30 protein-coding genes and 3 pseudogenes are annotated in these 41,231 nt (G+C 44.6%); 16 read left to right on the forward strand and 17 right to left on the reverse strand.

Features of this window, described 5'->3' with window-relative positions; all coding sequences use genetic code 11:
• Window positions 1-7: 7 nt before the first annotated feature.
• Together QUA58_RS31630 and QUA58_RS31635 are read left to right on the forward strand one after the other, a co-directional pair.
• Window positions 8-1,375, forward strand: a pseudogene (locus tag QUA58_RS31630) (Ig-like domain-containing protein); the annotation flags it as partial.
• 7 nt (window positions 1,376-1,382) lie between these two features.
• A pseudogene (locus tag QUA58_RS31635) lies at window positions 1,383-1,766 on the forward strand (pentapeptide repeat-containing protein); the annotation flags it as partial.
• On the opposite strand, the gene QUA58_RS31640 reads toward QUA58_RS31635, so the two are convergent.
• Window positions 1,659-2,084 carry a pentapeptide repeat-containing protein gene (locus tag QUA58_RS31640; RefSeq protein WP_445301898.1) on the reverse strand — a complete coding sequence of 142 codons (426 nt, stop codon included), beginning with the start codon at window positions 2,082-2,084 and terminating at the stop codon, window positions 1,659-1,661. The pseudogene QUA58_RS31635 and the gene QUA58_RS31640 sit on opposite strands and share 108 nt — an antisense overlap.
• A gap of 182 nt (window positions 2,085-2,266) precedes the next feature.
• Between QUA58_RS31640 and QUA58_RS31645 the strand changes: the two genes are divergently transcribed.
• Entirely contained in the window at window positions 2,267-3,211 is a 945-nt protein-coding gene (locus QUA58_RS31645; RefSeq protein ID WP_445301899.1) for a calcium-binding protein, read from the forward strand.
• Between the two features lie 313 nt (window positions 3,212-3,524).
• Here the strand turns inward: QUA58_RS31645 and QUA58_RS23715 are convergent, their stop codons facing one another.
• Window positions 3,525-3,683: a hypothetical protein gene (locus tag QUA58_RS23715; protein ID WP_333248372.1), complete on the reverse strand. Its 159-nt coding sequence runs from the start codon at window positions 3,681-3,683 to the stop codon at window positions 3,525-3,527.
• A 427-nt stretch (window positions 3,684-4,110) separates the two neighbouring features.
• On the opposite strand from QUA58_RS23715, the gene QUA58_RS23720 reads away from it, so the two are divergent.
• Complete coding sequence (locus tag QUA58_RS23720; RefSeq protein WP_333396317.1) at window positions 4,111-8,241, forward strand: choice-of-anchor Y domain-containing protein; 4,131 nt, start codon at window positions 4,111-4,113, stop codon at window positions 8,239-8,241.
• A gap of 302 nt (window positions 8,242-8,543) precedes the next feature.
• On the opposite strand, the gene QUA58_RS23725 is transcribed toward QUA58_RS23720, so the two are convergent.
• A complete protein-coding gene (locus tag QUA58_RS23725) occupies window positions 8,544-10,160 on the reverse strand; it encodes a Ppx/GppA phosphatase family protein (protein WP_333248367.1) in 1,617 nt (538 codons plus the stop codon).
• A gap of 218 nt (window positions 10,161-10,378) precedes the next feature.
• Here QUA58_RS23725 and QUA58_RS23730 point away from each other — a divergent pair, with 218 nt between their 5' ends.
• The 7 genes from QUA58_RS23730 (at window position 10,379) to QUA58_RS23760 (ending at window position 16,983) form a co-directional block, all read left to right on the forward strand.
• A complete protein-coding gene (locus QUA58_RS23730) occupies window positions 10,379-11,263 on the forward strand; it encodes a 4-hydroxybenzoate solanesyltransferase (protein WP_333396319.1) in 885 nt (294 codons plus the stop codon).
• A gap of 276 nt (window positions 11,264-11,539) precedes the next feature.
• Complete coding sequence (locus tag QUA58_RS23735; protein ID WP_333396321.1) at window positions 11,540-12,250, forward strand: hypothetical protein; 711 nt, start codon at window positions 11,540-11,542, stop codon at window positions 12,248-12,250.
• Entirely contained in the window at window positions 12,243-12,440 is a 198-nt protein-coding gene (locus tag QUA58_RS23740) for a hypothetical protein (protein ID WP_333396323.1), read from the forward strand. Before QUA58_RS23735 ends, QUA58_RS23740 begins: the two co-directional genes overlap by 8 nt.
• A 198-nt stretch (window positions 12,441-12,638) precedes the next feature.
• Window positions 12,639-13,136, forward strand: a complete 498-nt coding sequence (locus QUA58_RS23745) for a TIGR00725 family protein (RefSeq protein WP_333396325.1) — start codon at window positions 12,639-12,641, stop codon at window positions 13,134-13,136.
• Between the two features lie 8 nt (window positions 13,137-13,144).
• Window positions 13,145-13,663 (forward strand): hypothetical protein, encoded by a 519-nt coding sequence (locus tag QUA58_RS23750; RefSeq protein ID WP_333088158.1) that lies wholly within the window; start codon window positions 13,145-13,147, stop codon window positions 13,661-13,663.
• Window positions 13,664-14,134: 471 nt separating this feature from the next.
• Entirely contained in the window at window positions 14,135-15,019 is an 885-nt protein-coding gene (locus QUA58_RS23755) for a substrate-binding domain-containing protein (RefSeq protein ID WP_333248354.1), read from the forward strand.
• 140 nt (window positions 15,020-15,159) lie between these two features.
• The gene (locus QUA58_RS23760; RefSeq protein ID WP_333309503.1) at window positions 15,160-16,983 is read left to right on the forward strand and encodes an ATP-binding protein; all 1,824 of its coding nucleotides are present in this window, start codon (window positions 15,160-15,162) and stop codon (window positions 16,981-16,983) included.
• A gap of 58 nt (window positions 16,984-17,041) precedes the next feature.
• On the opposite strand, the gene wecB is transcribed toward QUA58_RS23760, so the two are convergent.
• A complete protein-coding gene (gene wecB, locus QUA58_RS23765) occupies window positions 17,042-18,172 on the reverse strand; it encodes a non-hydrolyzing UDP-N-acetylglucosamine 2-epimerase (protein ID WP_333248350.1) in 1,131 nt (376 codons plus the stop codon).
• Between the two features lie 212 nt (window positions 18,173-18,384).
• On the opposite strand from wecB, the gene QUA58_RS23770 reads away from it, so the two are divergent.
• Entirely contained in the window at window positions 18,385-18,960 is a 576-nt protein-coding gene (locus QUA58_RS23770) for a pseudouridine synthase (protein ID WP_333396327.1), read from the forward strand.
• A 116-nt stretch (window positions 18,961-19,076) separates the two neighbouring features.
• Here QUA58_RS23770 and QUA58_RS23775 read toward each other — a convergent pair whose 3' ends face one another.
• On the reverse strand, window positions 19,077-19,916 hold the full coding sequence (locus QUA58_RS23775; RefSeq protein WP_333248349.1) for a hypothetical protein: 840 nt from the start codon (window positions 19,914-19,916) through the stop codon (window positions 19,077-19,079).
• A gap of 196 nt (window positions 19,917-20,112) precedes the next feature.
• On the opposite strand from QUA58_RS23775, the gene ctpB reads away from it, so the two are divergent.
• Window positions 20,113-21,432: a carboxyl-terminal processing protease CtpB gene (gene ctpB, locus QUA58_RS23780; RefSeq protein WP_333248347.1), complete on the forward strand. Its 1,320-nt coding sequence runs from the start codon at window positions 20,113-20,115 to the stop codon at window positions 21,430-21,432.
• Window positions 21,433-21,575: 143 nt separating this feature from the next.
• Here ctpB and QUA58_RS23785 read toward each other — a convergent pair whose 3' ends face one another.
• From QUA58_RS23785 to QUA58_RS23825, 9 genes and pseudogenes are all read right to left on the reverse strand, one after another.
• Complete coding sequence (locus QUA58_RS23785) at window positions 21,576-22,481, reverse strand: vitamin K epoxide reductase family protein (protein ID WP_333248345.1); 906 nt, start codon at window positions 22,479-22,481, stop codon at window positions 21,576-21,578.
• 55 nt (window positions 22,482-22,536) lie between these two features.
• Window positions 22,537-23,190, reverse strand: coding sequence for a hypothetical protein (locus QUA58_RS23790; RefSeq protein WP_333248343.1), 654 nt, complete (start codon window positions 23,188-23,190; stop codon window positions 22,537-22,539).
• Between the two features lie 66 nt (window positions 23,191-23,256).
• Window positions 23,257-25,254: a heavy metal translocating P-type ATPase gene (locus QUA58_RS23795; protein WP_333396328.1), complete on the reverse strand. Its 1,998-nt coding sequence runs from the start codon at window positions 25,252-25,254 to the stop codon at window positions 23,257-23,259.
• Between the two features lie 410 nt (window positions 25,255-25,664).
• Window positions 25,665-26,030, reverse strand: a pseudogene (locus QUA58_RS23800) (transposase); the annotation flags it as partial.
• Window positions 25,925-27,322, reverse strand: coding sequence for a sulfotransferase family protein (locus tag QUA58_RS23805; RefSeq protein ID WP_333396330.1), 1,398 nt, complete (start codon window positions 27,320-27,322; stop codon window positions 25,925-25,927). The pseudogene QUA58_RS23800 and the gene QUA58_RS23805, both read right to left, overlap by 106 nt.
• 428 nt (window positions 27,323-27,750) lie before the next feature.
• Window positions 27,751-28,602, reverse strand: a complete 852-nt coding sequence (locus QUA58_RS23810; protein ID WP_333396332.1) for a sulfotransferase — start codon at window positions 28,600-28,602, stop codon at window positions 27,751-27,753.
• 387 nt (window positions 28,603-28,989) lie between these two features.
• Window positions 28,990-29,337, reverse strand: a complete 348-nt coding sequence (locus QUA58_RS23815) for a helix-turn-helix domain-containing protein (RefSeq protein ID WP_333396334.1) — start codon at window positions 29,335-29,337, stop codon at window positions 28,990-28,992.
• Between the two features lie 482 nt (window positions 29,338-29,819).
• Entirely contained in the window at window positions 29,820-30,257 is a 438-nt protein-coding gene (locus QUA58_RS23820; RefSeq protein ID WP_333248333.1) for a VOC family protein, read from the reverse strand.
• Window positions 30,258-30,403: 146 nt separating this feature from the next.
• On the reverse strand, window positions 30,404-30,913 hold the full coding sequence (locus tag QUA58_RS23825) for a TIGR02652 family protein (protein WP_333248331.1): 510 nt from the start codon (window positions 30,911-30,913) through the stop codon (window positions 30,404-30,406).
• 105 nt (window positions 30,914-31,018) lie between these two features.
• Here QUA58_RS23825 and QUA58_RS23830 point away from each other — a divergent pair, with 105 nt between their 5' ends.
• Window positions 31,019-31,564, forward strand: a complete 546-nt coding sequence (locus QUA58_RS23830) for a gamma carbonic anhydrase family protein (RefSeq protein ID WP_333248329.1) — start codon at window positions 31,019-31,021, stop codon at window positions 31,562-31,564.
• A gap of 30 nt (window positions 31,565-31,594) precedes the next feature.
• Here the strand turns inward: QUA58_RS23830 and QUA58_RS23835 are convergent, their stop codons facing one another.
• Window positions 31,595-32,578: a hypothetical protein gene (locus tag QUA58_RS23835; RefSeq protein ID WP_333396336.1), complete on the reverse strand. Its 984-nt coding sequence runs from the start codon at window positions 32,576-32,578 to the stop codon at window positions 31,595-31,597.
• Window positions 32,579-32,601: 23 nt separating this feature from the next.
• Window positions 32,602-33,657 (reverse strand): DUF262 domain-containing protein, encoded by a 1,056-nt coding sequence (locus QUA58_RS23840; protein WP_333396338.1) that lies wholly within the window; start codon window positions 33,655-33,657, stop codon window positions 32,602-32,604.
• 141 nt (window positions 33,658-33,798) lie between these two features.
• Between QUA58_RS23840 and QUA58_RS23845 the strand changes: the two genes are divergently transcribed.
• Window positions 33,799-36,276 carry a GH116 family glycosyl hydrolase gene (locus tag QUA58_RS23845; protein ID WP_333396340.1) on the forward strand — a complete coding sequence of 826 codons (2,478 nt, stop codon included), beginning with the start codon at window positions 33,799-33,801 and terminating at the stop codon, window positions 36,274-36,276.
• 420 nt (window positions 36,277-36,696) lie between these two features.
• Window positions 36,697-38,124, forward strand: a complete 1,428-nt coding sequence (locus QUA58_RS23850) for a protein adenylyltransferase SelO family protein (RefSeq protein WP_333396342.1) — start codon at window positions 36,697-36,699, stop codon at window positions 38,122-38,124.
• Between the two features lie 113 nt (window positions 38,125-38,237).
• Here QUA58_RS23850 and QUA58_RS23855 read toward each other — a convergent pair whose 3' ends face one another.
• On the reverse strand, window positions 38,238-40,427 hold the full coding sequence (locus tag QUA58_RS23855) for a tetratricopeptide repeat protein (protein WP_445301900.1): 2,190 nt from the start codon (window positions 40,425-40,427) through the stop codon (window positions 38,238-38,240).
• Window positions 40,428-41,231: the final 804 nt, after the last annotated feature.

Raw genomic sequence — 41,231 nt, forward strand, 5'->3', positions numbered from 1 at the left:
GATAGGTATTAATGTCACAAATCAGCCGCCGCAGGCAAATAGTGACCGTTACAACACTCCCCACGACAAGACACTCAATGTCGTAATTCCCGGAGTCCTGGCCAATGACATCGACCCCGACGGCGACACATTGACGGCCAAACTGGTATCCTTGCCAAACAACGGCAAGATCAATTTTAACCCTGACGGTTCCTTTAGCTATACTCCCAATCCCGGTTTTGTTGGGTTGGAGGAATTCAGCTACAGTGTCAGCGATGGAACTTTCACATCAGCGTCTGCTGTGATAGGTATCAATGTCACAAATCAGCCGCCGCAGGCAAATAGTGACCGTTACAACACTCCCCACGACAAGACACTCAATGTCGTAATTCCCGGAGTCCTGGCCAATGACATCGACCCCGACGGCGACACATTGACGGCCAAACTGGTATCCTTGCCAAACAACGGCAAGATCAATTTTAACCCTGACGGTTCCTTTAGCTATACTCCCAATCCCGGTTTTGTTGGGTTGGAGGAATTCAGCTACAGTGTCAGCGATGGAACTTTCGTGCCTGCGACCACTCAGATAGGTATCAATGTCACAAATCAGCCGCCGCAGGCAAATAGTGACAGTTACAAAACCCTGCACGGTCGAGTGATAAACGTTCCTGTGGCTGAGGGAGTTTTAGCCAACGATAGCGACTTGGACGGTGATTTGCTGACGGCAACGAAAGTCACAAATCCCAACAATGGCACTCTCGGATTTAATAAGGATGGTTCGTTTACTTATACTCCGAATCCTGGATTTGTTGGACTCGATAGCTTCACCTACAGTGTCAGTGACGGGGCTGCTACTTCACCAGAAATTTCGGCAAATATCAATGTCATAAACAATCCGCCCACAGCAAATCCCGACACCTACAGCATCAGTGCGGGAAAAGCCCTCAACGTCACAGTGCCGGGAGTTTTAGCCAACGACTCCGACGCAGATTTAGACGCGCTGACTGCTGCGGTGGCCGCAAATCCGACGAAAGGGTCGATCGCCCTCAACAAAGACGGTTCTTTCGCTTATACTCCTAACGCTGGCTTTTCAGGGACAGACACCTTTACCTACACAGTCAGCGACGGAATAGTTAACTCTACACCCGCTACAGTGACTGTTAATGTCAGCAATAACCCACCTGTCGCGATTCCTGACAACTATACAACTTCTTTTAATACCCCTCTCAACGTGGCAGGGTTGGGAGTCTTAATCAACGATACAGACCCGGAAAACGATCCGCTGAGTGCAATTTTGGTGACTGGGCCGACTAAAGGGGCGATCGCCCTCAACGCTAACGGTTCCTTCGATTACACTCCGAATACTGGTTTTGCAGGGACAGACTCTTTTACCTACAAAGCTAATGACGGGAAAGCTGATTCTGCGATCGTCACCGCCAGCATTGTTGTCGATAACCCTCCGACAAGTCCGACTCCGACAAGTCCGACTCCGACAAGTCCGACTCCGACAAGTCCAACTCCGACAAGTCCAACTCCGACAAGTCCTACACCGACAAGTCCAACTCCAACAAGTCCTACACCGACAAGTCCAACTCCAACAAGTCCTACACCGACAAGTCCAACTCCAACAAGTCCGACTCCGACAAGTCCGACTCCAACAAGCCCGACTCCAACAAGTCCTACACCGACAAGTCCAACTCCGACAAGTCCGACTCCGACAAGTCCAACTCCGACAAGTCCAACTCCAACAAGTCCAACTCCGACAAGTCCGACTCCGACAAGTCCGACTCCAACAAGCCCGACTCCAACAAGTCCGACTCCGACAAGTCCGACTCCGACAGAAAGTCCGACTCCGACAAGTCCAACTCCGACTCCGACAGAAACTCCGACACCGACAAGTCCGACACCGACAAGTCCAACAAGTCCGACACCAACAAGTCCGACACCAACAAGTCCGACACCAACAAGTCCGACACCAACAAGTCCGACTCCTGCGGGAACTCCGACTCCAACAAGTCCGACTCCGACAAGTCCAACTCCGACAAGTCCAACTCCGACAAGTCCGACTCCGACAAGTCCGACTCCGACTCCTGCGGGAACTCCAAGTCCGACTCCGACTCCGACTCCTGTTGACTCTGACAGTGTTGTCGGCGGCGATGCCGATCGCACTTGCGACGACATTACCCTACCCGCGATCGCTTCGATTCCCGGCGCTAATTCAGTCGATCGCACTTTTAACGGCACTGACGGCAACGACTTCCTCACCGGCAGCAATCTCAGCGATGCGATTAATGGTCTCAACGGCAACGACATTCTGCAGGGAACACTCGGCAACGACAATATTTACGGGGGAGTGCCCAGCAATGTCCCCCTCGGCGCGAATGCAGACAGAGACGTGCTGCTTGGTGGCAGGGGCAATGATTACCTCAACGGCAACGCAGGCGAAGATTTCATTTTCGCGGGTAAGGGCGATGATGTGGCGAGTGGTGGCAAAGATGATGACTTGATTTGGGGCGACAAGGGCAACGATACTATGGTGGGGTCTGAGGGTAACGACTGCTTGTTTGGAGGCAGTGTTAACCCGTCTAGCCCTGACTCTACCGGACGCGATCTGCTGTTTGGCGGTACTGGAAACGACTTTTTACATGGGGGAGATGCTGCCGATACTCTCAGCGGCGATGAGGGCAACGATACGGTTTATGGCGGCAAGGGCAATGATGTGGTGGTGGGGGGTACGGGCAACGATCTGCTGTTGGGCGATCGGGGCAGCGATACTCTTTGTGGTGGTGATGGGGACGATACTATTCTCGGAGGCAGCGCGATCGCTTTTAACGGCGAACCTGATTCCCTGTGCGGCGGTGCCGGTAATGACTTGATGTTTGGCAATGGCGGTGATGACAAACTGTGCGGCGGGGAGGGGAACGATACTCTCTACGGCGGTAAAGGTGACGATACTCTGACGGGGGGATTAGGTAATAATACTTTGATTGGTGGTGTTGGGGGCGATCGCTTCTTGTTAAGTGCAGGTGAAAACAGCGATGTAATTGCTGATTTCACAAAAGGTGAAGATTTGTTGGAATTAACTGGCGGTTTAAGTTTTGCTGAACTGAGTATTACCCAAAATGCCAATACAACTTTCATCTGGCTCCGTCAAAACGGTCAACTTTTAGCTGCTTTGAATGGAGTGTCAGCTAGTGCGATCGATCGCAGTGATTTTATCGTGTTTGGGTAAGCAGAACTTCATTGTGTTTGGTGCGTCAGGCAAGATAATTCTCAAATAGATACAAACCAATAATTCTTGTGGAACAGGCTCTTCGAGCCTGTTTTTTACAGGTTTTGAGAGGATTCGTCTCTTGGGTACAGAAAATCTCACTACTGACATCAAGTTCGATGGATTGACCGCGATTATTGTAGGGGATCGCTTCACTAATAGACTTGAGTTGCATAAATATTCGATCGAGCCGATTAACCGCAGATTTCAAGCGGATTAACACTGATGGACGCAGATAATTCAATAATTGAAAGCGATTGAGTCCAACTCAATTCTAATATTGACACTGAAAACAATAGAGCCCATCAACGCGCCCCGGCCCCTCGATTACGTGCGATCGACCAGGCTTGATATGACCCAATACGCTGCCATCGGCTTTCACCATGTGAAAAATAAATACTGCGATCGCCACGATCGGGATGTTCGCAATCACAAAAAAAATTAACTCAACCGTATTTCTCGATCGAGGGGATGGCTAACCCGGATTTGGTATGATATCTTGTCCGATCGATTGACAAGGATAAAATTGGTTCGTAGTGCGGACTTTAGTCCGTAACCGAGCTGGACTAAAGTCCGCACTGCGAACCGTTTTTGTTATGGTAATTGATCGGACATGGCATGAAGTGCTCGCAAAGCGAAAAAAATACGGCGTTGCAAAGCCGGAGATCCTCCCCATCCCAACTTTATACTTGACACCGATCGGCAGTCAAGATATTATTTGTGTACCCAAAATCACATACAACGGCGATTGTACGTAGAAACTACTGAGAGTTTGATTACGTAAACTAAATTATAGTAATTGTTAAAAAATCACAGTAGTTGATAGCTAAAACCATCATCTCAAATTTAGGTGCATCTAAATGGGACAGATAATTATTAACGAATTCCGGCGCGCTACTGGAGACTTGACTGGCAACGAGTATGTAGAGTTACTGCTGACAGAAGATGTAAGTGCAACTCAGCTTCAGAGCTATTTCGTGGGCGACTCAACTCTTCCAACAACAGCCAAATATTCTGCTTACCAATTTACGAATATGGCGAGTATTGCTCCTGTGTTTAAAGCAGGAACAATAATTGCGATCGGCGGTTCGCCCGCCAATCAAGAGATTGCCTACAACCCCATACCGTCGGGAACAAATAATGATTGGAACATTAGATTGAGCCTTGAAGGTGGATTTTTGACAAAGCTGCTCCCCGTGGGAAATTTTGATGGGGATTTCGCGGCTTCAGATGTTGTTTATGTTGATAATACTAGCACTACAAATTTCGATACAGTAGATGCGATCGCCTGGAGGACATCAGGAAACCACGGAGCCTTTGGCAGTGCAGCTAAAATGCAAATTTCCGCACCAAACAACGGGGGAATTGTCGAGTTTTTTAGCGCTCTTGGTGGTGTCAGCGTCACTGCTAATTATGCCGTCAACAGTCCCGGTTCCTTGGGTTTGCCCAACGGCGGAATTAACACTATTTATATTAACAGCCTCCGCAACCCGCAAGTCAACAGCGCTCCAACTTTGGGAAATTCAAATTTTAATACACTCCTCCCAATTAATGAAGATACAACCAACGCAGCTAACACAGGTTTTACTCCTTTAGCCATCACCAGCGAGTTAGGAAGTAACAATGCTAATAGCTATGTTTTGGGTGTTGCAGTCACCACCGCAGACAATACTAACGGCAATTGGCAATTTTCAACTAACGGCAATACTTGGACAAATTTCGACACCGTGTCGGAAACTTCAGCGACAGTGCTCGGCCCTAGTCTTCTTTATGATGGATCGCTTGGCAATACACCCAGTTCACAAAATTGGCTGTCTTTGACAAATTTAAATTCTATTTCTCCTACCGATACTGCTTCCGAAATATTGAGCGGAAATGGAGTTAATTTAAATAGCACTGCTGCCGGTAGCATCTATGCTGGCTATACAAATAATCCTTTAAATCCGTCATTTCCACCGCTCGATCGCAATTCTGGCTTTAGCTTAGGTTTTAATCTACAAATTATCTCAGAAGCGCGCACTAATCCAAATCAAGCGGGTTTGAGCATTATTGCCGTTACGAGCGATCGCAAAGCAATTGAAATCGGTTTCCAGCAGCTATCTGCAACTTCCGGCAACATTTTTGCCCAAGCAGACGGCATTACTCCCAATCCGGGCGGACAAACTAACAGCTTATTTGTCGCCGCCGAAAGTGTTGCTTACAACACCAATAGTGCTACTAATTACACTCTCAGAGTGTTCGGCGACAATTACTTTCTTTCAGACGGCAGCGATATCATACTAACAGGCCCGCTGCGAGATTATTCTGGATTTAGTGGCGCGATCGATCCTTACGAAACTCCTAATTTTTCATTTCTCGGTGACGGCACAACCGAGGCGCAAGCTAATATCAACTTGACTGGGGTTTCCCTGCTAACGCCTGCGAGAGTCCGCTTTGCACCCAACCCAGACTATTACAGCATTTCTGGAAGCGAACCCACAATTACTTTTCGGGGGTGGGATGGAAGGAATGGGGCGGGTAACGGTACTGCGGGCGTTAATGCTTCAGTGACTGGGGGAACAACGCCGTTTAGCACTAATAGTTTGACATATTCGATCGCAGTTAATCCAGTCAACGATGCACCTTCGTTTGTCAGTGGGGGCGATCGCACTTTCAGTAGCAAATCCGGCGCGCAAACCATCCCCGGATGGGCGACTGTCATTTCTCCAGGCCCGGCCAACGAATCGGGACAAACTGTGGCTTTTCAAGTGGTAGGGAATGATAATGCTGCTTTGTTTAGTGTACAACCTGCGATCGACTCGGCGGGAATGTTAACTTTTATACCGACGGCAGGGGCGATCGGCAGTGCTAATATCACCTTAAACCTGAAAGATAATGGCGGCACAGATAACGGCGGTGTCGATACTTCCCCCAACCAAACTTTCACTATAAACCTGACTAATCCCGGCACATTCAACTTCAGCAACCCCAATTACAGCGTTAATGAAAACGGTCAGTTTGCCACAATTACCGTTACTCGCACTGATGCTACTAATGTGGCTGCTGCTGTCAGTTACACTACAAGTAATGGCACTGCTAATGCTGGCAGCGACTATAACCAGACATCGGGAACATTAAATTTTGACATTGGCGAAAGTGTGCAAACTTTCACGATTGCCATTGTGGATGATTCCGAAATAGAACAAAATGAAACTGTTAATTTAAGTCTGAACAATCCCACTAACGGAGCAGATTTAGGAGCAATTTCTAGTGCTCTTTTGACTATTGTAGATACAACTCCGACTCCGACGCCAATTCCGACGCCAATTCCGACGCCAATTCCTGCGGAAACTCCGACGCCAATTCCGACGCCAATTCCTGCGGAAATTCCGACTCCGACTCCGACGCCAATTCCGACGCCAATTCCTGCGGAAACTCCGACGCCTGCGGAAATTCCAATTCCCACTCCGACGCCAATTCCGACGCCAATTCCTGCGGAAATTCCAATTCCCACACCGACTCCGACGCCAATTCCTGCGGAAATTCCAATTCCCACACCGACTCCGACGCCTGCGGAAATTCCAATTCCGACGCCAAATCCTGCGGAAATTCCAATTCCCACACCGACGCCAATTCCTGCGGAAATTCCAATTCCCACACCGACTCCGACGCCTGCGGAAACTCCAATTCCGACGCCTGCGGAAACTCCAATTCCGACGCCAATTCCTGCGGAAACTCCAATTCCGACACCGACTCCGACGCCTGCGGAAACTCCGACGCCTGCGGAAACTCCGACACCAATTCCGACGCCAATTCCGATATCTGCGGAAACTCCAATTCCGACGGCTAAACCTGGGGAAACGCCGATCGCAAATCAGAATTCGATCGCCCAAACTACATCTCCACCAACCGAAACCCCCAAACCTGCGGTAATTCCTGCTGCTTCGGAAGACTGTACGTGCGATCAGCTAAATTTACCCGATCGCGCTTCCATTCCCGCCCAAAATATCCCTGCAAACACCCTCAGCGGTACAGACAGCAGGGATTCCCTAACCGGCAGCAATATTAATGACAGCATCAACGGTTTTAACGGCAGCGACTTGCTAATGGGCTTATTGGGTAGCGATAATATTTACGGTGGTTTTGCTAGCCCGGTTGCTTTGGGCCCGGATGCAGACAGCGACACCATATTTGGCAACGAAGATAACGACTACATCGTCGGGCACGCTGGGAATGACATTATTTATGCGGGTAAAGATGATGATTTGGCGATCACAGGCAAAGATGATGACGTAGTTTGGGGCGACAAAGGCAACGATACCTTGCTTGGGGATGAAGGTGGCGATCGTTTATTTGGCGGCACTTCTGACTCGTCTGAGGGCGACTTAACAGGAAAAGATTTGCTTTTTGGCGATCGCGGCAACGACCTTTTATACGGGCAAGAAAGCGCAGATACTCTGGTTGGGGGCGAGGACAATGATACCATCCACTGCGGCAAAGATAACGATCTAATTTGCGGCGATTCGGGCAATGATTTGCTGTTTGGAGATTTGGGAAGTGACACCATCTGTGGCGGCGAAGGCGATGATACAATTTTCGGAGATACTGACAATATCGCGACGGATGCTAGCAGTCAAAAAGATTATTTGTGCGGCGGTAACGGCAACGATCTAATTTTTGGCGGTGGAGATGCGGATCAATTGTGCGGCGGTGAGGGTAGCGATACTCTGTGGGGCGACAAGGGTGATGATACTTGGATTGGGGGAAGCGGGCGCGATTACTTTTGCTTGACTGCGATGGAAGGTGGCGATGTTATTGTTGATTTTAGGCAAGGTGAGGATTTATTGGTTTTGATGGGAGGCTTAAAGGTCGATCGACTCAGCATAGTTGAAGAAAACACTACAACTTTTATCAAAATTGCCAACACAGATCAAATCTTAGCTAGCCTCAAGGGTGTGCCAGCTAATCTCATCACCCAACAGGATTTTACAGTAATTGGGCTTGGTTTGTAGATAAGACGGCGGTTTCAACCGCGTCTACACAAACTCTTTGAATATCTGAGTGAGTTGCTTTTCGGTTTGTCTAGCCCGGACAAACCACTTAAATCCAACGCACAAAGCGTCAGCAAATAGCCACATCACCTTGATTTATCCTCTCGTTAATTAATCCACCCTGCCTTCTTAGGGCAGGCTAGGGGCGATCGGGAGGAGTATGGAGTTAAACACAATATTGGTACTACACTTGGGGTTAAGTTGAAACTAATGGTGCGAAGTACGCACCCTAAAGTTTCTCGTTTTCCGGCTCTGAGTATTCTTTAAACTGTCACGATATTCGGTTCCAAAGTTGCCACTAATTTGAGATTGTACTCATCTTCAAAACAGGGCTTTTTATAATCCAAACTCCACATTTCCAGAGCGCAATCGTCCGCGGGGTTGAGCGGTTGCAGCCGCAAGTGAAACTCTCGCACTTCCGGGCGGTGTTCGCATTTGAAGTCAGCAATAGCGCCAATTTGCCGCCTATCTAAAGCCACAGCCAACCGCAGAAAAGGATGCAGTTTACTCACTACTTCTCGGTATCTTTTCGGGAGAATTTGAAAATTTTCATGCTTCTTTTTGGGAGGATTTTTGCGGTGATATCGAGCTAGATTAGCAATTACTTCAATCTCTGTTTCAGTGTATCCCAATAACTCACCATTGCGAATTAAATAGTAAGAATGCTTGTGGTGCGCCGAATGACTGACGTACAAACCGGAGTTGTGCAGAATCGCCGCCGCCCACAGCAACTCGCGTTCTTCTGTTCCCCAATTGTGTAAAATTCCTTGGGTTTGGTCGAACAAATTCAGGGCAAATTCGGCGGTTCTTTCACTTTGTTTTAAGTTAACTTGATATTTTGCAGCCATGTGTAGAACGCTGCGCTGGCGGATTGAACCTTGATAGCGCAAGCGGTTTTCGATCAAACCGCGGCTCAGCATCCAGTCAACTATTACGCCTTCTCTCAAAGATCGATCGCACACAGTGAGCGATTCCATCCCTAATAGTGTCATCGCTTCCTGCAAAATCAAAGCGCCGGCGAGAATAATTTCCGCCCGCTTATCAGACATTCCGGGAATTGCCAGCCTTTCCGAGTAAGAAAGTTTGCGAAAGCGATTGACTAAATCGCGCAAATCTTTTAAACTTAACTGATAGCCAGCTAGCGGACTCGGAACTGTTCCCAACTTTTCGCGAGCGTTAATTGCAGCCAGAGTTTCGATGGTTCCAGCAGTGCCAATTAAGCGCAGATGTTCGTCTGTCTTGAATTGCGATCGCAATTCGTCGATCGGTCTTTCCAGCGAAATCCGAATATAAGCTTGCAAATAGGCAAACTCCTCCTTGCTAATCGGGTCAGTTTTGACAAATTCTCCAGTCAGGCGTACAGCACCAATTTTGGTACTGGTGAGACAGCGCGGTTCAGAACTATCTCCTAAAATCAACTCAGTAGAACCGCCGCCAATATCAATAATTACCTGGGACTGATTGTTAAATTCCATTCCCGAAAGTACGCCGAGATAAATTCTCCGCGCTTCTTCCTGACCGGAAATTAAGCTAACATTCAGGTCTAATTCCTCAGCAACTCGTTTGAGAAAATCCCGCCCGTTAGGAGCTTCTCGAACCGCACTCGTAGCCACAGCGATAATTTGTTCGGCGTTGCAAGTTTTAGCAATGTCTAGAAAACGGCTCAGAGTGACGATCGCCCTTTCCATAACCTCAGCCTTTAAACAGCCTGTTTTTGCTTCGGAATCGCCTAACCGAACCGTATCTTTTTCTCTAGCAATAATCGCAAAGGCGGGTAATTTCGGATCGATCCGCGCCACCACCATGTGAAACGAGTTAGTACCCATATCAATAGCAGCAATAATGCGATTTGACTCCGCAGAAGCACTTGAATTAACCATTGGAGTGTATGGGGGTTGATAGATATTATGATTATTTCACGAATCCAGTTAGGCATCCTATGAAATCAGCAAAAATCGGGAATTAGGGCATCGGGCATCGGGCATCGGCCAAACAGGGCATCGGGACATACATCACTTTTTTGAGAACCGCTATATTAGGTGATTTTGCCTAAAATTTGATAACATTTAATGTTAAAAATCTAAAATCTAGAATTAAAATGCTTCAAGAGTCCGATCGCCCAACCGAATCCACATTGCTAACCATCATAAAGCTTTTGAGGTGGGACAAACCAGCAGGAAGGCTGATTTTAATGATTCCAGCCCTGTGGGCCGTCTTTTTAGCATCAGACGGGAGGCCGGCCGCAGCATTGGTGGGCGTAATTGTGTTGGGTACCTTAGCCACCAGTGCGGCGGGATGCGTGATTAACGACTTGTGGGATCGCGATATCGATCCCGAAGTCGAAAGAACGCGATCGCGCCCCCTAGCATCCCGCGCCCTGAAAGTGCAAACTGGTATCGGAGTTGCTTTAATTTCCTTTGCAAGCGCCGCCATTCTCGCCTTTTATCTCAATCCTTTAAGCTTCTGGCTGTGCGCTGCCGCCGTACCAGTAATTATCTGCTATCCCCTAGCAAAAAGAGTCTTTCCAGTGCCGCAATTAGTATTATCAATAGCCTGGGGATTTGCCGTATTAATTAGTTGGAGCGCGGCCGTAAATCAATTAGAAATAGCAACTTGGCTGCTGTGGGGAGCAGTCGTGTTTTGGACGATGGGATTTGACACAGTTTACGCGATGAGCGACAGAGAAGATGATTTGCGTTTGGGTGTGAATTCCAGCGCCATATTTTTTGGGGATAATGCCGCTAATGCTGTGGGTTTTTTCTTTGTTGGGACTGTCGGTTTGTTAGCAGCAATGGGAATTAATTTACATTTGCATATTGGCTTTTGGATAGCGATTGGTGCGGCAGCGATTTTGTGGGTTTTGCAGTACAGTCAACTGCGAAAGACCGACATTCCGAATCCCGTTTACGGTCAAATTTTCCGCCAAAATGTTTGGGTGGGGTTTGTGATTTTGGCGGGGATGATTGTTGGGGATATTTTTTGATAAGTTCCCCAATATCAAGTGTAGGTTAAGTTTAACGCTCGTGAAACAAAACTTACACTTGCTCAGAATCGTGAAGCTGAGAAATAAAAAGTGGGTTCCAGAAACACTCAAGTGAAAGCAAAAAAATAGTAGCAGTGAAGATTAAAGCAATCGACGACGATCGCCAAAAATTCAGTTTATTTACTTGACAAAATAACTCTTGTAAGCTACTCTGAAAGCACCTCTACATTTAAATTGTCATATAAAATTTTATTCATAATGTAGACCCTACACTTTATGATTCAAAAAATCCGTGAAGCTCTTGCATTATTCGCATCAAACTTTGTGCTGTTTAGTTTGATAGTGCTAACAGTATGGTTGCCGGGGTCAATTCTGTTGATATATTTGCGCCTGTACGTTTTTCCGGGGATGAATGGCGGAGACGAGTTGCGTATAACCATTCAAGAGTTGCGAATGTCGCAATTCATTGAAGGCTCGTTTGGTACGCTGTACGTGGGTGCATTACTTCATGCACTTGCTCAGTTGAAGCGGGGATTTCATCCAACTTATCGTGAGTCCATGACCCACGCAGCACGAAAGTGTTTCAAGCTGTTCGGAACTCGTTTTGTCACGGGATTTATTGTGCTAGGTGGTTTAATTCTTTTCATCGTTCCAGGTGTCATCTTCGCATTGCGCTATGCACTAATTGATGCCGCTGTGGTGCTGGAAGGTGTAGAAGGCTCGAAGGCTCAAAAAATGAGTGCGAATTTGACTCAAGGGAAAAGATGGAAGATATTTTGGACGATGATTCTGACCTATCTTGGATTGTTTATTGCTTCGATGATTGTGTCTTGGATTTTGTATTTACCGCTATCATTAATTGGACAACATGATAACTTTGGAATCGAATTAATCTACCAGTGTATTGCGAGTATTCTTTCTGCATTGCCCATCATAGTTTTGTTTTTGTTCTACTGGGATGCAAAAAATCAGCAGCCGGTTGTCTAGGGTAAGTCTGATGTCTAACAGTGCGATCTCCTACTATCAAGGTGACTATTCAGGTAATAGCTCTATCTACGATCCTGCTCAAAATTATCAAATCGTATTTGCCCGTTCAAGTTATGAAGAAGCTAAACTCTGCCTATTAGAAAATGAATACGAACGAGTAGAACGTCGATTACAAATGTCAGCAGCATAAACCCTATTGTTCAGACACAATAAAAGTGCGAGCGCCCGTTATACAATCAAAAAGGCGATAGATAATTTTATCCGGCGGTAAGCTACGAATTTTTTCTATCAGGTTGGTTTCGAGACTTTTAGCGCTACTCATTTTCTTTGACCTGTTTAATAAAAAAATAACACACATTCTTCCCAACCAGATACTCAACCATAAAATATGAAAAAAACTATCATTGGCATCATGGGCCCAGGCGAAAGTGCCACATCAACTGACTTAGAAAACGCCTATCAACTCGGACAACTCATCGCCGAAGCAGGATGGATATTGCTAACTGGCGGCAGAAATCTCGGCGTGATGGATGCCGCCAACAAAGGTGCAAAATCAGCTAATGGTTTAACAATCGGCATCCTTCCGGGAAACGATACTCGCGGCATTTCCGAGGCTGTAGATATTGCCATTGTCACCGATATGGGAAACGCCAGAAATAACATTAATATTCTTTCTTCAGATGTCATAATTGCCTGCGGTACGGGCGCGGGTACCGCTTCGGAAATTGCCCTCGCCATCAAAGCTCACAAGCAAGTTATTTTGTTAAATCATAGCTGGGAAAGTCAACTTTTCTTTAAAGATTTAGGCAAAATTAACATTTTTGTGGTACACAATGCTGTAGAGGCTATGAATCAAGCTCGCGAAATCCTAGCAAATCCCAGATGAAATTCAAGATGAAAGTAAGCAAATTCAACTTTTGTGCGATCGCAATTTTCCTAACTCTGGGTATTTTCGGCAGTACCAAAGCAGACGGAGGAATTGCACAGTTAAGTTTCAGCAACCAATCCACTCAAACTTTAGCACAAACCCTCCCTCCACCTCCTGCCACACAGCCTGTTACCGAACCAGAAGCGCCCCCGATTCTTAGCGAATCCGCGCCGGATCAAATAGCTTTAGCAACCCATTTGCAGACGATCAAAGCTAAAATGTACGGTGCTTACTGGTGTCCTCACTGTCACACCCAACAAGAACTTTTCGGCAAACAAGCATTTACCGCGATTACTTACATTGAGTGCGATCCCAGGGGGAAAGATGCTCAACCTGATTTGTGCAAAGCTGCGAAGATTCAAGCTTATCCCACTTGGGAAATTCGGGGCAAATATTACACCGGCAGGCAATCTTTGGAAAAACTTGCTCTTTTATCCGGTTATAAAGGCAGCAGCAATTTTGTGCCACAACTTCCTTCTCCTTAAGAATATCTAACTGACAAGGCAAACATTCTTAGCGACACCACCGAAACTCACCTAAATCAAATGATTTCTGATTTTAGTCGTTTTACCTCGATCGCAAATCGATCTATGAAGCTCAAAAAAAACTCATCTGTAACTGGCAATTAAGATAAATTAGTCAGGATAAAAGCTTCCCGATTGACCTGTAACAGTAATTTTTACTCTATCGGGCTGCATAGTCTGCGAGCGCATCTCTCATAAGTATGATGCGCTCGCTAATCATATCAAACAGCATCACAAAACGTTGCGATGACTCGTTGCAAATTTTAATTATTTAGAATAAGATTTATTAAGGATGAAATCAACCGTGAAATATCAACTCCTTTTTTTTATCCCAACCTAAAAAATTGATCGAGTTGGGTTCACTATAAAATCATCAAAAACTTGAGTTTCTACTACCCAGCTCATCTTGTTAAATAGCATAGGAATTTTTCAATGAAACCGAATTTAGTTACGGTAGCTTTAAGTGCGATCGTCCTCCTAGGGCTGCCCAGTTGCAGTACGACGACCAGCAGTGCCACCACGACAACAGCGCCCACGACTGCGGCAACGCAAACCCAAACCTCGATCAAAGTTGGGGGATCAAGCAGCACGTTGGGTCTGATTAAGGTGCTGCAAACCAACTACGAAGCTACCGCAAAAAACGTCAAAATTACCCAGCTAGAACCGGGGCAGTCTGAAAATATAATTGATGGGATTAAACAGACATTAGTCGATCTAGGTGTAATCTCGAAAAAATTAAAGCCAGAAGAAAATGATGGCACTTTAGAGTCTCGCGAGGTGGTTCATGATGCCCTTTTAGTTGCCACTCATCCCAGCGTCACAGGGGTGAAAGACCTCACGACTGAAGACCTCAAAGGTATTTATAGTGGCAGCATCACCAACTGGAAGGAACTCGGAGGAACCGATGCTAAAATTGTACTGCTCGATCGCCCAGAAGATGAATCTGCCAAGCGACTCTTGCGGGAATATTACCTAGGAGCAGATTTAAAGAATTCATTAGAAGCAATCGTATTTCGGAAAGAAGGGGAATTGATCGAGGCAATTCAAAGCACTCCTTACAGCATCGGTACCTTTTCCCTTGCTCACGCCATTTCCGAAAAACTACCTGTCAACCGCCTCAGCCTCAACGGGGTTGAACCAACACGAGAAAATGTCAAAGCGGGCAAGTATCCGATGGTTCGGACAATTTCAATTCTCTGGCACAAAAAACCGACCGAGGCTACCCAAGCGCTACTTCAATACATCTCTAGTCCGCCAGGAATCAACGCGATTGAGGAGTCTGGCTTTATTTTCGTGACCCCATCCGCCAAGGATTAAGAGCTGTGGCCATCCAATCCAGATACGCGCGGTTACCCGTTTCCGCCAAGTTGTTATCGCCTCTGTTATTTGCATTTCTGAGTCTATGGACTCTCGGAAGCTTGGGTTTTGGTTATTTTGCTAGAAACAGCTTAGAACAAATGGCGCGAAAGGAGATCGTGGATCTGGCTAGTATGCTGCGGGAATCTCTAAAGCAAAGGCAAGAATCACTCCGTTTGAAAGCCCGTTCGGTGAGTGAGGATAATGATGTCATCACAGCAGTAATAAAGGGCGATCGCCCTTTATTGCTGCGGACTATATTACCAATCCAAGCTGGTCTTAAACTGGATTTGATCAGAATAGTTGACGCTGATGGTCAAGTCTTAGTGTCTTCACAGTTGGGAGCAATAAGACAGGCGACATTGCAGGATGCCTCTGTGAACCGTGCCGCCCGAACCGGACTAGAGTTATCGGGAATCCTCCTGGCCCAAAACAGGGCTCCGTCTTCCATGATTGGGTTAATATCAATCAAATCATCTCAAAAGATCCTAGCTGGTTTGGTTGCGGGATTAGCCATTGACGATACAGCGCTCCAGTCGATTCGTGGCAACACATCCATACATTTGGTGGCTTTTGACGGCGAGAAGGTGACGGCTGCTACTTTGCCACTTCCGCGCGATCGACCTTGGCAATTTCGACAGCCAGACGGGTTGCCCACCAAAATCAGGATTGCAGGTGAAGAATACCTGATCGCAACAATCGAATTACAAAGTTTTGATGGGGCAAATCTCCAAATTGCTGTACTCAAGTCTGCTAAGGAAATAGACGAAGCAGAACAGCATTTATGGTTTGTGGTGGGCGGCTTTGGTCTATTAGGAAGTGTCCTGATCGCAGTCGTGATGATCGGAGGTTTCCGTCTCACCCAAGCTCTGAGCCGTCGCATTCAAAGACTGACTGAGGCAACCCAGGAATTGGCCAGAGGCAATTTAGCCATTGGTATTCCGGTTGACAGTCAGGATGAAGTGGGGCTTTTAGCTGAGGGATTTAAGAGTATGGCAGAGCAACTTATGGCTCGCGATCGGCAACTGAACCAACAGGTGCAACAACTAGAGAGTACCCTTGAAGAACTGCACCGCACCCAGAGTCAGATGGTGCATAACGAAAAAATGTCGGCACTGGGGCAAATGGTGGCAGGGATAGCGCACGAAATCAACAACCCGGTAAGCTTTATCTACGGCAACCTGTCTCATCTCAACGATCACATCCATGACTTAGTGCGATTACTAGATGCCTATCAAATGGATCATCCCAACCCGTCCCCATCAATTCAAGATGACCTAGAGGATGTGGATCTAAACTTCCTAAAAGAGGATCTCACTAAGATTCTTAAGTCGATGAAAGTGGGCAGCGCTCGCATTCGGGACATTGTGGTTTCGTTGCGTAGCTTTTCTCGTCTGGATCACTCGGAATTCAAGGCTGTCGATCTCCATGAAGGCATTGATGACACTTTGATGATTTTAGAACATCGCCTTCAAGCCAACCCAGAACGCCCAACCATTGAAGTAGTCCGACAATATGGCGAGGTACCGTTGGTAGAATGCTATGCAGGTCAACTTAATCAGGTGTTTATGAACTTGCTATCAAATGCGATCGATGCTTTGGAAGAGAGCAATGAAGGACGTAGTTTTCAGGATATTGCTGACCAACCGAATCGGATTTGGATTAAGACTACCAAAACAAAAAAACAGTGGGTGCAGATTGCGATCGCCGATAACGGTACAGGTATTCCAGAGAAAGCGCGATCGCGCCTATTCGATCCCTTCTTCACTACTAAACCCGTAGGCAAGGGGACAGGATTAGGCTTATCCATTAGCTATCAGGTGGTGAAGGAAAAGCATGGAGGAAAACTGTGGTGTGATTCCACCCTGGGCGAAGGCACGAAGTTTGTGATTGAGATTCCCATAGAGGTCGGACTCAGCCAATAAATAGTTGAGCATCGGTTTGCAGTTTTTCGACTCACTGTCAACCGTCAACCGTCAACCGTCAATTGTCAACTGTCTTCTCACTAAAATACTCTTCAACAATTTTCAAAATCCGCGACGCAGCCAAACCGTCACCAAAGGGATTAATTGCCATTGCCATTGCGTCGTAAGCTGTAGAATCACTCAGCAATTCTGCGGCTGCTGTGAAAATTGTATCAGAATTTGTACCGACAAGTTTAGCGGTTCCGGCGGCAATTGCTTCTGGTCTTTCTGTGGTTTCTCGCAATACTAAAACTGGCTTACCCAAACTCGGTGCTTCTTCTTGCAAGCCGCCGGAATCTGTGAGAATTAAATGACTTCTCTGCATGGCTCCTACTAATTCGGCGTAGTCCAATGGTTCAGTTAAAAAGATTCTTGGATGGTCGCCCAAAAGAGCTTTTAATGGTTCCCGAACTGTCGGATTTCTATGCAGCGGTAAGAGTAAGGCTGTATCGGGAAATTTATCGAGAATTTGGATGAATGCCCTGGCAATTCCTGCTAAGGGTTTTCCCCAATTTTCGCGGCGGTGGACTGTTGCTAAAATAGTGCGATGTTTGCTCCAATCTAGGTTGGGAATTTTGCATTCTGGTTCGCGTTTGGCGACGGATAACAAAGCGTCGATTACTGTGTTGCCTGTACGGTGAATTTCTCCTAAAACGCCCGATCGCCCTAAATTCTCTGCAGCCAGCGCTGTTGGGGCAAAATGCAGCCTTGTGAGCTGAGATATCAACCGCCTGTTAGCCTCTTCGGGATAGGGATTGAACACGTCGTCTGTCCGCAATCCGGCTTCTACGTGACCGACTGGTATTTTCTGGTAAAATGCAGCTAAAGCTGCTGCAAATGCTGTTGTTGTATCGCCCTGCACTAATACGATTTCTGGCTGCAATTCCTTAAAGCAAGCTTCCAAACCCTGCAAGCTGCGGGATGTAATGTCGGTTAGGGTTTGCTGGTGCTGCATAATTGCTAAATCGCGATCGGCTTTCAGGTCGAACATTTGCATTACTTGCTCGACCATTTCTCGGTGCTGACCGGTTAAAATTACTTGGGTGTCAAAGATTGGTGAATTTTTGAACAGTTGAATTACAGCGGCTAGTTTGATCGCTTCCGGGCGAGTTCCTAGGACGATACAAACGCGGTGTGTGGCTTCGGGCATGGTAAAATTGGGTAGTTGAGATTTGCGAGGCTGTTAAAGGCAGAAGATTTTATAGCTGGTTTGAATCGTTGGTTAATAAGATTTTTTTTAACCGCAGAGGGCGCAGAGGGCGCAGAGAAGGGAGAAAATAGAGAGATAAATAAAATAGTTTTTTGACGATTTTATATCTTTTCTAGTCGCAATTTTTGTACATTTTTATTTGTTAATTGGTCATGCCCTATCGCTACATTCTATTTTACAAACCTTACGATGTTTTAACTCAGTTCACTGATAATTCCAGTGAGACTAAACGGAGTACCCTTAAAGACTATATTCCGATTCCTGACATTTATGCAGTTGGAAGGCTCGATCGCGATAGCGAAGGTTTGTTGCTGTTAACGGATGACGGACAAATGCAGCACCGCCTCAGCGATCCGAAATTCGCTCATCCCCGCACTTATTTGGTTCAGGTGGAACGGGTTCCAGATGCAGGCGCGATCGCCCTTTTGCAAACTGGTGTCACAATTCAAGATTATCGGACTCGATCGGCAAAAGTGCAATTATTATCAGCAGAACCCCAATTACCGCCCCGCCAGCCCCCGATTCGATTTCGCAAAAACATTCCCACACCTTGGCTGGAAATGACTCTCACAGAAGGCCGCAACCGCCAAGTGCGCCGGATGACCGCAGCAGTAGGGTTTCCGACGCTGCGGCTGGTGAGAAGTGCGATCGGGCATTTGCAACTAAATGACTTGAAACCCGGTGAATGGCGCGAATTAACTCAAGCTGATTTGAGATTTGAGATTTGAGATTGCAGAATTACAGTCAACAGTCAACAGTCAGTAGGGGCGGTGGATGGTGCGGGCCCGCCCTCAACAGTCAACAGTCAACCGTTAACAGTCAACCGTCAACAGTCAACAATCAACTACTTTCTGGGCGGCAAAATAAAACTCTCGTTTCCATCCTTATCTTTTTTTACCTGAGCTCCCAACTTAACAAGAGCTTGTTTCGCCCTTTGCCGCACCAACTTATCAGTTGTTTGAGCATAAACCGTACTCCAAGCATTAAACCGCACCGGCACGCTATCTGGATCTCGGCGCAAATACTCAGCAGTTGCTCGAAACAGCGGCGCTAATTTCGGGCCGTCGGCTGTGTTTTCTACCCAATCAGCGGCCATTTCGTGAGAGCGCATTGAGTCGGGAATATCGCCCAACAGCAGCAACTCATCAAGACCTTTGGTTCGCCACACAATCCACGCTTGGGGATTATTTTCCCGCGAAAGGGCGTTAGTACCGCGCTCTATAAACTTAACAGCAGTTTCAGGCTTTCCCTGATAAAAAGAAACGGCTGTGGACAGAAACAGGTAGATGTCAGCCCAGCGTGGATCGCGCCGAGTAATTATGTCAAAATAATCTTGACTGAGATTGTAGCCCGTCACATCTCGGGCTTCATCGTCGCCAAAATACTGCAAAAATTTCAGAAATGTCCAGTCGGCAATTAAATTGTCAAACCCAAAACTAGGAAGTGTTTTGAGCATTTTTAGCCGCAGGGCTTCTTGCTGCGCTTCTTGCTGGGAGGCTTGCTTGAAACTGGCGGCAGACATTGCAGAGACCGGCTTTCGTTCCGGAACGCTAACTGCGGGCATTCCTCCCAATTGCCCGATCGACTGCATGGTAATCACTCCCGCCAGCGCTGCTATACCGATAACTCCATTAACGAGCAGGCTCAACCACTTACGCGAAAATTGTTTGATTTTAGCTTCCACGGCACCTTCAAATCCAAGTTTAAAATTAAGTTTATTAAAATACAGTAACGATTGGTTGGCGATCGGCTATGAATCTCGTTAAACTATCCAAAGGGATGGTGGAGCCTCCACACAATAGTTTAAATGGTAGTTTGAGATTTTTTAGCAATATAAAATCTCAAATCAAAAATCTAAAATCGAATTGAGCCAAAATTCAATGAATCAAGCCCGCAGACGCTTTTCTATGTTACAGGCAGCCCTGTTCACTGGGGCGATGGCCACAACCGCTTCGATATCTTTACTCGTTCCTGGCCTGAGTCAATCAGTCCGCGCCGAGCTTCAAGATAGCCCCAAAGCTGTCTTAGACGAAGCTTGGCAAATTGTGAACCGAGACTATGTTGATGGCAGCTTTAACAAGACTGACTGGCAAGTGGCCCGCCAAGAATTGTTGAGCAAAAACTATACCTCTCGCGAAGCTGCCTACACCGCTCTCCGCAAAGCCCTAGAGAAATTAAACGACCCCTACACGCGCTTCATGGACCCGAAGCAGTACGAAGCGCTGACGAATCAAACCTCCGGGGAACTGACAGGGGTGGGGATGAGGCTGGAACAAGACGAGAAAACGAAAGCGATTACGGTAGTCGAACCGATGGAAAATTCCCCGGCCCTGAAAGCAGGGATTCAAGCGGGCGATACGATTTTGGCGATTGATGGCAAAACTACCAAGGACTTGACTGTCTCGGATGCGGCTCAGATAATTCGGGGCGACGAAGGCACGAAAGTTTCGCTGCGGATGGCTCGTCCGGGCAAAAGCGAGTTTGATATTACTCTCACTAGGGCGAGAATTGAGGTAGCTGCGGTTCGCTACAGCCTCAAGGATGAAGGGGGTGAAAAAGTAGGTTACATCCGCTTGCAAGAGTTTAGTTCCCACGCGGGCGAACAAATGGAGGCGGCGATTAAAAAGCTCTCGGCTCAAAAAGCTGACGCTTTTGTGTTGGATTTGCGGGGGAATCCCGGCGGTTTGCTGCGGGTGAGCATTGATATTGCCCGGATGTGGATGGATACAGGGGCGATCGTCCGTACAGTCGATCGCGCGGGCGATTCTCAGGAAATGCGGACAAACCGCACTGCGCTCACTGACAAGCCTTTGGTGGTGCTCGTGGACGACAACTCGGCCAGCGCCAGCGAGATTTTGGCTGGTGCTCTCAAGGACAACAAGCGCGCAACTGTGATCGGCACCCAAACTTTTGGCAAAGCTTTGGTGCAGTCGGTGCATTCTTTGTCTGACGGTTCGGGATTGGCGGTGACGATCGCACATTACTATACTCCCAACGGTACGGACATCAGCCACAAGGGCGTTACTCCCGATGTTAGGGTGGAAATCACCGACGAACAAAAGCTGACATTAGCTAACAAACCGACATTGGTTGCGACTAAGGACGATCCTGTTTACGCGCAGGCGATCGCACTTTTGAAAACTACCGCGGCCTCAACCCGCCCCGTTGCGGCTAATGAGACTCTTACTCCTGAGAAGTAGTTGAAAGCGTAAGCTATTAACAATTAGTTTTAAGATAAAACCCGCATCGGCGGGTTTTATTTTTGTAGCCACGGCAGGAGGAGATTGCTATGATTAGGTCGATCGCCAAAAATCAATCAATCAATCAATCAGCGATCGTGATTTTAAAGATTTTTAAATTCGCGAGTTCCCTGATAGCCAGATAAATCTCCTAACTCCTTCAACGATTTTTGCCCTTGGTAAAACTTACCGTTAATTTCCCAAGTGGGAGTCCCCTGAATCTTCGCAGCTTGACAAAGATCAGGCCTCGCATTTTTCCCTTGAGGATTGCACTCGATATAATTGATAATGCGAGCCGCTTCTTTGCCAAAACTTTCTTTCTGCATCTGACAGTGATCGCAGGTAAAAGAGCCGTACATTTTAGCTCCCACTCTTTTTAAATGCTGTGCTAAAGCAATTTCCGAAGTACCGGAAGATGTTGTAGTCTTCATGCTAGTCTCCCTAGCAGTACCGAGATTATTCACATCGGCATAAAGAGCGAGAGAAGAAATCAGCACTAACATAGATACCAGAATTCCAATGAAAAATAGTTGCCCAATATCATCCCATTCGCGACCGATTAATGCTAAGACAAACAAGCTAGTTGCAAACAAAGCAGACGCAACACAATAAATACAAGTTGCTTTGATGTCAACAGTGAGTACGTACATCAAATAGCCACTAAAAATCATCATTGCTGTACCGCCAGCAAACAGCAATAGTCCCGTCCAAGACTCTAACTTAGAGCGGAGAGCCTTCTGTTCTGCCGGATTGACTAATAGGGGAGCTACGGCAAAAATTATCATGCTCAAATAGCCCAAAAACCCGAACAAAGAAAGAGGCAAACCAAAAACATAAGCATAGGGACTCGAAAGCACTATATCGCAGCCGGCTATGGGACAAGTTACCGCTCCTTGGGATAACTTGACGGCTGTTAGATAGGCAGTGATCGCAGCCCCAATACTTGCAATTCCTGCCATAATCGGACGGGAATAGCGGTGAATCCAAGGCAGAGAACGTTGACGACGCATAATATTTTTTCCTGTGCTGGATATTTCGCCAGACTAAAGTTTATTACCAACCATTTTACACTTTTAGGAAATAAGCTACAACTCCTAAAACTATTAACACTGCTCCGGTTAATCCTTGTTCATGATGCTCAAAAAAATGCAGCTTTTCTTCTAAAGCATTAACTCCTTTCATGCCCAAATCTACTAGCAAAACCATTCCCAAAACAGTCACCACTAAGTAGACGACAGAAACTACAAGTATGCCGATCCAACCAATCGTTCCTGCTGAAAAATAATAGGCTTCTATTTCGATGCAAGGCGAGAAAAACATTCCTGTTCCTAAAACAGCTAGAATTTGAAATTGCGATCGCTTGGTAGTTAAATTAACTGTTTCAACGTGATGATGGTGGTGGTGCTGTTTGCGAGAACTATCTAACTCTGCCAAAAGATAGATAATTCCTAAAACCAATAAAACTAAAGGCGCAATTACTTTAGCTGCCTCTACATAGGTAGCAGCTAACTTGTAACCAAATAAGCCGACGACAATTCCAATTAGGATAATGCTGAGAGTATGAGCAACTCCTGTAATTACTGTTGCCCGCAAAGTTTCGCTGCGAGACCAATTTTCAGTTTTACCAATCGCAATTAATGGCATCCAGTGGTTGGGAATTAATGCGTGAATAATACTAAGAGCTAGACTTCCCAACAGAATTTTGATGACACTTTCCATTTGCTTTCCTCTACAAATTGCTACAAGGATGGAGGAATTGCCCGCCCTCCTGGAGTTTTCATCCGACTACTTTAAAACTCTAGTTGCATTGAAAATTGCAGCTAAAGCGACCCCAACATCGGCAAAAACTGCCTCCCACATAGTAGCCAAACCAAAAGCACCCAAAGCAATAAATATCGCTTTAACTGACATCGCAAAAATGATATTTTGCCAGACAATATTGTGAGTCTTTCTGGCAATTTGGATGGCTTGCGCCACCTTTGACGGTGCATCTGCCATAATCACAATGTCAGCAGTTTCGATCGCCGCATCCGAACCCAAACCGCCCATCGCTATGCCCACATCAGCCCTAGCCAGAACTGGTGCATCATTAATTCCATCCCCGACAAAGACAATTTTATCGCCTTTTTTAGATTGGGATATCAGTTTTTCGATCGCCTCAACTTTTCCTTCGGGCAATAACTCAGCTAAATAGGAATCTAAACCGAGCTTTTTCGCAACACTATCGGCTACAGCTTGATTATCTCCCGTCAGCATCACAATTCGCTCCACACCCAGTTTCTTGAGGTCGCGAATCGCCTGTACTGCGTCGTCTTTAAGCTCGTCAGCAATTAAAATATAGCCAGCGTAGCGGTTGTCTACTGCCAAATGCACGATCGTACCTTCAGCATTGCAAACATCGTGAGCAATGTTTTCTCGGTGCAGCAAACGGTCATTTCCCGCAAAAACAATTTGATTGTTGACTTGGGCTCGGATGCCGTGTCCCGCTATTTCTTCGTAATCTTTCACATCCGATGAATCAATCTTGCCGCCGTAAGCTTCCAGAATAGATTTCGCAACTGGGTGATTAGATTGAGATTCTACTTTTGCGGCTATTTCCATTAACTGAGATTTGGAAAAACCATTTTGAGGTACAATTTGTGCTACTTTAAAAACTCCTTTTGTCAGAGTTCCTGTTTTGTCCAAAACAACTGTCTTGACTGCTGTCAGCGTATCTAAAAAAGTCGAGCCTTTAACCAAAATACCGCGCTTGGCTGCACCGCCAATTCCCCCAAAGTATCCCAGAGGAATGCTAATCACCAATCCGCAAGGGCAGGAAATAACTAACAAAACTAAGGCGCGGTAAACCCACAAAAATCTGTCTGCATTAGTTACTCCAGAAATGAACAAAGGCGGAATTAAAGCCACTGCTAGGGATGCAAATACTACAAACGGCGTGTAGTAACTGGCAAATTTGCTGATAAATTTCTCAGTTTCAGCTTTTTTACTTCTGGCATTTTCTACTAATTCCAGAATTCGGGAGATTGAAGATTCGCCGAAGAGTTTGGTAACTTTGACGGTGAGAACTCCTGTCTGGTTAATTGTTCCTGCTAAAACTGTTTCTCCAACTTTCACGGTTCGAGGTACTGATTCTCCAGTTAGTGCAGAGGTGTCAATCTGAGAGTTTCCGTCGATAATTTCGCCGTCTAAGGGAATTTTTTCTCCCGGTTTTACTAGGATGATATCGCCGACAGCTACGGTTTCGGGCGAAACTTTTTTGATGTCGCCATTTTGCTTGAGGTTGGCGCTGTCTGGGCGAATTTCTAAAAGCGATCGAATTGATTGACGCGATCGCCCGATCGCAAATTCTTGAAAAAGTTCTCCGATTTTGAAGAACAACATCACCCCGACAGCTTCAGGCAATTTATGAATGGCTAAAGCCCCCAGTGTTGCTACAGTCATCAAGAAATTTTCATCAAACACTCGGCCTCGCAGAATGTTGCGGCCGGCGCTGGTTAAAACATTCCATCCGCTCAAAAGATAGGCGGGGATGAAAACCAGATATTCAGCTATAGAATAGGGCGTGTTGTGCAGTTTTTCTTCAAAAATTAAACCGCCGACAAATAGTACAACAACCAATATCACAGGAATCAATTCTTGCTTGAGGTTAAAATCTCCGTTGCCGTGGTCGTGCCCGTGGTCGTGTCCGTGGTCGTGGTCATGGTTATGATTCTCATTGCTGTGATTGTGGTCGTCGTGACTGCAACTAGAGCAGCCGGAATCGCTAGATTTGGCTTTTTGCATGGTGTTTTCTGGGTTTTTGTTTATGCCTGATAGTATGAATAGATATTCATATTATAGGTTAAAAAGATAATTTACTAGATTTTGATTTCAAAATCTAGCTATTTTTTAGAAAAATATTGTTGAGTTTGTAGTGACGGTGAGAACTAATTAATAATAATAACTGTTCTCAATTGCGGGCAAGTAATTACATGGCTGATACACAAAGCTCAAGAAACCGGGTTTTTCAGCGAGATTGAGGGTGTTTGGCGAGTATTTTGGTGTAAAAACCCGGTTTCTGTCTACCCATTTTTTTAAGTATTGTTAAGAGAACATAATCTGTGCTAATCGTCACAGGCAGAAAACATGAAAAAAGGTTTTTGTTGTGAAATAGACATAAAAAAAAGTCAAAAAGCCTGCCGTACCAGGGCAGAAAGATTCATCACCATAAAAGTTATGGCGATGGTTGTTTCAGAAGTATTAGAAAGTTTAGCCATGACTCTACCAAGGCTGAATCTTCTTTTAGCTTCTCCAAATTTTCTGACAAATTGAGTTACGAATTCTCTCGTCTGACTGAGCTTGTTTCTTCTTTGACTTGCTAATATTTTTTGGGGTCTTCCTACAGGAACGCCACTCATCCTAATTCCTCTTTCTTTGCACCAAGCTCGATTTTCCTGCGTTCGATATAGCAAAATCACTTCACCCCTGACAATATTTCGGTCAAAACCGTTTTCTTCTTCATCCAAGGAAAAGGTTCTTCTAATATAGGTAAATTGAAAAATGGACAGAGCTTTTCCCATCCTTCGCCATCACAAACATCAATAATTAACAAAGATTCTGGACGGTCTTTAAAATATTCAAGCACATTTCTATAATGTAAATCATAAACATAAGACATTCTATCTTCATTAAACGCATAAGTACCATAAACAGCCGCTCTTAATAATCTTCTGATCTGCATCTTAGTCTCATTACTAGGATCGAAATCAAACGCAGACCTCTTTGACCAGTGAGCTTCTAAAGACTTTAACCAACATGATTTATTACGCACGGTTAAGATAAACTTACTATCAGGAAATATTTTATCTAACTGAGAATAAAAAGGAGCTACCGTTATATCTGTAATCCCATCATAATCATTGAGAATCGAAAAGTCATACTTAGCAGCCATCAGGTCTTGTAAAATTGTCTCATCATCAGGATAATGAACAACATTAATCCCTAGCATATTTAATGCCATTGTTAAGCTTTTAGTTCCCGTGCGACTCAAACCAATTCCAAAAACTTTCATCTTTTTACTTATCATGGGTCTTTGAATAATAATTTTACTTGAAAATTCTATAGTTTCGGCTAACGTCAAAGGAGCTTTTTCCAAAATATTCATTTGCTTAAGTTCGCGGAGAGCAATATTTGGTAAATTTTCAATAAACCTAGCAATTTCGGGCTGACTTGCCTGCTTGGAAATATATTTTCTTGCATAATCTACACCATATTTAGCAACCAAAAAATCTAAATCTTTTTCTTGTCTTCCCCAATCTTCCTGACAAATAGTTAATTTAGCTTGATGATAATCTTGGCGACTTCTCAGTTCTCTCAAAGCACATTTGGCAAAAATATGGTGATAGAATTGAAAAAAATCATGGATAATGTTAAATTTCTTAAATGCTTTTTTTAGCTTCAGTTTTTTTAGTGCCAGTCCACGAGTTCTTGATTCAGGTCTTAACACATATTTAGCATCATTATCAGGTACTTTAATTGCTTGCATTTCTCTGATTACATCAATTCTAGTAATATGTACACCACAATGAATATGACCTCTGAATTTATCAAGAACATAACAGTCTACGTATGGCAAACTATTGCTGGTAAGGAAAGGAGACATATCCTCCATAATTAAACAATCAGCATCCAGGAAGACAACAAAATCACAATCGTAATTCATCTTCAGCATTTGCTGAACAGCGTGGGCAAAAGGTTTAACGTTTTCAATAATATGAACTTGACGAGGCTGAATATTTTTGATAGCTAGGTCTAAGGCTATTTGGGATGTTCTTTCGCCAACAGTTCTAAAAACTAAATCGATTTTTTTCATGGTATTTTAATTCCAAGCCTGAGTTTTTAACTTGGAAAGCTGATAAATTACATTATCACCATAAAAATCAGAAGTCAAGTGCTTGATTTTTCTGTAAATTTATGATAGTGGTGCGAACTTGTACCAATTCTTAAAAGTTATGTAACAAGCGACATATTAGACCTCTTGCATAAGTCTTTTTAATCAAATTTTCGGACGATGCTCAAAGCCCATCCCACAAGAAAAAAAAATTGTGGGATGGGCTCTGAGCATCGTCCTAATTATTTTTGCAAGAGGTCTATTAAGTGCAGATTTATAGTGAATTGCTATGAGCCGCCTCCTTGTGGAGGGTGAACGCTTAATAGCAGAATTTTCATAGCAAATTTACAATACTCCGAACAATTTTGAGTTGAGAAGAGGTCTGAGAAATATCAAAAGTTGGTTCGATGCTACACCTCCCATTTCAATTCTTCGTTTTCTTTATCGGCAATTTCTTCAAATAAACGCTCCACAGTAGGGTCAAGTTCTTGACGCCAACGCAAATCTAAAGTAATTTCTAAACCATGATTTTGGTAATAATCTGAGCAACGCTTTGATACCTTATGTAAAAATTCTTCTGTATTTTTGTGTTGAGCCTTTGCTATTAAAAACTTCGTTCCGTTGTTTCCTCCTACTGGATGATGTTCGTGCTGGTAATATTTAACCATTTGGGGTTGATAGTCTATTTCCAAAAAATCGCAAAGCGTTCTGATGACACTTTCTACATTTGTGGCAAGATGTTCATATTTTATCTTAATTTTATTACCATTAAAATGACGGTACAATTCTTGGGTTTCATTAATGAGTTCCTTCCAATCATTAATTATTTCTTTGACATTTTTTTGAGGATATTTTCTGGTGCGGGAATTGATAACTGCCCGCCCATCTCTTTGGAGAAATATCAAAAAAGGTTGGGAAGATGTTTTTTGAATAGTGGCTATTTGCTCTTCTAGCCAAGAAGTGTTTTTTGTAGAATCAATTACAATTGGCTTTTGTGTTTTGAGCGATATTTGTTCGTATAAGTCTAGGTGAGTGCTAGTAATAAAATCTTTCCAAACTGGACAATTGATACCACAAAGGTTGCAAGTTCTTTTTATGGGGTAGTTTGTATTTTGCATGAATCTGGCTTTCCTTGCCTCTCCCGAGTAGAAACAATCCTGATGACTTCCCAGTATAAGTCCTAGAAGCGTAGAGCCAGAGTGACCAGCGCCACAGATAAAACAAACCTTTTGATTGATTCTTGATCCAGAATTTAGCACCATATCGCTGTAATAAATAAATTGCTTTGGGAAAATATTTTAGAACTTTAATTAACACACAATTTCACTGACGGAATATCAAAACACTGAGTTGTTAATCCTTCACACTGCTGTTTTGACCATTACGGCATCAATTGGCCAAGCTTGTAGTCATACTCAGGAGGCTCAAATTTTCCCATGCCAGAACTAGGATTAAGGGTTAGCTCACCAAAGATATGACGGCCAATATCCTAAAAATCGACGCGTAAAAATGGCTGCTCGCTTGCTAAGGTTTCAGCCATATCAATTATAACAGTAAAGTTTGTAGGTTTCATCAGTTCTCCCCGAGAGCGGGGGTATTCTTCACCTAGAGCTAAGTCGAGAATCTTAAAATTGTTTTTATACTCGGACTTATCCCCAGGCTTCTTGAACTTTTTGGCTAACATTTTTTAATTGCTTTGGTTCTTGTTTAGCCCAGTCTTTGATTTGGGCTTTCTGCGAAGAGTTAAATAGTGCCTCTTCACCTCTTCCTGGTTTATTATAAAGTCCTATCATTCCCTCTAATTCCCACCGAGTGAACCACTTATAGAGTGTCTTATAACTTATTCTGAAAATATTCATTAACTCTCTTTTTTTTACTCCTTGCGAAGCTAATATGAGGCAATGTGCTCTCTGATGTACCTGATGATGTCGGCTTTGGCGATGAATTCGCTGTAGCAATTTAGACAAAAGAGGATTTATTTTCCTGATAAACATCATAGGAAATTCTAATTAACTCATAATTTTGCCTGGAATATCATTATACTATGTATTTGTGTAATTAATTCTGTCTAATACCAATTCACCATGAAGGTACACGCTCATATAGGCTAAAGTAGAGGAGATCCAATATGGTCAACAAATTTCAGGTAGAAATCCAGGAAACGGTTGAGGAACTAGAGCATCGACTCGAACGCGCTATAACCGCAGTAAGTAAATAAAAATTACTGCTATTATACTTGATTGCCACCCAAAAAATCGGTGTTGCTTAATCATGGTATGAAAAAAATAACTTGAAAATCCAAACGCTTTGTGAATACTGGTTTCTATGACGGGCATATTTAGCCTTTCATACCGTAAATCAGCAACGCCGTTAATTGATATCCGGATTAAAGCAGATTAGTGGGATTGGGATTTTTCAACCGCAGATATCAGCAGATGAACACAGATGGGATTTCTGAAGTGTTTTAACTCAGACTTAATTAGCTATTCATCCGCCGGATAAACTCTAAGGGTAAACCGTCTGTATCGGCAATAAAAGCTACTTCGTAAACATTTTGCCCGATCGCCTGTTGAGTCGGTTCTAATAAAACTTTCAAAGGTTGAAACTGGTTTGGTTCGTCTTTAGCTGCTTCCTCAAACTGTTTTTTGAGAGACTGCAACCAACTAGGCAAGTCAGTTGTCGCCTCAGTTAAATCGAAAGATAAATGATAATACCCAACATAATGCTCGTCACCGAAAGCATCCGGTGCGGGTTTTGGTTCTGGGATTTGGATTAGTTCGATGCGTCCGTTGAGACCTTCCATCCAACAGGCTAAGGTGTAACCTGTGGTAAAGCGATCGCTCACAGTAAATCCTAACTGTTCGTAAAAGGCGATCGCCCGGTGAATGTTAGCAGTGCGAATCGAGGCGTGGTGCATTTGGCAGTTGGCAGTTGACAGTTGGCAGTTGGCAGTTGACAGTTGGCAGTTGGCAGTTGACAGTTGATAGTTGACAGTTGATAGTTAACAGTTAACAGTTAACAGTTGTCAATTGTTACCTATGACCAATGACTACTGACTACTGACTATTCAAACAACCGAAAATAGGGATATCTAATCGGAACTCCCGGCTCTTTTTCCAAATCAAAATTAATCACTTCCCAGCAAGGTTCCTCCTGGGGTTCGGGGCTAAAATCCACAGGTAAACCGTACAGCTTTGGGCGCGGCGAATCCGGTTGGCCCCGCCAAGGCGTGCTGCGTTCCAAATAAGCGCTGATTAAGTCTCGATAGCGTTGAGCAACGATCACGCGAGTTGCTCGGTAGCCTTGAGTATAAAGTCGATCGAGCGCTTCGTGAATTTCAAACCGAATCCCGTCGGGGTGGGTGTGCTGGCGATACCATTCATCCTCCCAGCGGCGCCAGTGCCGCCCAGACTGAAGATGAACAAGTTCCCCCGTTTTTGGATCTGCCTCAAATGCCCCGTGACGCACGCACAAATAGGTATCCGTGAGCGTTAGAGCCGGAATTGTTTGGCGGCAGTGGGGACACTGAATTTCCGGGCCAAACATCGGGTATTGCAAGGCAACTTCAATCATTTATTGCGTCCCAGCATATTTATCTGCAAAAGTGGCAAATAGTCTTATTATATCCCGTATCAACAACCAGCTAATCTGCTAGAAGTATCACGATCGACCAAAAAGATGAGCAATCTCAACGAACCTCTGCTTGCACTTCCTGCCTATTGGCCCGCACCGGATCTCTCCCAAGCGGCTTTTGTCGCTGTTAGCGCTGTTGTCATCGGCAGGGTAGAGGTGGCTGCAGGCGCTAGTATTTGGTACGGGGCGGTGGTTCGGGGGGATGTAGAGCGAATTGCGATCGGTAAAAGTACCAATATCCAAGATGGAGCAATTCTGCACGGCGATCCGGGAAAACCGACTATTTTGGAAGATTTTGTGACTGTCGGACACCGAGCGGTGATTCATTCAGCTTACATTGAACGGGGGTGTTTGATCGGGATTGGGGCGATCGTCCTGGATGGAGTCAGGGTGGGCACAGGCTCGATCGTCGGTGCGGGGGCGGTTGTGACGAAGGACGTTCCCCCTCGCACGCTGGTTGCGGGAGTGCCTGCGAAGCGGCTGCGAGATGTCTCTGAGGAGGAATCTGCGGAGTTGGTGGAACACGCTAAGCGTTACGAAAAGTTGGCTCTGGTGCACGCGGGGAAAGGTTCTGATTTGGGATTTGCGTAAGGAAGTGCGATCGGGTTTGTCTTAAAACTGTCATATATCATATTGAAATATAGAATTAACGCTGTCCCGAAAAATGGGATAAAGCGCGATCAATTCTTCTGTTATGTGAAAACAATGCTTGTCTAAAGGCAAAACGATAATTTTTTCTTCTACTAAAATCGCCAAAAAATATTGTAATAACGAAATACTACGAGGAATTAAGTCGGTTGGTGTTGAATTAACTTTTTCTCGAATACATTTAATAGCCTCTTGAATTTGATCCTCTTTTCCAGCACTGGCAAGAATACCATATAAGTTATCGCAAAAACGGCTCATATCTTTTGGTTGTAATTCTTGGGGAATTTTTTGAGCAAATAGCTTTTGGGTAGCAACAGCTATTTGACGCTTTCTTTTGATTGGAGGATACTCATGCTCTTGTATAGTAGAAGCTATTTGTTCAAATGCCATAATCATGGTATCTAGCTGTTCAACAGTAGCTTTAATTTGTGCCGCTAAACGGAGTTTCTTCCAATCAATCTCAGCACTTTTATAAACCAAATCATGAGTTGAAACTGCCCAGGCGTGTTCAAAAGCACTTTTTATTTGAATTTCAAACAGAATATCAAATATACTTAAATTAGATAAATCTGGAGCTTCGGCTCTTCTTAAGCGAGCATAAATTCTGGTTGAATCAAATATAAAACTATCTGGAGATTTTTTGTTTTGTCCTCTTTTTACTATTTTCTTGACATCAACATCAAAAGTATTTTGACAAAATTCAATCACTTCTTGTTCTTGTAAGAGACTTGGTATAATGACTGTACAAGCAAATAAGTCATTTAATTCAGACCATTTCTTGAATCTACCTGTCTCGATTTTTTCCGCTAAAGATTCAATAGTTTTAATTCTCGAAGTCAGTGCATATCCTTTGTCATCACAAAAATTCAGCATGGTTGATTTGACTCGCTTTGCAACAATATCAACCAGGGGACGATATTGTTGATACTGGCGGTCTAAAATAGGAGGATAAATCATAAATTTGATAACTTACCAATTAATCACAAATTAATAGTTCCTAAAATCACTGATTTTAATATCTTAATTCTGGTTTTATTTTTTTCAATTCCCGCTGAACCTAATAATGAAGTTGTAATGGCATCATAATAATCTTGAGCTGCGGGAATATTTATCCTTGCTTCGGGAGAATCTACTGATTTAAAAAATTGGTCTATTCTCTTACAAACCTCGGCAGTTATTTTCAATGGTTGCTCAGCATTTAATTCTGATAGGGCGCCCAACAATGAATAAAAATCTGCTTGATTTTTTAGTCGTGTCTTACACAAATTTATATTGGAAGGAGATTGATTTAAAAGCTCTTTTATTAATTCAATAACTTTTTTAAATCGATCTTCTATTTCATCTCGATCGTCCCACTCTAAATCTCTGTCGTTAAAAGCTTTATCCAAATCATCCTGACGATAAGATTTGACTCCTTCTTCTAATAAAAGTAAAAGTAGAGTCACAAATTCTACATCTTTCATTTGTTTTCTTGATTTGGGAGGAATTGAGGGAAAGTTTTCCGGCAAAACGGAAATCATCCACTCAGTTAGATATTCTACCGTAGTGATAAATACTCCACTAAACTTGGCGTGACGAAGTTCTTGAGGGGTTAATTTACTAACATTACGATTAATGCGGTCAAATATATTATTGATAATTGCTTCATCGTCGGATGGGACATATTCAACAGCAAACTGATATTTCCAAAATTTTTGCTTGAACTCATTGTCTAAGTCTGTGAAATATTTTCCTCTAATTCTTGTAATAGTTGCGGTTTCACTTACAGGAAATTCATTTTTAGCAAAGTCGAATAAAGTGGATAACCTTTGCTTTCCATCAACTATACTATACTTAGAGATACCTTCAGGAGTAATTTCTTGATACAAAAAAATTGCCGGGGCAGGATACTCATTAAGTACAGTATCAATAAAAAAGTCTTTGTATTCTTGATTCCAAACACTGCGTCTTTGATAAGGTGGCTCAAGATCGAGCAGGTGTCTTGTGTAGAGATCCCAAAACCAAGAAACCGTTTGAAAATTAATGGCTCGACTCATCTGACTTTTTCCGTAATAGAGTGAACTGGTAATTTAGATTATACACTATACTGATTGGGGCATAAGAGCAAATTTGGGTGAAAAGCTAAATTTATTAACAATCAGGATTGTTAAGCCCGATCGCGCGCTAAGATTAATCCCATGAATAACGATCGCACATCTACTCCAAACATCCCCCCGCAGGCCTGGAAACGCGCCATCGGCCAGGGTTGGGACAATCCCTATACAGTCCGCTACGCCAGCAATCTCGACGACGGCCCCTGGCACGGAATGCCTCTGGGCGGGTTCGGTGCAGGCTGCATCGGGCGATCGCCCCGCGGCGACTTCAACCTCTGGCACATCGACGGCGGCGAGCACATTTTTCGCAGTTTACCCGCTTGTCAATTCAGCGTTTTTGAAGAAACAAAAGGTAAGAAACAAGCCTATGCACTGTCTACTGAACCGCCTACAGATAGCAGTTTATCTAGTTGGAAATGGTATCCTTGCGAAGGAAGATTGGCAGCGAGCAATGTACGGGATTTAACGGATGTAACGGATGGGAGAGAGCAGGCTGAAGGAATGGGGGGAAAGTCTTATACTGGGACTTATCATGCTTTGTATCCGCGCAGTTGGTATGTTTATGAAAATGTGTTTGAGGCTCAATTTAGCTGCGAGCAATTTTCCCCAATTTTGCCCAATAATTATCAAGAAACCAGTTACCCAGTCGCCATGTTTGAATGGGTAGCGCACAATCCTACAGATGCGCCGATTACTCTCAGCATCATGTTAACTTGGGAGAATATTGTCGGCTGGTTTACTAATGCTAACAAGTCGCCGGAAGTGATGGTGCGAGATGATGGTAGTCCATTTTATGACTATAAACCCCGCTGGGGAGAAAGTGCGGGAAATTTGAATTTGTTGGTGGAAGATTTTCACCGTTTTGGTTGCGTGATGACGCGGTTGACTGCTGACGATCAGCCACAAGAAGGGGATGGACAGTGGGCGATCGCAACTGTGACTAATCCGGCGGTAGAAGTATTCTATCAAACTCGCTGGAATCCGGCGGGGAATGGCGAGGATATTTGGCGACACTTTGCTGCGGAAGGTTTCTTGTTGGATGACAAAGATGAGACAGCGGCCTCGGCAGGGGAACGGTCGGCTTGTGCGATCGCAGTTCGCTTTACAATTCGACCAGGGAAAACTCGCAAAATCCCCTTTATCATAGCTTGGGATTTGCCCGTTACTGAATTTGCATCGGGAGTTTCTTACTACCGCCGCTATACTGATTTCTTCGGGCGGAATGGCAAAAATGTTTGGCCGATTATTCGCACGGCGATGAAGCATTCCGATACTTGGCGCGAAAGTATTGAAGCTTGGCAAAAACCCATTTTAGAACGCACAGATTTGTCCGACAGTTTCAAAATGGCGCTGTTTAATGAGTTGTACATTTTGACTGACGGCGGTACTATTTGGAGTGCGGCGGACGAACGCGATCCGAAGGGTCAATTTGGGGTTTTGGAGTGCATTGATTACCGCTGGTACGAAAGTTTGGACGTGCGGCTTTACGGTTCTTTTGCTTTGTTGATGCTGTGGCCTGACTTGGAAAAGTCGGTAATGATTGCCTTTGCTAGGGCAATTTCTGCAGGAGACGATACTGCGCGAGTTATTGGTTGGAATCAAGCTGCGGCTATTAGAAAAGCTGTCGGTGCAACGCCGCACGATTTGGGTGCTCCGAACGAACATCCTTGGGAGAAGACGAATTATACTAGCTATCAAGATTGCAATTTGTGGAAGGATTTACCGTGCGATTTTGTGTTGCAGGTTTATCGGGATTTCCTGTTGACTGGTGGCACAGATTGCGAGTTTTTGCAAGAGTGTTGGCCGGCAATTGTTGAGGCTTTGGCTTATCTGAAAACTTTTGATGAGGATGGGGACGGCATTCCTGAGAATTCGGGTGCGCCGGATCAGACGTTTGATGATTGGCAAATGCGGGGGATTAGTGCGTATTGCGGCGGTTTGTGGTTGGCGGCGCTGGAAAGTGCGATCGCGATCGGCGAAATCTTGGAAGATGCAGCACCGCAGATAATTCCTAACCCTCAAGCAAAGATAGCATTATATCACAGTTGGCTGCTACAAGCAAGACCAAGCTATCAAGAAAAACTGTGGAACGGTCAATATTACCGTTTGGACAGCGAGAGTAATTCCGAAGTGGTGATGGCAGACCAACTGTGCGGTCAATTTTACGCAAAACTGTTAGGATTGCCGGATATTGTGCCGCCGGAATGTGCAGTCAGCGCTTTAGAAACTGTGTACGATTCTTGCTTTTTGAAGTTCAACGAGAGCGAGTTCGGTGCGGCAAATGGGGTGATGCTAAACGGTTCGCCGGAAAATCCCAATGCGACTCATCCTTTGGAAGTTTGGACGGGGATTAATTTTGGGTTAGGAGCTTTTTTGGTACAGATGGGAATGGAGGAGAAAGCTTTTAAATTGACGGATGCTGTGGTGAAGCAGATTTATGACAATGGCTTGCAGTTTCGCACGCCGGAAGCGATTACGGCGGGGGGGACTTTTCGGGCGAGTCACTATTTGCGGGCGATGGCAATTTGGGCGATTTACGGGGTGTTGACCAATTTTAAATAGGGGAAAAGGTATATTAGCTGGTGAAGCCCACTAAAATTTAAAAAATTTAAGCCTTCAACCCCATTTTTAGCAAGGAAAACGGTTAATTCACCTATCAATAAAATTGACCGTAAAAATTTTTTGCGTTCGAGGAAGACATTAAGGTTTCATGCTCAAATGTTAGCATAGCTAAAGTTTGAGCATGAAACAGCCCTGGGATGCGAGGGGTATCGAACTCGGCTAAGTAGTCGTGCAAAATTAATTACACAATATTTCGCGTGAAAGCCTTACCTAGCAAGGAGTCTTTCTGTAATTAATTTTGTTTAGTTACTTATAAACGAGAGAGACCAAGGGTATGAGGCAATTATTGACACCAATGCAGTCCGCACCTTACCCGTATATAATTTGGAGCGATCGCCAATTTCAAGATAAAATATAAAAATGTCAAATCCTTTACTTTCCCTCAACTACGAACCCGCCATCGAATCCCTCGGTGGCGACTATTTTGATGAAGTCCCTGCTGCCGATTTTCCGCAGCATATTCTCCGCTTCCGCAATGACCAATTATTGCCGACATTGGGTTTAGACCCCGCACAAGTAACCGACCAACATTTCATCGAAGCATTCGGCGAATTTCACTGTGTGCGTCCCTTTCTCGCACTCCGTTACCACGGCTATCAATTCAACGAATATAACCCGAATTTAGGCGACGGTAGAGGCTTTTTATACGGTCAAGTTCGCGGTACAGACGGCAGACTTTACGACTTCGGCACTAAAGGTTCCGGCCGCACGCCCTACTCGCGCAGCGCTGATGGTAGACTCACTCTCAAAGGGGGAATTCGCGAAGTTTTAGCCGCCGAAGCTTTGCACCGATTGGGAGTTCGGACATCTCGTTGTTTTAGTTTAGTTGAAACTGGGGATGCTTTGTGGCGGGGCGACGAACCATCACCCACGCGATCGTCTGTAATGGTGCGTTTCAGCCACTCTCACATCCGTTTTGGCACTTTTGAAAGACTGCACTATATCCGGCGCCCGGATTTAACTAAAAAACTTTTAGATTTTGTTATTGAATATTACTATCCAGAACTGCATTTAGAAGCAAGTAATGCCGGTGTTTCGCCTGCAGAAAAATATGCGCTATTTTATGCAGATTTAGTCAAGCGAGTAGCTGAATTAGTCGCTCAGTGGATGGCGGCAGGATTTTGCCACGCAGTGCTGAATACTGATAATATGTCGATTACAGGAGAAAGTTTTGATTACGGGCCTTTTGCTTTTATCCCAACTTATAAGCCGGAATTTACAGCAGCTTATTTCGACCATTACGGTCTTTATTGTTACGGCAATCAACCGTTTATTTGCCAGGGGAATTTAGAAAAGCTCCAGCAACCGCTAGCAGCGGCAATTCCTCAAGCTGATATGGATGCTGCTTTGGCAAAGTTTGGCGATTATTATAATGCAGCTTATCGGCAGTTGATGCTCAACAAATTGGGATTTGAGGATTTGCCAGAGGCGGAGGGAGATGAGTTGTTGAAGGTGACAATTAAAATGCTGGCGCAGTCTCAAGTAGCCTATCACGATTTCTTTTGGGAATTGCGAAGACAGTTCTCTGGCACTTGGCGAGATGATGCTAGTCTAATTTTTGCGGAGGCGGAACCGGCCGATTTGATAGCACCTTGGCGGCAGTTTTATTATCACGTTTTGCAAAGTTTGTCGGCGGATGATATGGACAAAATGGCGGATAGGTTGCGGAAGCACAATCCCGAACAATCGCTGTTGAGACCGACGATTGAGGCTGTGTGGGAGTCCATAGCTATTGAGGATAATTGGGAACCGTTTTATGAATTGGTGAAGAGACTTCAAAATTCTTAAAGGGAATTGGGCATGGCATTGTTGACTGTTGCCTGTTGACTGTTAACTGTTGACTAACAACTAACAACTAACAACTAACAACTAACAACTGACAACTGACAACTGACTAATGACTACTTGAGTTTTTCAATCTCAAATTGTGTGTCTTTGTAACCGCCAGTAAGTCCTTGATCTAGAAACATTTTGCCGGCTTTTTCTAAATCGCTAATTGCTCCCGCTTTGTCTCCCAATGAGCGGCGAACCATGCCTCTACCGTAGTAAGCACCAGCATAATTCGGACTGATCCGAATAGCCTGCACATAATCGGCGATCGCACTATTGTAATTCTTTAACTCCTGATAAATCTTAGCCCGATTGGCGTAAGCTTCAGCATTGTTGGGATTGAACCCGATTGCTGCTGTAAAATCTGCGATCGCCCCCTGGGCGTCACCCCCGGCGCTGCGAGCTAAACCACGATTGTTAAAAGCATTAAAATCATTCGGATTTACTGTCAGCGCTTGAGTGCAATCGGCAATTGCTTTCGGATAATCCTTCAAGTTTAAATAAGCAATGCAGCGATTGTTGTAAGGAACCCCATCCTCATCGCTTAGCGAAATTGCCTGAGTGCAATCGTCAATTGCCGCTTGATGCGCTCCCAAATTCAACTGCGTGCTACAACGATTAGCGTAAGCATCTCCACTCTTGGGATCGATCGCAATTACCTGAGAATAATCCGCCAAAGCTCCCTGATAATCTCCTAGGTGAAAGCGAGCTCTCCCCCGACTGTAAAAAGCATCAACATTCTTAGCATCAAGTTTAATTGCCTCAGTATAATCTCCAATTCCCCCCTGCAAATCGCCGCTCCCAGCACGAGCCAGTCCCCGCGAATGATAAGCTTTAACAAGGTTCGGCTGCAACCGAATTACTTCGGTAAAATCCTGAAGAGCCATCTTGTAGTCTTGCTGTTCTAAATAAGTAACTCCTCTTTCATAATATGTATCAACATCGTTGGGCTGGAGATTCAAAGCTTGAGTGTAATCCTCAATCGCCCCACGCTTGTCGTTAAAATCGTGACGGGCTAGGCCGCGGTTAAAATAAGCCTGAACATATTTAGGATTGAGAGCGATAGCCTGAGAATAATCCGCAATTGCTTCTTGATACTTTTTTAAATCATAATTAACATTACCGCGCTGGTAAAAACTCTCAGCATTTTTAGGATTCAATTGAATTGACTTATTAAAAGCCTGCAAAGCTGCATCCGCCTCTTGATTGCGAGACTTTTCTACTCCCTGTTCGTAATATTCCTTAGCTTTAATCGGATTCGGTCGGCTCCCATAACTAAACAGAAATATCAGAACTATCGCCGCCCCTACGCCCGCCAAAATCAGCAACCAAAATCGACTTCCCAAACGTGAATAAAAACGATCAGAAGACACTAAGCTGGGAGCAATACTTTTCTTGTGAGCCGTATTCACAGGATCTTGGCGGTGTCTCAACTTGCTGAGAGCTACCAAAACTTCCTCTGCAGATTGATAGCGCTTGGCAAATTGGTGACAGACCATTTTGTCAATTATATTTGCTAATCCCACAGAACATTGAGATCGGTTTCGCCAAACAATTTCCCCGGTATGAGAAGGACTCGGATCTTGCAATTTTGGCAAATCCGTACCGGGTAAACCAGTGATAGCTTGGACTGCCATCATCCCGACTGCATAGAGGTCACTGCTAAATTGCGGGTTGCCTTGAAATTGTTCGATCGGCATATAAGCCGGAGTTCCAGTAGCAATGGTGCGCGGAAATTCTGTATCGTAGTCACTGACGTGACTCGCAACTTCTTTAACCGAACCGAAGTCAATTAAAACTAATTTGCCGTCTGGTTTGCGGCGGATTAAGTTGGAGGGATTAACATCGCGGTGAATCACTCCCTGAGAGTGTACGAAGGCGAGAAGTTGTAACACTTCTTCCAACAAATCCAGCACTCTTTCTTCCCGCCAAGGTTGACCGGCCACAATTTCCCTATTTAGGGCGTGTCCGGGTACAAACTCTTCGACGAGGTAGAATTGATTGGCTTCTTCAAAATAAGCTAGTAAAAATGGAATTTGATCGTGTTTTCCCAGCTTTTCTAATATTTCTGCTTCTTGTTTAAATAAGCGGTAAGCGGTTTTGAGAACTGTGGAAGTGTTGCTGGGAGGGCGTAGTTGTTTGACTACACATTGAGGGTGGCCCGGCCGGCGAGTATCGACAGCTAAATAAGTTTGTCCAAAAGCTCCTGAACTGAGAATTTGCACTACGCGATAACGCCTGTCTAAAAGTTGACCAACCATGTTCATATCTATAATTGAGAATTGGTAACGGGGAGTTGGTAATTGGGAATTGGTAACGGGGAGTTGGTAATTGGAAGTTGGTGATTGGGAATTGCTGATTGGTGATTTTCCCTTCTTCCTTCTTCCTTCTTCATTGTTCATTCTTCATTTTTCCTGATAACTGATGATTGATGACTACTGACTAATGATTGATGACTGAGAGGGCGGGTTTTTCCTTTTTTTTAGTCATTTATATCATATATCCTTAGCTAAACCCGCCCCTACAAAATGCTAATGATTGATGACTGATGACTGAGAGGGCGGGTTTAGCCTTTTTTTTAGTCATTTGTATCATATATCCTTAGCTAAACCCGCCCCTACAAAATGCTAATGATTGATGACTGATGACTGAGAGGGCGGGTTTAGCCTTTTTTTTAGTCATTTATATCATATATCCTTAGCTAAACCCGCCCCTTGTATCTTAAAAGAGTCAGGCGCTCAAACCGTAGACCGCAGGCTATAGAACCGCAGACACGGTTGTAATCGAATCGCAGACACGGTTGTAATTGAATCGTAACACGAGTAAAGATAAAGAAACCATTAAAGTTTCTTGCCTATAGGTACACATGACAGTAAAAAGTGTTGTGATCGGACATCAGAAATTGGTGAAGTTGGCCCGCCCCTTAGACACTCACAAGTCTGTTGCGTAGATAAGCTCCCATGACTGATGACAGGCGCATATAAAAAGCTGGACAGTATCTTAGGCGCTCGTTTTCACGGGACAGCCTGCATTTATAAGGTTAGTTAAATTGCCTGTCATGTTCT

The organism is Microcoleus sp. N9_A1, from assembly GCF_036701795.1.
In the GTDB taxonomy this organism is placed as follows: domain Bacteria; phylum Cyanobacteriota; class Cyanobacteriia; order Cyanobacteriales; family Microcoleaceae; genus Microcoleus.

Bases quoted from the DNA above. Each gene is read 5' to 3' on its own strand.
- QUA58_RS23720 (WP_333396317.1), top strand. From the start codon at position 4,111: ATGGGACAGATAATTATTAACGAATTCCGGCGCGCTACTGGAGACTTG.
- QUA58_RS23725 (WP_333248367.1), bottom strand. From the start codon at position 10,160: ATGGTTAATTCAAGTGCTTCTGCGGAGTCAAATCGCATTATTGCTGCT.
- QUA58_RS23730 (WP_333396319.1), top strand. From the start codon at position 10,379: ATGCTTCAAGAGTCCGATCGCCCAACCGAATCCACATTGCTAACCATC.
- QUA58_RS23735 (WP_333396321.1), top strand. From the start codon at position 11,540: ATGATTCAAAAAATCCGTGAAGCTCTTGCATTATTCGCATCAAACTTT.
- QUA58_RS23745 (WP_333396325.1), top strand. From the start codon at position 12,639: ATGAAAAAAACTATCATTGGCATCATGGGCCCAGGCGAAAGTGCCACA.
- QUA58_RS23750 (WP_333088158.1), top strand. From the start codon at position 13,145: ATGAAAGTAAGCAAATTCAACTTTTGTGCGATCGCAATTTTCCTAACT.
- QUA58_RS23755 (WP_333248354.1), top strand. From the start codon at position 14,135: ATGAAACCGAATTTAGTTACGGTAGCTTTAAGTGCGATCGTCCTCCTA.
- QUA58_RS23760 (WP_333309503.1), top strand. From the start codon at position 15,160: ATGGCGCGAAAGGAGATCGTGGATCTGGCTAGTATGCTGCGGGAATCT.
- wecB (WP_333248350.1), bottom strand. From the start codon at position 18,172: ATGCCCGAAGCCACACACCGCGTTTGTATCGTCCTAGGAACTCGCCCG.
- QUA58_RS23770 (WP_333396327.1), top strand. From the start codon at position 18,385: ATGCCCTATCGCTACATTCTATTTTACAAACCTTACGATGTTTTAACT.
- ctpB (WP_333248347.1), top strand. From the start codon at position 20,113: ATGAATCAAGCCCGCAGACGCTTTTCTATGTTACAGGCAGCCCTGTTC.
- QUA58_RS23785 (WP_333248345.1), bottom strand. From the start codon at position 22,481: ATGCGTCGTCAACGTTCTCTGCCTTGGATTCACCGCTATTCCCGTCCG.
- QUA58_RS23790 (WP_333248343.1), bottom strand. From the start codon at position 23,190: ATGGAAAGTGTCATCAAAATTCTGTTGGGAAGTCTAGCTCTTAGTATT.
- QUA58_RS23795 (WP_333396328.1), bottom strand. From the start codon at position 25,254: ATGCAAAAAGCCAAATCTAGCGATTCCGGCTGCTCTAGTTGCAGTCAC.
- QUA58_RS23805 (WP_333396330.1), bottom strand. From the start codon at position 27,322: ATGAAAAAAATCGATTTAGTTTTTAGAACTGTTGGCGAAAGAACATCC.
- QUA58_RS23810 (WP_333396332.1), bottom strand. From the start codon at position 28,602: ATGGTGCTAAATTCTGGATCAAGAATCAATCAAAAGGTTTGTTTTATC.
- QUA58_RS23815 (WP_333396334.1), bottom strand. From the start codon at position 29,337: ATGATGTTTATCAGGAAAATAAATCCTCTTTTGTCTAAATTGCTACAG.
- QUA58_RS23820 (WP_333248333.1), bottom strand. From the start codon at position 30,257: ATGCACCACGCCTCGATTCGCACTGCTAACATTCACCGGGCGATCGCC.
- QUA58_RS23825 (WP_333248331.1), bottom strand. From the start codon at position 30,913: ATGATTGAAGTTGCCTTGCAATACCCGATGTTTGGCCCGGAAATTCAG.
- QUA58_RS23830 (WP_333248329.1), top strand. From the start codon at position 31,019: ATGAGCAATCTCAACGAACCTCTGCTTGCACTTCCTGCCTATTGGCCC.
- QUA58_RS23835 (WP_333396336.1), bottom strand. From the start codon at position 32,578: ATGATTTATCCTCCTATTTTAGACCGCCAGTATCAACAATATCGTCCC.
- QUA58_RS23840 (WP_333396338.1), bottom strand. From the start codon at position 33,657: ATGAGTCGAGCCATTAATTTTCAAACGGTTTCTTGGTTTTGGGATCTC.
- QUA58_RS23845 (WP_333396340.1), top strand. From the start codon at position 33,799: ATGAATAACGATCGCACATCTACTCCAAACATCCCCCCGCAGGCCTGG.
- QUA58_RS23850 (WP_333396342.1), top strand. From the start codon at position 36,697: ATGTCAAATCCTTTACTTTCCCTCAACTACGAACCCGCCATCGAATCC.
- QUA58_RS23855 (WP_445301900.1), bottom strand. From the start codon at position 40,427: ATGGTTGGTCAACTTTTAGACAGGCGTTATCGCGTAGTGCAAATTCTC.